General features: G+C 46.5%; 57 protein-coding genes, 1 tRNA gene and 1 riboswitch (1 of these 59 only partly in view). Of the genes, 23 read left to right on the plus strand and 35 right to left on the minus strand.

Annotation, left to right across the window (positions count from 1 at the left end; translation table 11 throughout):
* Positions 1-346 precede the first annotated feature (346 nt).
* The gene (locus B0187_RS08210) at positions 347-1,144 is read right to left on the minus strand and encodes a tetratricopeptide repeat protein (RefSeq protein WP_078237385.1); all 798 of its coding nucleotides are present in this window, start codon (positions 1,142-1,144) and stop codon (positions 347-349) included.
* 3 nt (positions 1,145-1,147) lie between these two features.
* On the minus strand, positions 1,148-1,513 hold the full coding sequence (locus tag B0187_RS08215) for a hypothetical protein (protein WP_078237386.1): 366 nt from the start codon (positions 1,511-1,513) through the stop codon (positions 1,148-1,150).
* A 201-nt stretch (positions 1,514-1,714) separates the two neighbouring features.
* A riboswitch (PreQ1 riboswitch) is annotated at positions 1,715-1,759 on the plus strand.
* Positions 1,760-1,762: 3 nt separating this feature from the next.
* On the opposite strand from B0187_RS08215, the gene queC reads away from it, so the two are divergent.
* The 3 genes from queC (at position 1,763) to B0187_RS08230 (ending at position 3,724) form a co-directional block, all read left to right on the plus strand.
* Positions 1,763-2,428, plus strand: a complete 666-nt coding sequence (gene queC / locus B0187_RS08220; RefSeq protein ID WP_078237387.1) for a 7-cyano-7-deazaguanine synthase QueC — start codon at positions 1,763-1,765, stop codon at positions 2,426-2,428.
* The gene (queD, locus tag B0187_RS08225; protein ID WP_078237388.1) at positions 2,421-2,843 is read left to right on the plus strand and encodes a 6-carboxytetrahydropterin synthase QueD; all 423 of its coding nucleotides are present in this window, start codon (positions 2,421-2,423) and stop codon (positions 2,841-2,843) included. Before queC ends, queD begins: the two co-directional genes overlap by 8 nt.
* A 251-nt stretch (positions 2,844-3,094) precedes the next feature.
* Positions 3,095-3,724: a 7-carboxy-7-deazaguanine synthase QueE gene (locus tag B0187_RS08230; protein WP_078237440.1), complete on the plus strand. Its 630-nt coding sequence runs from the start codon at positions 3,095-3,097 to the stop codon at positions 3,722-3,724.
* Between the two features lie 53 nt (positions 3,725-3,777).
* On the opposite strand, the gene pgtP is transcribed toward B0187_RS08230, so the two are convergent.
* From pgtP to ruvA, 7 genes are all read right to left on the minus strand, one after another.
* Complete coding sequence (pgtP, locus tag B0187_RS08235) at positions 3,778-5,103, minus strand: phosphoglycerate transporter protein PgtP (protein WP_078237389.1); 1,326 nt, start codon at positions 5,101-5,103, stop codon at positions 3,778-3,780.
* Positions 5,104-5,207: 104 nt separating this feature from the next.
* Positions 5,208-6,251: a YcjF family protein gene (locus B0187_RS08240; RefSeq protein WP_078237390.1), complete on the minus strand. Its 1,044-nt coding sequence runs from the start codon at positions 6,249-6,251 to the stop codon at positions 5,208-5,210.
* Positions 6,252-6,275: 24 nt separating this feature from the next.
* Positions 6,276-7,262 (minus strand): tRNA dihydrouridine(16) synthase DusC, encoded by a 987-nt coding sequence (dusC, locus tag B0187_RS08245; RefSeq protein ID WP_078237391.1) that lies wholly within the window; start codon positions 7,260-7,262, stop codon positions 6,276-6,278.
* A 63-nt stretch (positions 7,263-7,325) separates the two neighbouring features.
* Entirely contained in the window at positions 7,326-8,189 is an 864-nt protein-coding gene (gene djlA, locus B0187_RS08250) for a co-chaperone DjlA (RefSeq protein WP_078237392.1), read from the minus strand.
* Between the two features lie 62 nt (positions 8,190-8,251).
* On the minus strand, positions 8,252-9,571 hold the full coding sequence (gene rlmD / locus B0187_RS08255) for a 23S rRNA (uracil(1939)-C(5))-methyltransferase RlmD (protein WP_078237393.1): 1,320 nt from the start codon (positions 9,569-9,571) through the stop codon (positions 8,252-8,254).
* A gap of 5 nt (positions 9,572-9,576) precedes the next feature.
* Positions 9,577-10,578 carry a Holliday junction branch migration DNA helicase RuvB gene (gene ruvB, locus B0187_RS08260; RefSeq protein ID WP_078237394.1) on the minus strand — a complete coding sequence of 334 codons (1,002 nt, stop codon included), beginning with the start codon at positions 10,576-10,578 and terminating at the stop codon, positions 9,577-9,579.
* A gap of 3 nt (positions 10,579-10,581) precedes the next feature.
* Complete coding sequence (gene ruvA / locus B0187_RS08265) at positions 10,582-11,190, minus strand: Holliday junction branch migration protein RuvA (RefSeq protein WP_078237395.1); 609 nt, start codon at positions 11,188-11,190, stop codon at positions 10,582-10,584.
* Positions 11,191-11,810: 620 nt separating this feature from the next.
* On the opposite strand from ruvA, the gene tyrS reads away from it, so the two are divergent.
* Positions 11,811-13,001: a tyrosine--tRNA ligase gene (gene tyrS, locus B0187_RS08270; protein WP_078237396.1), complete on the plus strand. Its 1,191-nt coding sequence runs from the start codon at positions 11,811-11,813 to the stop codon at positions 12,999-13,001.
* Between the two features lie 34 nt (positions 13,002-13,035).
* Here tyrS and mazF read toward each other — a convergent pair whose 3' ends face one another.
* Positions 13,036-13,377 carry an endoribonuclease MazF gene (mazF, locus tag B0187_RS08275; RefSeq protein ID WP_078237397.1) on the minus strand — a complete coding sequence of 114 codons (342 nt, stop codon included), beginning with the start codon at positions 13,375-13,377 and terminating at the stop codon, positions 13,036-13,038.
* Positions 13,374-13,616: an AbrB/MazE/SpoVT family DNA-binding domain-containing protein gene (locus B0187_RS08280; RefSeq protein WP_078237398.1), complete on the minus strand. Its 243-nt coding sequence runs from the start codon at positions 13,614-13,616 to the stop codon at positions 13,374-13,376. Before B0187_RS08280 ends, mazF begins: the two co-directional genes overlap by 4 nt.
* Positions 13,617-13,784: 168 nt before the next feature.
* Here B0187_RS08280 and ribF point away from each other — a divergent pair, with 168 nt between their 5' ends.
* The 5 genes from ribF (at position 13,785) to pssA (ending at position 20,137) form a co-directional block, all read left to right on the plus strand.
* Positions 13,785-14,756 (plus strand): bifunctional riboflavin kinase/FAD synthetase, encoded by a 972-nt coding sequence (ribF, locus tag B0187_RS08285; RefSeq protein ID WP_078237399.1) that lies wholly within the window; start codon positions 13,785-13,787, stop codon positions 14,754-14,756.
* On the plus strand, positions 14,743-15,024 hold the full coding sequence (locus B0187_RS08290) for a hypothetical protein (RefSeq protein WP_078237400.1): 282 nt from the start codon (positions 14,743-14,745) through the stop codon (positions 15,022-15,024). Before ribF ends, B0187_RS08290 begins: the two co-directional genes overlap by 14 nt.
* A gap of 4 nt (positions 15,025-15,028) precedes the next feature.
* The gene (locus B0187_RS08295) at positions 15,029-15,685 is read left to right on the plus strand and encodes a zeta toxin family protein (protein WP_078237401.1); all 657 of its coding nucleotides are present in this window, start codon (positions 15,029-15,031) and stop codon (positions 15,683-15,685) included.
* Between the two features lie 13 nt (positions 15,686-15,698).
* Entirely contained in the window at positions 15,699-18,512 is a 2,814-nt protein-coding gene (gene ileS / locus B0187_RS08300) for an isoleucine--tRNA ligase (protein ID WP_078237402.1), read from the plus strand.
* A gap of 263 nt (positions 18,513-18,775) precedes the next feature.
* Positions 18,776-20,137, plus strand: coding sequence for a CDP-diacylglycerol--serine O-phosphatidyltransferase (pssA, locus tag B0187_RS08305; protein ID WP_078237403.1), 1,362 nt, complete (start codon positions 18,776-18,778; stop codon positions 20,135-20,137).
* 86 nt (positions 20,138-20,223) lie between these two features.
* Here pssA and lpxC read toward each other — a convergent pair whose 3' ends face one another.
* The 18 genes from lpxC to B0187_RS08395 form a co-directional block, all read right to left on the minus strand.
* Complete coding sequence (gene lpxC, locus B0187_RS08310; protein WP_078237404.1) at positions 20,224-21,144, minus strand: UDP-3-O-acyl-N-acetylglucosamine deacetylase; 921 nt, start codon at positions 21,142-21,144, stop codon at positions 20,224-20,226.
* 24 nt (positions 21,145-21,168) lie between these two features.
* Positions 21,169-22,437, minus strand: a complete 1,269-nt coding sequence (gene ftsZ, locus B0187_RS08315; RefSeq protein WP_078237405.1) for a cell division protein FtsZ — start codon at positions 22,435-22,437, stop codon at positions 21,169-21,171.
* 65 nt (positions 22,438-22,502) lie between these two features.
* Positions 22,503-23,777, minus strand: coding sequence for a cell division protein FtsA (ftsA, locus tag B0187_RS08320; protein ID WP_078237406.1), 1,275 nt, complete (start codon positions 23,775-23,777; stop codon positions 22,503-22,505).
* A 14-nt stretch (positions 23,778-23,791) separates the two neighbouring features.
* Positions 23,792-24,598, minus strand: coding sequence for a cell division protein FtsQ/DivIB (locus B0187_RS08325; protein ID WP_078237407.1), 807 nt, complete (start codon positions 24,596-24,598; stop codon positions 23,792-23,794).
* Positions 24,598-25,509, minus strand: coding sequence for a D-alanine--D-alanine ligase (locus B0187_RS08330; RefSeq protein WP_078237408.1), 912 nt, complete (start codon positions 25,507-25,509; stop codon positions 24,598-24,600). The genes B0187_RS08325 and B0187_RS08330 overlap by 1 nt, the downstream gene beginning before the upstream one ends.
* 244 nt (positions 25,510-25,753) lie before the next feature.
* Positions 25,754-27,181, minus strand: a complete 1,428-nt coding sequence (murC, locus tag B0187_RS08335) for a UDP-N-acetylmuramate--L-alanine ligase (RefSeq protein WP_078237409.1) — start codon at positions 27,179-27,181, stop codon at positions 25,754-25,756.
* A gap of 334 nt (positions 27,182-27,515) precedes the next feature.
* Entirely contained in the window at positions 27,516-28,571 is a 1,056-nt protein-coding gene (murG, locus tag B0187_RS08340) for an undecaprenyldiphospho-muramoylpentapeptide beta-N-acetylglucosaminyltransferase (RefSeq protein WP_078237410.1), read from the minus strand.
* Positions 28,572-28,722: 151 nt separating this feature from the next.
* On the minus strand, positions 28,723-29,895 hold the full coding sequence (locus tag B0187_RS08345) for an FtsW/RodA/SpoVE family cell cycle protein (RefSeq protein ID WP_078237411.1): 1,173 nt from the start codon (positions 29,893-29,895) through the stop codon (positions 28,723-28,725).
* Positions 29,895-31,211: a UDP-N-acetylmuramoyl-L-alanine--D-glutamate ligase gene (gene murD / locus B0187_RS08350; protein WP_078237412.1), complete on the minus strand. Its 1,317-nt coding sequence runs from the start codon at positions 31,209-31,211 to the stop codon at positions 29,895-29,897. The genes B0187_RS08345 and murD overlap by 1 nt, the downstream gene beginning before the upstream one ends.
* 213 nt (positions 31,212-31,424) lie before the next feature.
* Entirely contained in the window at positions 31,425-32,507 is a 1,083-nt protein-coding gene (mraY, locus tag B0187_RS08355) for a phospho-N-acetylmuramoyl-pentapeptide-transferase (protein WP_078237413.1), read from the minus strand.
* A gap of 16 nt (positions 32,508-32,523) precedes the next feature.
* A complete protein-coding gene (murF, locus tag B0187_RS08360; RefSeq protein WP_078237414.1) occupies positions 32,524-33,903 on the minus strand; it encodes a UDP-N-acetylmuramoyl-tripeptide--D-alanyl-D-alanine ligase in 1,380 nt (459 codons plus the stop codon).
* 18 nt (positions 33,904-33,921) lie between these two features.
* Positions 33,922-34,428: an opioid growth factor receptor-related protein gene (locus B0187_RS10265; RefSeq protein WP_158078232.1), complete on the minus strand. Its 507-nt coding sequence runs from the start codon at positions 34,426-34,428 to the stop codon at positions 33,922-33,924.
* The gene (gene murE, locus B0187_RS08370) at positions 34,428-35,897 is read right to left on the minus strand and encodes a UDP-N-acetylmuramoyl-L-alanyl-D-glutamate--2,6-diaminopimelate ligase (protein ID WP_078237415.1); all 1,470 of its coding nucleotides are present in this window, start codon (positions 35,895-35,897) and stop codon (positions 34,428-34,430) included. Before murE ends, B0187_RS10265 begins: the two co-directional genes overlap by 1 nt.
* 9 nt (positions 35,898-35,906) lie before the next feature.
* Positions 35,907-37,922, minus strand: coding sequence for a penicillin-binding transpeptidase domain-containing protein (locus B0187_RS08375; RefSeq protein ID WP_211272720.1), 2,016 nt, complete (start codon positions 37,920-37,922; stop codon positions 35,907-35,909).
* Between the two features lie 23 nt (positions 37,923-37,945).
* Positions 37,946-38,275: a cell division protein FtsL gene (gene ftsL, locus B0187_RS08380; protein ID WP_078237417.1), complete on the minus strand. Its 330-nt coding sequence runs from the start codon at positions 38,273-38,275 to the stop codon at positions 37,946-37,948.
* Complete coding sequence (rsmH, locus tag B0187_RS08385) at positions 38,272-39,213, minus strand: 16S rRNA (cytosine(1402)-N(4))-methyltransferase RsmH (protein ID WP_078237418.1); 942 nt, start codon at positions 39,211-39,213, stop codon at positions 38,272-38,274. Before rsmH ends, ftsL begins: the two co-directional genes overlap by 4 nt.
* Positions 39,214-39,350: 137 nt before the next feature.
* Positions 39,351-39,674, minus strand: coding sequence for a zinc ribbon domain-containing protein YjdM (locus B0187_RS08390; RefSeq protein ID WP_078237419.1), 324 nt, complete (start codon positions 39,672-39,674; stop codon positions 39,351-39,353).
* Positions 39,675-39,725: 51 nt separating this feature from the next.
* Complete coding sequence (locus B0187_RS08395; RefSeq protein WP_078237420.1) at positions 39,726-40,589, minus strand: YicC/YloC family endoribonuclease; 864 nt, start codon at positions 40,587-40,589, stop codon at positions 39,726-39,728.
* Positions 40,590-40,678: 89 nt separating this feature from the next.
* On the opposite strand from B0187_RS08395, the gene rph reads away from it, so the two are divergent.
* Entirely contained in the window at positions 40,679-41,395 is a 717-nt protein-coding gene (rph, locus tag B0187_RS08400) for a ribonuclease PH (RefSeq protein WP_078237421.1), read from the plus strand.
* A gap of 86 nt (positions 41,396-41,481) precedes the next feature.
* Here rph and B0187_RS08405 read toward each other — a convergent pair.
* The 4 genes from B0187_RS08405 to B0187_RS08420 all read right to left on the minus strand — a co-directional run bounded on the left by B0187_RS08405 (position 41,482) and on the right by B0187_RS08420 (position 44,786).
* Positions 41,482-41,557: transfer RNA gene (locus B0187_RS08405), tRNA-Ala, on the minus strand.
* Positions 41,558-41,656: 99 nt separating this feature from the next.
* Positions 41,657-42,523 carry an EamA family transporter RarD gene (gene rarD, locus B0187_RS08410; protein WP_078237422.1) on the minus strand — a complete coding sequence of 289 codons (867 nt, stop codon included), beginning with the start codon at positions 42,521-42,523 and terminating at the stop codon, positions 41,657-41,659.
* On the minus strand, positions 42,516-43,409 hold the full coding sequence (rarD, locus tag B0187_RS08415) for an EamA family transporter RarD (RefSeq protein WP_078237423.1): 894 nt from the start codon (positions 43,407-43,409) through the stop codon (positions 42,516-42,518). The genes rarD (B0187_RS08410) and rarD (B0187_RS08415) overlap by 8 nt, the downstream gene beginning before the upstream one ends.
* Positions 43,410-43,568: 159 nt before the next feature.
* Positions 43,569-44,786 (minus strand): pyridoxal phosphate-dependent aminotransferase, encoded by a 1,218-nt coding sequence (locus tag B0187_RS08420; protein ID WP_078237424.1) that lies wholly within the window; start codon positions 44,784-44,786, stop codon positions 43,569-43,571.
* 139 nt (positions 44,787-44,925) lie between these two features.
* Here B0187_RS08420 and B0187_RS08425 point away from each other — a divergent pair, with 139 nt between their 5' ends.
* The 9 genes from B0187_RS08425 (at position 44,926) to folK (ending at position 53,226) form a co-directional block, all read left to right on the plus strand.
* Positions 44,926-46,212: an isochorismate synthase gene (locus B0187_RS08425; RefSeq protein ID WP_078237425.1), complete on the plus strand. Its 1,287-nt coding sequence runs from the start codon at positions 44,926-44,928 to the stop codon at positions 46,210-46,212.
* Positions 46,205-46,585, plus strand: coding sequence for a hypothetical protein (locus B0187_RS08430; protein WP_078237426.1), 381 nt, complete (start codon positions 46,205-46,207; stop codon positions 46,583-46,585). Before B0187_RS08425 ends, B0187_RS08430 begins: the two co-directional genes overlap by 8 nt.
* Before the next feature lie 98 nt (positions 46,586-46,683).
* On the plus strand, positions 46,684-48,717 hold the full coding sequence (gene prlC, locus B0187_RS08435) for an oligopeptidase A (RefSeq protein WP_078237427.1): 2,034 nt from the start codon (positions 46,684-46,686) through the stop codon (positions 48,715-48,717).
* 228 nt (positions 48,718-48,945) lie between these two features.
* Positions 48,946-49,317, plus strand: coding sequence for a YgiW/YdeI family stress tolerance OB fold protein (locus B0187_RS08440; RefSeq protein WP_078237428.1), 372 nt, complete (start codon positions 48,946-48,948; stop codon positions 49,315-49,317).
* Positions 49,318-49,400: 83 nt separating this feature from the next.
* The gene (locus B0187_RS08445) at positions 49,401-50,066 is read left to right on the plus strand and encodes a response regulator (RefSeq protein ID WP_078237429.1); all 666 of its coding nucleotides are present in this window, start codon (positions 49,401-49,403) and stop codon (positions 50,064-50,066) included.
* Positions 50,059-51,420 carry an ATP-binding protein gene (locus B0187_RS08450; RefSeq protein ID WP_078237430.1) on the plus strand — a complete coding sequence of 454 codons (1,362 nt, stop codon included), beginning with the start codon at positions 50,059-50,061 and terminating at the stop codon, positions 51,418-51,420. The genes B0187_RS08445 and B0187_RS08450 overlap by 8 nt, the downstream gene beginning before the upstream one ends.
* Positions 51,421-51,539: 119 nt before the next feature.
* Positions 51,540-52,148, plus strand: a complete 609-nt coding sequence (gene grpE / locus B0187_RS08455) for a nucleotide exchange factor GrpE (protein ID WP_078237431.1) — start codon at positions 51,540-51,542, stop codon at positions 52,146-52,148.
* 110 nt (positions 52,149-52,258) lie between these two features.
* On the plus strand, positions 52,259-52,753 hold the full coding sequence (locus B0187_RS08460; RefSeq protein WP_078237432.1) for a CvpA family protein: 495 nt from the start codon (positions 52,259-52,261) through the stop codon (positions 52,751-52,753).
* Positions 52,753-53,226 (plus strand): 2-amino-4-hydroxy-6-hydroxymethyldihydropteridine diphosphokinase, encoded by a 474-nt coding sequence (folK, locus tag B0187_RS08465; protein ID WP_078237433.1) that lies wholly within the window; start codon positions 52,753-52,755, stop codon positions 53,224-53,226. The genes B0187_RS08460 and folK overlap by 1 nt, the downstream gene beginning before the upstream one ends.
* Positions 53,227-53,258: 32 nt before the next feature.
* On the opposite strand, the gene B0187_RS08470 is transcribed toward folK, so the two are convergent.
* Complete coding sequence (locus B0187_RS08470; protein ID WP_078237434.1) at positions 53,259-54,143, minus strand: TIGR01777 family oxidoreductase; 885 nt, start codon at positions 54,141-54,143, stop codon at positions 53,259-53,261.
* Complete coding sequence (gene argR, locus B0187_RS08475) at positions 54,143-54,613, minus strand: transcriptional regulator ArgR (protein ID WP_078237435.1); 471 nt, start codon at positions 54,611-54,613, stop codon at positions 54,143-54,145. The genes B0187_RS08470 and argR overlap by 1 nt, the downstream gene beginning before the upstream one ends.
* 164 nt (positions 54,614-54,777) lie before the next feature.
* Between argR and mdh the strand changes: the two genes are divergently transcribed.
* The 4 genes from mdh to trxB form a co-directional block, all read left to right on the plus strand.
* Positions 54,778-55,734 carry a malate dehydrogenase gene (gene mdh, locus B0187_RS08480; protein ID WP_078237436.1) on the plus strand — a complete coding sequence of 319 codons (957 nt, stop codon included), beginning with the start codon at positions 54,778-54,780 and terminating at the stop codon, positions 55,732-55,734.
* Positions 55,735-55,792: 58 nt separating this feature from the next.
* Positions 55,793-56,083: a hypothetical protein gene (locus tag B0187_RS08485; RefSeq protein ID WP_143413772.1), complete on the plus strand. Its 291-nt coding sequence runs from the start codon at positions 55,793-55,795 to the stop codon at positions 56,081-56,083.
* 65 nt (positions 56,084-56,148) lie between these two features.
* The gene (locus B0187_RS08490; protein WP_078237438.1) at positions 56,149-56,994 is read left to right on the plus strand and encodes a co-chaperone YbbN; all 846 of its coding nucleotides are present in this window, start codon (positions 56,149-56,151) and stop codon (positions 56,992-56,994) included.
* A gap of 9 nt (positions 56,995-57,003) precedes the next feature.
* A protein-coding gene (gene trxB, locus B0187_RS08495) for a thioredoxin-disulfide reductase (protein WP_078237439.1) crosses the window boundary here: on the plus strand, positions 57,004-57,342 show its 5' portion. The gene runs 612 nt beyond the window's last position; only the first 339 of its 951 coding nucleotides appear in the window; its start codon is at positions 57,004-57,006; the stop codon falls past the right edge of the window.

Consider the following 57,342-nt stretch of genomic DNA (forward strand, 5'->3'; position numbering starts at 1 on the left):
AAAGTTTAATCGCTCAATATGCTGACACAAAAATCACTTAATAATGAATTTCTAGTTTAAGCACCTATCGAGACTTCAAAATCAAAAATATGTTTTCAAAATCAATCATCAACAAGTGCCCACACAGATTGTCTGATTCGTTGTTAAAGAACAAAAAACAACGACGCACTGTAATCAATCAAACTTCTTCACAACAGTGCATCGTTGTGTGCGGTGCATTATAGGCAAAAACAAAACCAACGCAAGCACTTTTTGCAAAAATTTTAAAAAATCGAACCGCTTGCATAAAATTAAAGCAAAACGAACAACAAGCGGGCAGTTTCTGCCAAATTTTTAGCACATCGGTTTATAAATTCCCTGCTCGCAATGGGCGGTTAGCTTTCATATCTTGATACCAATCACAGGCTTGCTGGCTAACGCCCATATCACACACTCTGCCCATTAGCTCCATTCCTTGTTGCTTATTGCCCCTTTGGCTATAATCCAAATGAGCTTGAATCATTGCTCCCCGATAATTGAGATCTTGCCTTGCTTTATTTGCCCATTGATAGGCTTGTTCATAATCTTGACGTGTAAAATCCCCAAAATAATACATTTGAGCCAATCGATAACGAGCATTGCCTCGGGTTTCTTTAATAACAGAATCTCCTTTCTTATCTTTTTCCGCTTTAATCAACTTATCAGGCAAATTGGCAAGTTCAGTAAAGCCTGCTTTGGCTTGCATTCCATCTTGTTGAATGCCGTTTTTCCCCCAATAGTACATATCCGCAATCCAAAATTTCGCATTATAAAATTCGTATGTATCTTTGGCTTTGGGATTATAAATTATCCGTTGATACCATTCTAAGGCTTTTGGATAATCGGGTGGAAACTGATTACTTCGTTTCAGTGAACAACTCCCATTTCGATAAGCATCTGCAAGACGATCTTGCCCCTGCACATTATTTTGCTTTGCTGCTTCTTCCCACCAATATAAGCCTTCCAAATATTGCCCTTCATCACAAAACTGATCAGCGACAACAGTCTGTGCCTTTGCATTACCTTGTTTGGCTAATTCTAAGGCTTTTGGATTAACTTCGGCAACACTAGTTTGGGCCAAAAGCAGTGCGGTTAAAGTAGCAAGTAGTTGTTTTTTCATTTTCATTGGTTATTCCTCGTCATATGGATTATTGATATAGGCAGTGATAAGCTTTGGTGTGGAATAATGTGTCATTCCTGCTGGGACGCTAAATGGCTGTCTTTCTACAATTTGTACATCACCTACTTTTACTTTCAAACTATGTTTCCAAAACAAAGCGTTCAAGAACCTTTCTTCCTTACCCAAAAAGAATTCATTGTCATACAGAGTATGTTGAGTGGGGAAAACAATTTGGCGAGAAAGGCAAAATTGTAATGGATTGCTAAGCGGTGAAATCGTGTATTGCCATCTCGCACAGACTTCAACTAATTCTGCATAGCAATGTTGGGTTTCAATAATGCTATTTACCCGAATAACAGTGTATTTGGCTGTCATTTTTGCTCCTTAAATGAAAAATTAAATTGAACATTTTTTAATTATATATTGTTTTTTTTTTTGCACAACTTGCTACGATAATTTGGCTTGCTAACCGTAGGAAAAATCGCCGATAGGCATTCGTTGAAAAAACGGCTATAATGCTCCCTCGCAAGCGGTAGGATTTCGCGAAATTTTGGCAAATCCTACCGCTTTTATGTTCAACCTGTGGTTCGCAATCCTCCCACATAAAAAAACTAAGGAACTTCAATGTCTTATTCAAAAAAAGCCGTCGTGATTTTTTCTGGCGGTCAAGATTCGACCACTTGCCTTTTCCTCGCCATTCAAGAATTTGGGCGTGAGAATGTGGAAGTGGTTACTTTTCAATACGGGCAACGCCACCATATCGAACTCGATAAGGCGAAGTGGATCGCCCAAGATCTCGGGGTGAAGCAGACGGTGATCGACACCTCTGTGATCAAAGCTATCACCACCAATGCGTTAATGGACGACAACGCTCAAATCGAGCAACAGGGCGACAAGCCCAACACTTTCGTGGACGGTCGCAATGCGTTATTTTTGCTCTACACCGCCATTTATGCTAAATCGCAAGGGATTCAAACTATTTTCACGGGCGTGTGCGAAACCGATTTCAGCGGCTATCCCGACTGCCGTGATGTGTTCATCAAATCAATGAACGTGACCCTCAACTTGGCGATGGATTACAACTTCAACATTCGCACGCCGTTGATGTATCTCACCAAAAAAGAGACGTGGGCGTTAGCCGATCAACTCGGGGCGTTTGACTATGTTCGCACCCACACCCACACTTGCTATTTGGGGGTAGAAGGCGGTTGCCACACCTGCCCGAGCTGCGTGCTGCGTGAAAAGGGGCTGAATGAATATCTCGCTGAAAAAGGGGAAAGCAATGTTTAAAATCGCCAAAGAATTTAGCTTTGATATGGCTCATATGCTGGACGGACACGATGGCAAATGCCAAAACCTGCACGGACACACCTATAAACTGCAAGTGGAAGTGGCAGGCGAGCTGTTTGCGGACGGGGCAAAGCGTGGAATGGTGATGGATTACAGCGATCTGAAAGCGGTGGTCAAAACCCATATTTTGGATCAAATGGATCACGCCTTTATCTACGACTTACATAGTGAAAAAGAGTGCAAAGTTGCCCAGTTGCTGATCGATTTGGATTCCAAAGTGTACGGCATTCCCACCCGCACCACCGCCGAAGAAATGGCGAAATATATGTTTGAAAAACTCGAAAAAGTCGGCTTGCCGGTGAGTTTAATTCGATTGTGGGAAACCCCGACTTCTTACTGCGAATACACAAAATAGTTGTTACTTTCTTTGCTTGTGCAAAGAAAGTAACCAAAGAAACACACCCCGAACATTTTGCTTTGTTTCGCTTGTTGCTAATTTCTACGGTCGATTTGTAAACTCGCTTGCTTCGCAAGCTCAAACAGTACAAATCGCCCTTGAAATTTGACGCAACCGCTCAACGCAAAATGACGGGGAAAATATTCTTCACAAGCGGTAAGTTTATGCAAAATTTTAGAAAATCTGACCGCTTGCAACACCTTTATCAAATGCAAAATATCATAAATCCTAATCCTGAATATCGTATCGTGGAAATTTTTGAGACCCTGCAAGGCGAGGGTTATAACACGGGTATGCCGAGCATTTTTATTCGCTTTGGCAAGTGCAACCTTGCTTGTCCGTGGTGCGATACCAATTACAACCAATTTGAAACCAAAACCCTCAACGAGATTATGGCGGTGGTGCGTGGCTTTTCTGCTCGCAATATCATCATCACGGGCGGCGAGCCGACCATTCAGCCGAACATTGAGATTTTGCTCGATGTGCTGAAAAGTGAGGGCTATTTTATTGCGGTGGAAACCAACGGTTTGAAGCCTGTGCCGAAGCAGATCGACTATATCGCCACCAGCCCGAAACGGCTCTATCAGAAAAATTATCTGAAACACCATTTGGATTTCGCCCACGAGGTGCGGATCGTGGTGGACGGCGATGTGCTGGATTTCTGCGAACAGATTGAAAACACGATCAAAGCCGACCGCTACTACCTTTCCCCCTGCGAGCAAGACGGCGTGATGAATATGCTCGACACCATCACTCAACTCGGCAAACTCAACCAACGCTCGAACAAACCGCACTGGCAGTTGAGTATCCAAACCCACAAAATTGCGGGGATTGAATAAAACTAAGGGGGTAGATTTTTAGGAAAATCTACCCCCTTGCATTTTATTTGAAACTACACTTTTTTGCGGTTAAACAAGGTTAAAGCAATGAAGCCAAAGGCGAGGAAGCACGAGATGATGAGGGCGTAGAAACCGCCGTCCCAGCCGAACACATCGACCAATTTACCCATCACATAACCCGCACTGGCTGAACCGAGCAAGTAGCCGAATAAGCCGGTCAAACCTGTTGCCGTGCCTGTCGCGACACGCGGAACGAGATCCGCCGCTTGTAAGCCGATCATCATTACAGGTCCGTAAATCAAGAAGCCAATCGCCACTAAGCAGATGTTATCAATTAACGGGTTGCCTGCTGGGTTTTTCCAGTAAACGATAATCGCAATTAGCACGCCCACGAGGAAGAGCAACATCGGTGGTGCGCGGTGTCCTTTGAACACTTTGTCGCTCAAATAACCGCTTGCAAGCATTCCAAAGATCCCTGCATATTCATAGAGGAAATACGCCCAGCTTTGTTTGTCCACGCTGAATTGTTTCACTTCTTTGAGGTAGGTCGGTGCCCAGTCGATAATGCCGTAGCGAATGAAATAAACGAACACGTTAGCAATCGCAATCGCCCACAGGAATTTGTTGTTGATGATATATTTGAAGAAAATATCACGGGACGAAAGGGTGTGAGCGGATTCGACTTTTTCCACCACTTTTTCGCCTTTCCATTCATCAACAGGCGGTAAACCTTGGGATTCTGGGGTATCACGCATCAGCCAGAACATCACGAAGGCTAACACAATCGCAATCAAGGCTGGCAAATAAAAGAGGGATTGCCACACACCGAATAGGGATAAACCGAGGATTGCAAGCGGTCCGATCAAGCCACCGCCGAGGTTGTGCGACACGTTCCACCAGCTCCACCAGACACCACGTTCTGACACCGAGAACCAGTTAGTCATCGTTTTCGCCCCAGGTGGGTAGCCCATTCCTTGGAACCAGCCGTTGAGGGCGGCAAGCACGATCATAATTGGAATCGAAGCCAACACCCCTGGCACCAGCCCGAAAATCAAGCTCACAATCGCCGAACCGACCAAACCAATGGTAATGAAGTATTTCGGATTACTGCGATCCGACACGTTACCCATTACAAATTTACTGATCCCGTAAGCGAGGGAAAGTGCCACGCCCACCGTACCGAGATCGGCTTTGGTGAAACCGTATTCATCAATCAAATAAGGGATCGCAAGGGAAAAGTTTTTGCGGATTAAATAATACGCCGCATAACCAATAAACACGCCAGCAAACACTTGCCAACGTAGCCGTTTATACTCTGCATCGACCCGAGCATCTTCAATGCGAGGGGCAGGGGCTGAGGCTTTGAGGAAAGAAAACATAACCACATCTCCAATAATAAAAAGATGTGGCTATTCTAATGTAAGATTTGTAAGTTTTGTCAAAATTTACAAAGGGAAACGGTTGCTAAAATTTAATTGTTTAATTAACGAGCAACTGTCTCTTTTTCAGGGGTTTTGGTGAAGAAAATATCCTTCACTGCCCCGAGTAATTCTTGGCGAACCACCGAGAGTTTCGGGCGTTCGTGGGCTTGGAAAGCCAGAGGGCGGCAAAATTCCATTGCTTTGATCCCCAAGCGGGCGGTCAAAAGCCCCACGCCGATGCCCTGCCCTGCTCGCATTGAAAGTCTAGCGGTGAGATTTTGCGAAAAAAAGTCCATTCCCACATCGCTGGCAATTTCGGTCGCCCCCGCAAACACCATATTAGTTAGCACCATTTTGAACAGTTTCAAACGGCTGACATAGCCCAGTTCCATTCCATAGGCTCGGCTGATTTTGTTGATCAGCGAGAAATTTCGCCACGCCACCATTAGCACATCAACAATCGCCAACGGGCTGACCGCCACGATAATCGCATTTTCGGTGGCACTTTTGGTAATCAATTTTTTCACTTGACGATCAATCGGGTTCAACACCGTTTCGCCAAACAAATAAAGCACCTCTTTGGCGTTGTAGCCCTCGTCCAGTTGCTTTTTCCAACGTTCCGCCGATTGAGCCACCTGCGGATGATGTTCCAACTCTTTCAGCACTTCGTGGCAGAATTTGGTCGCCATTTCGCCACTTTCGCTCGGCAATTCTTCCAATAAAAGCTGTTGGCTAACTTGTTGATTTTGTTGATGTTTACGCAAATAAACCAATCTTCGCCACTCACGCACCAACACGCCCACGCCCGTAAAGCTGATTAAAGCGAACACGATTGAGAACGCAAAATAGATCCATTGGCGATTTTGGAACGTATCAATCAGCCATTGTACACTTTGAGCCAACACCGCCACGCCAAACAACGCCAACGCCGCCAGTAGCACTCGCACCCAAAAACGTGAGGGTTTGAGGCTTTCCTCAATCACCAATTCCGCTTCAACTTCACGGCGTTCTTCCTCAATTTTGACGCTTTGTTCGTCAAATTCTTGCTTGGGTTGGAAAGTTTGGGTTGAGGAAATTTCTTCCTCGCTAAACACTTGCTTATTCATTTGATTTCCTTGCTAAATTTTGGATTATCCCACCGCTTGCATAATGTGCTTTTTCAAGCCCTCGTAGCCGTGTTCGGTTTTGAGAATGTCGAACAACGCCACCGCTTCGGGATATTCTTTATCGAGGTAACGCAGCCACTGCTTGATTCGAGCCACGTGGTAAAAACCGCTGTCGTGTTCGTTTTCCATTTGCACATATTGAGCCAGCAGTTGTAGCACTTCCGCCCACGCCATTTTAGGGGCGTTGAATTTCACCACACGGCTCAAATTCGGCACATTTAACGCCCCTCGCCCGATCATCAGGCTATCGCAAGCGGTGATTTCGCAGCATTTTTTTGCCGAGTCAAAATCCCAAATCTCGCCGTTGGCGATCACGGGAATGTTGAGTTTTTGGCGAATTTCGCCAATCGCTTGCCAGTTGATCCGCTCGGCTCGGTAGCCGTCCACTTTGGTGCGACCGTGAATGGTAATTTCGTCCGCCCCCCCCTGTTGCACCGCATCGGCGATCTCAAAGCATTGCGAACTGCTGTCCCAGCCCAGCCGCACCTTGACCGACACAATCTGATCCTTCGGCACAGCTTGTCGCATTGCGAGGGTGGCTCGGTAGATCAAATCGGGATCTTTCAATAACGAAGCCCCGCCATTACTGCCATTAACGGTTTTTGAGGGGCAACCGCAATTCAAATCAACCCCGTGCGACCCCAATTCCACCGCCAAGTGAGCATTTTCCGCCAACCACTCGGGGTGTTGCCCCAAAATCTGCACCCGCACGGGCGTGCCAGAGGGGGTAAATCCACCGTTGTGCAGCTCGGGGCAAAGCCGATAAAACGCCTTTTTCGGCAGTTTTTGATCGACCACCCGCACAAATTCCGAAATGCAGAGATCGTAATCATTCACTGCGGTTAAAAGCTGCCGCACAAAAGGATCAAGCACCCCTTGCATTGGGGCGAGGATGACGCGTTTTACAAAATGTTCCACAATTTTTTCGCTGCTATTTTGGGACGCGAACATCGCGTCCCTACGTAGGGACGCCACGCTGGCGTCCCGTAAAATTAGAAAAAATCCAACCGCTTGCTACTTCCACCCCTTCGCCTTGCAAATCAGGTCGTAGGCGGCTTGGATTTGTTGGGCTTTTTCTTTTGCGACTTCCATCATTTCAGGCGGTAAGCCTTTGGCGACCAATTTGTCGGGGTGGTGTTCGTTCATTAGCTTGCGATAAGCCCGTTTGACGGTGTTTTGCTCGTCCGAAGCCGTTACGCCTAAGACGCTGTATGCGTCATCAAGGCTTGGGCGACTTGGCTGGCGATAACCGCCGCCGCTGTATCCGCCCTGCGATTGTTGCTGATAGGCTTGTTCAAATTCTTGCTGATAGTAGCCCGAGCGGAAACGTTGTGCCGCCATTACCATTGCGATCATCTGCTCAAATTGAGGGCGTGAAATGCCTAGGGTTTCGGCGATAGTGAATAAAATCCGTTGTTCCGATTGGTCGAGCTGTCCGTCCTGTAACGCCACCTGCATTTGCACTTCCACGAAGAAACGCAGTAGGTCTTGGCGTTGTCCGCACGCCTCACGAAATTCGCTGATCACTTGGCGAATCGGGAAATCTGCCTCTTTACCGAGGGTGAACGCCTGTTGTGCCTGTTGTTGGGCTTGGCTATCCAACTGCAAACGGCTCATCAACTGGCGAGCGAGCTGAATATCCTGCTCGGTTACCCGTCCTTTGGCTTTGGCGAGATGCCCCATTACCGCAAAAGTGGTTTGGGTAAAGAGGGATTGACGGGTCAATTTCTTGCCGAAAAAGCTGGATTTGACCGAACCCAGTTCATAGAGCTTTTTATCCGCCCAATGCCCTGCGATCACGCCCAAAATCCCCCCGAAAAAACCGCCGAGCAGTTTGTAACCTAAGAAAAAACCAATCAGTTTACCGACAAATTGCATATTTCTTCCTTTTTAAATCAAGATTAAACGCTGAATAGACCTTGCCTATTCTCGAAAATTCCCTACCCCTTGCAAAACAGCAAAATCGATTCCAAATGCCCCGTGTGGGGGAACATATCGATCATCGCCACTTTGTTGAGAAAGTAGCCTTTTTCCACCAATTTTTGTGCATCTCGCACCAAAGTGGCAGGGTTGCAAGAGACATAAACGATCCGCTCGGGATTGAGTTCGCAAAGGTGATCCAAGGCAAAATAAGCCCCATTGCGAGCAGGATCGAGCAAAATTTTATTGAACGACTCTGCCGCCCATTCCTTATCCACAAAGGATTCATCAAGGTTGGTCTGATAAAAATTTACATTTTTCAGACCGCTTGTAACGGCATTTTGGTGAGCCTGTGCCACCATTTCCGCCACGCCCTCAACCCCGACCACATAGCCCGCTCGTTGGGCGATTGGCAGGGTGAAATTGCCCATTCCACAAAAGAGATCTAACACTCGATCCTGCGGTTGCAGATCAAGCCATTGCAAGGCGTGATCGACCATTTTGTGATTGAGTTCGCCGTTGATCTGAATAAAATCCCGCACTGAAAACGCCAATTTCAAGCCGTGAATGTGGTAATAGGGCAATTCCCCCGACCAATGTTCGATCCGATCTTCCTCACACATCACAAACAAGCTCAAATGGTAGTGGCGAGCGAATGTCAATAATCGTTCCTGATCCGCTTCATTAACCGCCCCCAAATGGCGTAACAGCAGGACGATGGTGTTATCCGCTTGCACCAATTCGATATGCCCCAGCCGTTTTTTCTGTTGCCATTCTGAAAGCAAATTTTGCAGAGCAGGCAACAAAGCGGAAAGGGGGTCGGCAAGCACTTCGCATTGTGCAAGGGGGATGATTTGCTGCGAATTTTGCTGACGAAAACCAAGGCTAACCTGTTGATTTTGCACGGAAATGCTCAATCTCGCACGGCGGCGATAGCCCTTGTCTCGCCCGACAATCATCGGCTCAAATTGGATCGGCTTGCTTTGAAATTTTTGTAGCCGTTGGAAAAGTGCCTGCTGTTTCGTTTCCCGTTGCAAATCAAGGGGAATATGCTGCATTTGGCAACCGCCACATTTGCCGTAAAGTTCACAGCTCGGCGTTTGGCGAAGGGGGGATTTTTTCAAAAACCGTACCGCTTGCCCTCGCCCATATTGGCGTTTTTCGTCCAAAATGCGGATTTCCACTTCCTCACTCGGCAGGGCATTTTCAATAAACCACGTTTTACCCTGATGTTTTGCCACGCCTAGCCCTTGATAGTCCAGCCCCTCAATCAAAAATGGCTGACAAGCGGTCGGTTTCGCCGTTTTTTTCGCTTTTTTCTCAGAATAAAAAATCGCCATTTTGCCTAGCCTTGCGAAAAACCGAAATGGGCGTAAGTGCGAGCGGTTGCCACTCGCCCCCTTGGGGTGCGTTGCAAAAAGCCCTGCTGGATCAAAAACGGCTCTAACACATCTTCAATGGTTTCCCGCTCTTCGCCAATGGCGGCGGCGAGGTTGTCCAGCCCCACGGGCCCGCCGTCAAAGCGTTCGATAATCGCCAACAGCAATTTGACATCCATAAAATCAAAGCCTTCTGCATCGACATCGAGCATTGTGAGGGCTTGTTTGGCGATCTCGGACGAAATCACACCGCCATTTTTAACATCGGCATAATCTCGCACTCGGCGAAGCAGGCGGTTGGCGATCCGTGGCGTGCCACGGGAACGACGGGCGATTTCAAACGCCCCGTCCGCCGATAAATTCAGATTCAAACAACTGGCACTACGGCTGACAATCGAGGTTAAATCTTCCACCGTGTAAAATTCGAGGCGTTGCACAATCCCAAACCGATCTCGCAACGGCGATGTGAGCGATCCCGCTCGGGTGGTCGCCCCCACTAACGTGAACGGCGGCAGATCGAGCTTGATCGAGCGTGCCGCTGGACCTTCGCCGATCATAATGTCGAGCTGATAATCTTCCATTGCAGGATACAGCACTTCCTCAATCGCGGGCGACAAGCGGTGAATTTCGTCAATAAATAGCACATCGTAGGGTTCAAGGTTGGTCAGCATTGCGGCGAGATCGCCCGCTTTTTCTAGCACAGGCCCAGAGGTGGTGCGAATGTTTACCCCCATTTCATTCGCCACAATGTTGGCGAGGGTGGTTTTACCCAGCCCTGGGGGGCCGAAAATCAACAGGTGATCGAGGGCTTCTTGGCGTAATTTCGCCGCCTTGATAAAAATTTCCATTTGCTCTCGCACCGAGGCTTGCCCCACATAATCGCTCAATAATTTGGGGCGAATGGCACGGTCGATCACTTCCTCGTCCCGCTTCGGGCTGGCACTGATTATTCTGTCTGCTTCAATCATTGTTTATAACGAATTTTTTAAGGCTTCGCGGATCAGCTGCTCGCTGGTTAAATCCGCTTTGTTCACTTTCTTGATCATTTTTTCCGCATCGCTTGGCTTGTAGCCGAGGGCGATTAGGGCTTCAACGGCTTCATCGCTCGGATCTGGCGTATTGCTCGCCACAATCCGACCGCTATTTGGCGTGTCATCAAACAGATCCGACTGTTCCAGCCCTTTGAATTTCCCTTTCAATTCCACCAACAAACGCTCGGCGGTTTTGCGACCGATCCCCGGGATTTTGGTTAATTTAGCAAGTTCTTCCTGCTCAACCGCGGTGGCAAATTGCGACACCGACATCGCCGACAAAATCGCCAAGGCTAATTTGGGTCCGACACCGTTGGTTTTAATCAACTCTCGGAACAGGGTGCGATCCTGCTTTTGAGCAAAGCCAAATAAAAGGTGAGCGTCTTCTCGCACGACAAGGTGGGTAAATAAGGTGGTTGACTCGCCGACTTGGGGCAAACTGTAAAAACTGGTCATCGGCAAAAGTAATTCATATCCCACCCCTTGCACATCAAGCACCATTTCGGGCGGGGATTTTTCTAAAATAATTCCGTGTAAACGTCCGATCATTGTCTTTTCTCAATCATAAAAAATTAGCAAAGAATAACAGAAAACTGGATAAAATAACAGATTTATTCTATACTTCGCCCCGTTCGTTATTGAGAATTATTCTTATTTGTAAGTTTTTGTAAAGATAGTTGCACAAGTTTTTGCGAATTATTATCATTTAGCCACTTCAAAAATAATAGGTAATCACTCCAACTCTTTACGCTTCATTCCCCCACAAGATGAAGCGTTTTTTTTTGCTTAAATTTTCTTGCACCAAAATCGAAGAAAGATAAATCCCCGTCATTTTGCGTTGAGCGGTTTCGATGATTTCCTACTTTCTTTGCTTCGCCAAAGAAAGTAGGCAAAGAAAGGCGACCCCAGACATTTTGCTTTGTTTCGCTTGTTTCTAATTTCTACGGGCGATTTGTAAACTCGCCAGCAAGCTGGCTCAAACAGTACAAATCACCCTTGAAATTAACGAAACCGCTCAACGCAAAATGATGGGAGAAACCATCCGAGCAATGATTTACGATAATGGGGAAATCCGACAAAATTTTTCAAAATCCCACCCCTTGCAGCCCTAAACGCAAAAATTGTGGCATAATACCGCCATTTTTTCAGAAATAAGAAAAGGAAACGCAATGACACAATCTGTTGAGGCGATCGTAGCAGAACTCAAACGTGGGGTTGAGGATATCTACTCGGAAGCCGATTTAATCGAAAAATTGAAAGAAAACCGTCCGCTTCGCATTAAATTGGGGGCTGACCCAACCGCCCCTGATATTCACTTGGGGCATACGGTGGTGTTGAATAAACTTCGCCAATTCCAACAACTCGGACACGAAGTGATCTTCTTGATCGGTGATTTTACGGGAATGGTGGGCGATCCATCGGGCAAAAATACCACCCGTCCGCCGCTCACCCGTGAAGATGTGTTGCGTAACGCCGAAACTTACAAAACCCAAATTTTCAAAATTCTTGATCCGCAAAAAACCCGCGTGGTGTTTAACTCGGAATGGCTCGGACAGCTTGGCACAGAAGGAATGATTCGCCTTGCATCAAACTACACCGTGGCGCGTATGCTGGAACGTGATGACTTCAAAAAACGTTTCGGCAACAATCAGCCGATTGCGATCCACGAATTTATCTACCCGCTTCTGCAAGGACACGACTCGGTCGCCCTGCAAGCGGACGTAGAATTAGGCGGTACTGACCAAACGTTCAACCTGTTAATCGGGCGTGAATTGCAAAAATCCGCAGGGCAAAAACCGCAAGTGGCGATCACGCTACCATTACTCGAAGGCTTAGACGGCGAGAAAAAAATGTCGAAATCCCTCGGCAACTATATCGGAGTGTCGGAAGCCCCGAGCGAGATATTTGGTAAAGTGATGTCGATTTCAGACGAATTGATGTGGCGTTGGTATGATTTGCTTTCGTTCCGTTCGTTGGAAGAAATCGCTCAACTGAAAACCGATGTGGCGAACGGCAAAAATCCGCGTGATGTGAAAATTCTGTTGGCGAAAGAGATCATCGCCCGTTTCCACAGCGAAGCCGACGCCGATGCCGCCGAGCAAGAGTTTATCAACCGCTTCCAAAAAGGGGCGATGCCAGACGAAATGCCTGAATTTACCTTTGAGGGCGAGATTGGCATTGCGACCTTACTCAAAGAAGCAGGCTTAGTGCCAACCACTTCGGAATCGATCCGCTCGGCACAGCAAGGTGGCGTGCGAATTGACGGCGAGAAGATCGAAGATGTCCGCCAAAATGCTCAAAAAGGGACTTTTGTTTATCAAGTGGGTAAACGCAAGTTTGCGAGGATTACAGTTAAATAAGTAAAAATTGGCGGAAATCCGACCGCTTGTTTGATTATTTAATCCCTAACAACGCCCCAATCTTCGCTTTCATTTCAGCGAGGGCTTGGGGTGAAATTTTACCTTTCCATTCCGCCTTTCTCACACGCCAATCCAAACTTTTCACTTGATCGGACAGTGCAACATTACGCGGCTTTCCCTCAATTTCCACCTCAAAAGGATAGCCTTTGATTTTGGTGGTAAGCGGGCAGCAAATCAACAAACTGGTCGCATCATTGTAAATCGCAGGCGTAAGCACCACCGCAGGACGATGCCCTGCCTGTTCGTGTCCTGCTTGCGGGTCGAAATTCAACCAAATAATATCGCCGACATCGGGAATGTAGTTTTGATCCTTCATACTTCATTCCCCACCACTTGCCCTGTTGAAACTTCGGAATGCAGATTATCAGGCGTAATTTGGGCCACTAAATCTTGTAATTGGTAGCTATTTGCTGGGCGAATCGGCTCAATCACAATTTTGCCATTTTCCGCTCGAATATCGACCAAATGTTCCGCTTGAATCGCCAGCGTATCCAAAATCATTGACGGAATCCGCACGCCAACGCTATTCCCCCATTTTTTTACGGTTACTTGCATCTTTGGTTTTCCTCTCGTGAATTTACTAAAAATTATACAATGTATAACTATTATTGCCAAAATTTTTCATAATCCCACCCCTTGCAGGATATTTCCCCCTCGTTTTCTTTCCATTTCTCGTCAATAAACGTATAATCGGCACAATTTTTTTCAAATTTTTAAAACGCAATGCAACTGATCCGTGGCTTTCACAATTTGGCTCGTCATCACGCCCTCAAAAACGGGTGCGTGCTGAGCATTGGTAATTTTGACGGGGTGCATTGCGGACATCAAAACATTCTGAGCCGTTTGTGCGACAAGGCGTTGGAACTGAATTTGCCTTCGGTCGTGATGTTATTTGAACCGCAACCTCGCGAATTTTTTGCTAAAATTTGCGAAAATCCTACCCCTTGCAAAGTGCCAGCTCGCCTAATGCGGCTGCGTGATAAGCTGGCGGCGTTGGCGAATGAGGGGGTGGATTATGTGTTGTGCGTCCGTTTTAATCAGGCGTTTGCCTCGCTCTCGCCCGATGCCTTTATTGAGGATTTGTTGGTAAAACAACTTAATGTGCGATATTTGAGCGTGGGCGATGATTTTCATTTTGGGGCGAACCGTGCGGGTAATTTCGAGACCTTACGCAATGCGGGGCTGAAATATCGTTTTGCGGTGGAAGATAGCCATACGCTGAGTTTTGCAGCTCAACGGGTCAGCAGTTCGCTGATTCGTGAGGCGTTGCAGCGAGATGATCTCGCCCTCGCTGAACAGCTTCTCGGTAGACCTTATTCGATCCGTGGGCGAGTGGCTCACGGCAATAAATTGGGGCGAACCATTGGCTTCCCCACGGCGAACATTATGCTCAACCGCCTTGTTACCCCGATTCAAGGGGTGTATGCGGTGCAAATCCGCACAGCAAGCGGTCTGTTTAACGGCATTGCTAATGTCGGCAACCGCCCGACCATCAACGGCACAAAGCCCTTGTTAGAAGTGCATATTTTCGACTTCAACCAAACGATTTATGGCGAAGCAATTGAAGTGATTTTTCGGCATAAAATTCGCAATGAGGTGAAATTCCCGAATTTTGAGGCGTTGAAGCAGCAAATTGAACAAGATTACCAACAAGCGGTGAGATTTTTTGAGGAATTGGCAAATGAGATTAAGTGAAGAAAGAAAACAGCAAATTTTAAAAAGTTTAAAAGAAGATTACGTCCCTTTTAGTGATGTTTTTCACGAGATTTGTGCGGATACAGTCGCAGATATGATGATGACAGGGGCTTTATCCACAGAAGAAGGGCGAAATGATAAAAATAAATTAAATCATTTAAAACATCGTTATTTTAATCTTGTACCAGAAAATTACACAAAAGCGATCCCTGTTATTGAAGATGTATTAACCTTGCAGGAAAAATATCAAACATTGCGTTTTGGGTAATAAAATGGCAAAAGATATAAAACCAACTGATGAGCAAGTTGCGATTATTTTTAATGAAATCGTAAGGCAATATCATCTTTACCCTAATAACAAACCAAAAGTTTTAATTGTTTCAGGGGTAAGTGGCAGTGGTAAATCAACCTTTATTACAGCATTATTAGAAAGAAATAGTTTAAATTTCTTCCCTATTCAAGCTGATGACTATCGTAAGTTACACCCTAAAATTCGAGAATTTAAAGAAAAATATGGCTTTGATGAGGCTCATAAAAAAACAGGCAATTTCGCTCATCGATTTGCGACTGAACTATTAAATGAAACAGTGAAGAAAGGATTGAATATTTTATATGAAACAACTTTTGGAAATATAGAGACAGCAAATAATCTTATTCATTTTTTCAAAGAGAAAAAATATGAAATAAATATTATTGCCTTGCCTTCAAACGTTGAATTAAGTATCGAACGAAACAAAATTCGTTACCAAGAAAAAATTCTCGCACAAAGTTCATTACCAAGAATTGTTGAAAGAGAAGTGATTGAACGAATGGCTGTAAATTATTCACAGTGTATTGCTCAATTAAAAGCAGATAAGCAGATTAACTTGTTTGAAATGCAAAATATTTCAAATACCCAAGCAATCTTAGAAAAGATTTTAGATATCTAAATGGAAGCAAAAAATGACTGATTACAAAAACACTTTAAACCTGCCTGAAACAGGCTTTCCGATGCGTGGCGATTTGGCGAAACGTGAGCCAGATATGCTGAAAAATTGGTATGAGAAAAATCTCTATCAGAAAATCCGTCAAGCCTCGAAAGGGAAGAAAACTTTTATTTTGCACGATGGCCCGCCGTATGCGAACGGGAATATTCACTTAGGGCACGCCGTCAATAAAATCTTGAAAGATATTATTATGAAATCGAAAACCGCCCTCGGTTTCGATACCCCTTATGTGCCAGGTTGGGACTGCCACGGTTTGCCGATTGAGCTGAAAGTGGAAAGTTTGGTGGGTAAGCCGAATGAAAAAGTGTCGGCGGCGGAATTCCGTCAAGCCTGCCGTGAGTATGCCAAAGAGCAGGTGGAAGGGCAAAAAGCGGACTTTATCCGTATGGGGATTTTGGGTGATTGGGAAAATCCTTACCTCACGATGAATTTTGACACGGAAGCGAACATTATCCGCACCCTCGGCAAAGTGATCGCCAACGGGCACCTTTACAAAGGCTCAAAACCGGTGCATTGGTGTTTGGATTGCGGCTCTTCCCTCGCCGAAGCGGAAGTGGAATATGAAGACAAAGTGTCGCCGTCCATTTATGTGCGTTTCCCAGCGGTGGCAAGCGGTGAGATTGAGGCGAAATTTAACGCCGTGGGCAAAGGCTCGGGCAATCTTTCTGCGGTAATTTGGACGACTACCCCGTGGACCTTGCCGTCAAACAAAGCGATCTCAATCAACCCTGAATTAGATTATCAATTAGTTCAATTCGGCGATGAGCGTGTGATTTTAGCCGCCGCCTTGGTGGAAAGCGTACAAAAAGCCGCTGGCGTGGAAACGGTGGAAGTATTGGGCGAAACCAAAGGCGAAAATTTAGCGTTATTGCAATTCGCTCACCCATTCTATGATTACAACGTGCCGTTGATCTTAGGCAATCACGTTACCACCGACGGCGGTACGGGCTTGGTACACACCGCCCCAGACCACGGTCAAGACGACTTTATCGTCTCGAAAAAATACAACATTGAAATGGCTGGTTTGGTCGGCAATGACGGCAAATTTAAATCCGATGTGCCGTTCTTTGCCGGCAAAGGCGTGTTTGAGAGCAACGATTTAGTCCTCGAAAAATTAAAAGAAACGGGTACATTGCTCAAATTAGAACGCATCAAACATAGCTACCCACACTGCTGGCGACACAAAACCCCGATTATTTTCCGTGCTACCCCACAGTGGTTTATTGGAATGGAAACGCAGGGTTTACGCCGTCAAGCCTTGGGCGAAATCAAAGCGGTGCGTTGGATTCCAAGCTGGGGCGAGGCGCGTATTGACACAATGGTAGCGAACCGCCCAGATTGGTGTATCTCACGCCAACGCACTTGGGGCGTGCCGATGACAATGTTCGTGCATAACGAAACGGAAGAATTGCACCCTCGCACCCTTGAAATCCTTGAACAAGTGGCACAACGTGTCGAAAAAGAGGGGATTCAAGCGTGGTGGGATCTCGATCCTGCCAAATTACTCGGCGAAGACGCGAAAAATTACCGCAAAGTGCCTGATACCCTTGATGTGTGGTTCGATTCGGGATCGACTTACGCCTCAGTGGTGGAAGCTCGCCCAGAATTTAACGGCAATTCAGCGGATATGTACCTCGAAGGCTCGGATCAACACCGTGGCTGGTTTATGTCCTCGTTAATGCTTTCCACCGCAACCAACGGCAAAGCCCCGTACAAACAGGTGCTAACCCACGGTTTTACGGTGGACGAAAAAGGTCGCAAAATGTCAAAATCCCTTGGCAATGTGATTGTGCCAAGCGAAGTGTGGAACAAAAATGGGGCGGATATTTTACGTTTATGGGTGGCTTCGACCGACTACACAGGCGAAATTGCGGTTTCCCATAACATTTTGAACAGTGCGGGCGACACCTACCGCCGTATCCGCAACACTGCACGTTTCCTGTTGGCGAACTTGAACGGCTTCGATCCAGAGCGTGATTTGGTGAAACCAGAGGAAATGATCAGCCTTGACCGCTGGGCGGTAAGCTGTGCGTTGGAAGCCCAAAACGAAATCAAAGAGGCATACGATAACTACCAATTCCACGCGGTGGTGCAACGCTTAATGCGTTTCTGCTCAATCGAAATGGGGTCGTTCTACCTCGACATCATCAAAGATCGCCAATACACCACCAAAGCGGACAGCCTCGCTCGCCGCAGCTGTCAAACGGCGTTATGGCATATTTCCGAAGCCCTCGTGCGTTGGATCGCCCCGATCCTTTCCTTTACTGCCGATGAAATTTGGGGCTACTTGCCGAAAGTGGCGAACCGTGCTGAATTTGTGTTCACCGAAGAGTTCTACAACGGCTTATTTGCCCTTGATGCCAGCGACAAATTAGACGACAACTACTGGCAACAACTGCTCAAAGTGCGTGCCGAAGTGAACCGCGTTCTCGAACAAGCTCGTAACGAAAAAATCATCGGGGCAGGCTTAGAGGCGAAAGTTACCGTTTACGCGAACGACCAAATCCGCCCACTTCTCGAACAGCTCAGCAACGAGTTGCGTTTCGTCCTCATCACGTCCCAAGCGATTATCAAACCGCTTGCCGAAGCCGATGTTGCCGAGGGCGAATTAAGCGGACTTGCAGTGAAAGTGGAACGTGCCGACGGCGAAAAATGCCCTCGCTGCTGGCACTTCGCCACTGATATCGGGGCGAACGCCGAACACAGCACCGTTTGCGGACGTTGTGTCGAAAATGTCGCAGGCAACGGCGAATTGCGTCAATTTGCTTAATAAAAACAAGCGGTAAGATTTCGAGAAATTTTGCCCCCTACCCCGCCTTTGGCGGTACTTCCCCCGTAAACGGGGGAAGATCTTAGTATTTCGTAGAATAAGATTTGCCCCTACTTGTGGGAAAATTCTTAGAATTATCGTAAAATAAGATCTGCCCCCGCTTGCGGGGGAAGTGGTTGAGCGAAGCGAAACCGTAGGGGGCAAACAAGCGATAGCATTTCGCAAAATTTCTGCTCATCTTACCGCTATTAAGAGGCAACTTTATGCTGATTTTAAATAAAGCCAACCGAGCCAAACGTTACTTAGAAAATCTACGTTATCAGCCGTTATCTGCGGAAAACGTAGATTTTTTAACCGATAGCCAAGCGTTCAAACAGCGTATTTTGACGTTGATTCACAATGCAAAAAATCGGATTTATCTGACCGCTTTATATTTTGAAAAAGATGAAGCGGGGCAGGAAATTTTGCACGCCCTCTATCAAGCCAAACAAGTCAACCCAAGCCTTGATGTGAAAGTGTTTGTCGATTGGCATCGGGCTCAACGGGGACGGATTGGCGAGGCGAACGCTCTTTCCAATGCAGATTGGTACGCCCAAATGCGTGAGCAATATGGCTTGCCAAGCGATAACGACATCGCCTTTTACGGCGTGCCGATTAACGGGCGAGAAGTGTTCGGCGTGCTGCACCTCAAAGGTTTTGTGTTTGACGACACCCTACTTTATAGTGGTGCGAGCATTAACAACGTCTATCTGCAACAATTTGAACGCTACCGCTACGACCGCTATCATCAAATTACCCATTCGGCGTTGTCGAATGCGTGGGTGCAATTTGCCGATGAGCAGTTGATCTCACACCCTGCGGTCTATCGTTTGGATCAACCTCGCCCGAAAACGGCGGAAATCCGACCGCTTGTTAAGTCGTTCCGCAAATTCCTCACCCAACAAAGCTATGAATTTGATGGACAAAAACGCCCACAAGGGTTGAGCGTTACCCCTATTATCGGCTTAGGGCGGAAAAATCCGCTCAACAAAGCGATTGAAGCCTTGTTCTATCAGGTTGAGCAAAAGCTCACAATCTGCACCCCTTACTTCAATTTTCCCCGTTCCCTGACTAACCGCATTCGTTGGTTGCTCGAAAACGGCAAACGGGTGGAAATTATTGTCGGCGACAAAACCGCCAACGACTTCTACACCCCACCCGAAGAAAAATTCTCAATGGTGTCGGCGTTGCCTTACTTGTATGAGAAGAATTTGCGTGCGTTTAGCAAGCGGTTTGATTACTACATTCAAAACGGGCAACTGGCGATCCGCCTCTGGAAAGACGGCAACAACAGCTACCACCTCAAAGGCGTTTGGGTCGATCAGCGTTACCTACTTTTAACGGGCAACAACCTCAACCCCCGTGCGTGGAAATTGGATGCGGAAAATGCGGTGCTAATCCACGATCCGAACGCAGAATTAGCCGAAAAAGCCACCGCTGAACTGGATCAAATCCGCACCCACACCACTCTTTTGACCCATTACAGCGATTTGGAAATGCAAAAAGATTATCCGACCAAAGTCCAAAATTTATTAAAAAAATTAGGGCGAGTGAAGTTGGATAAAATTGTGAAAATGTTACTCTAAGCTCTACTAAACAAAATAGGCACGAGTTTTCGTGCCTATTTTTGCAAAATTACTTTTAATTTATTAGATAAAATTTTCTTCTTAGTTTAGATGAGCACTTCCTGTTCGATACTGTAGCCTTGTGGGACTTCAGCTTTATCCTCGAAAGTAACAAATTCCCACGCATTTTCATTGGCTAAAATTGCACGCAGAAGTTTGTTGTTTAAGCCGTGGCCTGATTTGTAGGCTTTGAAATCGCCGAGGATGTTGTAGCCGCACATAAAGAGGTCGCCGATGGCATCGAGCATTTTGTGGCGGACTAATTCATCTTTAAAGCGTAAGCCCTCTTCATTCAAAATGCGGTATTCGTCTAATACGATTGCATTATCCAAACTACCACCCAAAGCTAAGCCGATGGATTGCAAGTATTCTACATCTTTCATAAAGGTAAAAGTTCTTGCACGGCTGAGCTGATGAATGAAGTTTTCTGCCGAAAGTTCCATTTTGTAGTTACGCACATTTTTGCTGATCATCGGGTGCGTAAAATCAATGGTAAAATCAAGGTTTAATCCATTTTGATATGGCTTGATTTCCGCCCATTTATCGCCCTCTTCCACTCGCACGGTTTCTTTGATGCGAATGAATTTTTTGGCGGCATTTTGTTCTTCAATGCCTGCGTCAAGCAATAAATAGATGAATGGGCTGGCACTGCCGTCCATAATTGGGATTTCAGGTGCATCAACTTCAACAATTAAATTATCTAAACCTAATGCTGACATTGCCGCATTTAGGTGTTCTACCGTTGAAATGCGAACACCGTCATCGTTGATCATACAAGTACACAAAGTGGTGTCGCGGATCGATTCCGCACTCGCAGGGAAATAAACCGCGGGGTTTAAATCTGTGCGAGCGTAGATAATCCCTGTGTTCGCAGGGGCAGGGCGTAAGGTTAGGGTAACTTTCTTACCGCTATGTAGCCCAATCCCTGTTACTTTGGTGGCTTGTTTTAAGGTTCGTTGTTTAATCATTGTGGTATCCTCACATTGATCCTACTATTTATTCATAAATGGTGGCGGTGTCCAAATGTTGCTTCCCCCCACATTAACCGTTTGCGGGCTAGTAGATTGCTGTACTTGTTCGCCATAGCCACCGTTATTAAACTGACCGCCACCGAACTGACCTCCACCATATACATTAGACGACGCTTGCTGTGTATTTCCAGTAGATTGTTGTTGGAATGTAGTATTTGGATTTCCAAAACCTGTTTGTGTTGGTTGATTAAAGGTCGGCACTTGCTGTGGTTGAGCCTTTGGTTGTTGTTGCATTAAGTTTTGATCGCCAATACCTGTTGCCACAAGGGTTACACTTACTCTACCATCCATTTCTGGGTAGTAGTTACAGCCGTAAACGATCGTTGCATCTTCTTCGGCAAAGCCGTAAACAAGATCCATCATTTCATAAACTTCACCGATAGAGAAATCAGTACCCGCGTTAATGTTGATTAACATACCTTTCGCACCAGAAATATCCACGTTTTCAAGTAATGGGCTTGAAATCGCATCATTCATTGCTTTCTGAGCACGGTCGCTACCTGCATCGCCCTCTGCGAAACCTGTACCGATCATTGCGTGTCCTTTGTCTGACATTACGGTTTTCACGTCCGCAAAGTCCACGTTAATATCGAAACCTGTTGAACCACCAGAACTGGTAATCATATTGGTAATGCCAAGTACGCAGTTACGCAATACATCGTTTGCGGCATTAAAGGCTTCGATCATTGTAATATTTTTACCAAGGCTTTGTAATTTGTCGTTTGGAATGATGATCAAAGAATCCACATATTGTGATAACTCACGAATCCCTTGTTCCGCAAGGCGCATACGGCGAGGACCTTCAAAACGGAATGGTTTTGTAACAACCGCAACAGTTAAAGCCCCTTTCTCTTTGGCGATTGATGCGATTACGGGTGCCGCACCTGTACCTGTACCACCGCCCATACCAACAGCGATGAACACCATATTTGCACCGTCTAGCATACGGGCAATCGCTTCACGGTCTTCTTCGGCAGATTGACGACCCACTTCTGGGTTTGCCCCTGCACCTAAACCGCCTGTGGTTTGAGCACCAATTTGTACGGTAACTCGGGTGGTACGTTTTCTTAATACTTGGGCATCGGTATTCACATCATAAAATTCAACACCTCGAATTGAGTCTGCTGATTTACTCATATGATCAACGGCATTACCGCCGCCGCCGCCCACGCCAACAACTTTAATCACCGCATCAGAAGTCGATTCCATCGCTGCTGGTGCAAATGTCATACTAGATTCTTCTAGGGGTACGTTAAACATTACTCATTTCTCCATTCCGTTCGCCTTCGCGAGATTTAAACACCTTTTATAAAGCCCTTAATCCCATTTTTCACTGTTTCAAAAAGTTTTTGAAGTGTAGGATTTTCAATAACAGGCTTATCTTCAAAAAATTTATTGTGGAAACCAAACTGTTGTAAACCAAGCACAGTGGCATATTGCGGTTTATTCACATAATCGGTTAATCCTGTGATATTTTGTGGATAACCCACTCTCACCTGTGGACCAAAGACAGATTTTGCACATTCTACAATATCTTCTATTTGTGAGCTACCACCCGTAAGCACAATTCCTGAAATTAATTCAGAATTTATGTTTCGCATTTTTAAATCATTGCGAACTTGTTCTAAACGTTGATGCACAAAATGAAAGAAGTGATTGTAACAAACCGAAGTTAATTCCGATAACTGACCCCTTGTAATCACACGAGGGATATGGCTTCCCAAGCCCGCCACTTCAATTTTCTTATCTGCATTAAATAAGGGTGGACTGACCGCACTACCATATTTCACTTTAATATTTTCCGCTTCGCTAAATGTCGTATTAAATCTTTCCGAAATATGATTGGTAATTTGCGTACCTGCGTAAGGGTAAGAATAACTATCACGCAAGAAACCGCCTGTGTAAACTAATACGTCCATTGTGCCGCCACCAAAATCAATGAGGCACACACCACGCTCTTTTTCTTCCTCGGTTAGCACCGAATATTCAGAGGCAAGCCCACTAAATACAGGGCGTTTTACCACGTTGCGTTTACAAGCACTCACCACGTTACTGAGGTTTTTCTTCCAAGTTGAGTTACAAACGATAATATGCACATTGGAATATAACCGCATTCCGACCTGTCCAAGCGGTGTCTTTGTCGGTAATAAATTATCGACCCAATATTCCTGCGGAAGAATATGCAAAATTTCTTCGTTCTCTTCCAGTGGGATATTTCTCGCTTTTTCCACGATCCGCTGCATCGAATCTTCCGATACCTCGCCCGTGATCAAATCATCCACCATTACCCGCGAAAACGAACGAACGTGCCTGCCCGAAATAGACAGCACCATATTATAAATATCGTGGTTGGAAGACATTTCCGCCTGCTCAATAGCACGTTGAACACTTTTAACCACAGCTTCAAAATCGGTAATCCCCCCTTGCTCTACGCCCTTGGCAGGACTCATTCCTACCCCCAGCACATTGACTACCCCGTCTGGCAAAACCTCAGAGACAACCACCACAATTTTGGACGTACCAATTTCCAAACTACATATTAATTCTGATTTTGCAACTTCTTCTGACATATTCTCTACAAATGTTACTCTGACCGAAAACCTACCGCTACACCGTGCTTATAACGTAAATCGACATAATCTAACCGCTGTCCTTGCGGAATCTCTATTGCGGGATAAACGAGCATAAAGCGATCTATTTTATCCACCCAATTTCCCTTGCCTAATCGTAATTTAATATCATTCGCCAAGGTAATTTGCCAAGAATCTCGTTCATCAATAGTTAAAGCCACGAGTTCTAGACCGCGATTTTTTAATTCAGTTCCAATTTTTTCCCAAGCAGCAAGGGCATCTTTACTTTTTTCATCAGGACCAAACATAATCGGCAATTTGAAAGCGTTAAATCGCCCCGCTGGCAAACTAAACACATCACCCTGAGCCGATAAAAACTTATCTTTATTCCAAATCGCCACGGGATAATGTTCCGATAACGAAATGCTCAACCGATCAGGCCAGATCTTCCGCACCACCACATTTTTCACCCACGGCATTGCCAATAATTTATCCTCAATCTCTTTGATATTTTGAGAAAAATAACCTTTCAATGCTGGTTCGGCGGAAAGTGCCTCACGCAAATCCGCATTGGTGGTAAAGCGAGGTTTATTGGTTAAAGCGTAAGAGCGAATCGCACCGCTATCCAACTTTTCCGCAATCGTTTGCCAATTATAATAAAGCCCCGACAGCAACAACCCACTGATCACAATCGCCAAAAATTTGACGACCGTTTTACGAGAGGGGCTGATGAAGTTTGTGATCGCTTCATAAGCTTCATCTCGCACCCCTTTTGGCTTTTTGACTTTGGCAGAAACCTTTGGACGTAAAAATCCAAACATTACGCACTCAACTCCAACACTTTTTCCACTAATTGTGGGAAGCTAATACCTTTGGTTGCCGCCGATTTTGGGAAAATGCTGTGGCTAGTCATTCCAGGGCAGGTGTTCACTTCCACCAAGTTAAATTCGCCTTTGGCATTTTCCATTACATCAATACGGCTCCAACCACGGCAACCGACCACATCGTACGCCTGTTTCACCAGTTTCGCCACTTCCGCTTGACGCTCATCGTTCAAGGCAGGGCAAACGTATTGGGTGTTATCCGACACATATTTGGCGTGATAATCGTAAAATTCGCCGTCTGGAATCACTTGCACCGCTGGCAACACTTCGCCGTCTAACACAGGCACAGAATATTCCGCCCCTGCCAAAAACTCTTCCACCAACACAATGCTATCAAACTTCAAGGCTTCTTCAATCGCCGGCAAAAGTTGCTCTTCGCTTTTCACTTTGGTTACGCCCACGCTTGACCCCTCACTAGACGGTTTCACAAACACGGGCAAGCCTAATTTGGCAATAATTTGGGCGGAATCGACCGCTTGTCCACGCTGAACCACCACCATTTCCGCGGTTGGCAAGCCCACCGCTTTCCAGAGTAATTTGGTGCGGAATTTATCGAGCGTAATCGCCGAAGCCATTACCCCACAACCCGTGTAAGGAATCCCCATTTGTTCCAACGCCCCTTGCAGCACGCCGTTCTCGCCGATGCCACCGTGCAAGATATTGAACACACGCTGAATGCCTTTCTCTTTCAATTTTTCAATCGGGAAAGTTTTGGTATCAATACCCTCTACGTTATAGCCCAAACTCTGCAACGCTTCCGTTACCGCCGCCCCAGAATTTAACGACACCTCACGCTCCGCCGACACGCCACCAAATAGCACCGCGATTTTTTCATTTTTTAAGCTCATTTTTATTCCTTACTTTTGAATATTTAACATCTGCCCTCTCCCTCCGAAAATCCTATGGATTTTCTCCCCCCTCTCCCACCAGTGGGAGAGGGTTTTCACTCTCGCCCGTTTACGGGAGAGAGACAGCCACAAATTGCGTTCAGCAAATTGTGGCAGAGAGAGGGTTTACAAGCGGTAAGATTGAGTGAAAATTTTGCGAAATCCTACACCTTGCAGGACGCCAGCTTGGCGTCCCTACGATTATTTATTGAGACCAACTTTCCGCTAATCCACGCGAAAGTCGGCTCACGCTACCCGCCCCTTGGGCTAAAATCAGATCACCGTCTTGGATAATTTGATCCAACACTTCTCCGAGCTGGTTGGTGTCGGACACCAAAATCGGATCGACTTTGCCGAGATTGCGGATCGAGCGGCAGAGGGATTTGCTGTCTGCCCCCACGATTGGGGCTTCGCCTGCGGCATAGACATCAAGCATAATCAAGGCATCAACCTGCGACAGCACCTGCACGAAATCATCAAACAGATCACGGGTGCGAGAATAGCGGTGCGGTTGGAAAATCATCACGATCCGCTTATCTTCCCAGCCTTGGCGAGCCGCTTTAATGGTTACATCGACTTCCGTTGGGTGATGTCCGTAGTCGTCCACCAACAACACTTTTCCATTCGGGCGGATAAATGAACCAAGCTGGTCGAAACGGCGACCAGCCCCTTGGAAATCGGCGAGGGCGGCTAAAATCGCTTCATTGCCGATCCCTTCTTCTTTCGCCACCGCAAGGGCTGCCGTGGCGTTGAGGGCGTTATGTTTCCCAGGTACGTTGAGCAATACCTCAATTCGCTCGCCATTCGGACAAATCACGGTGTAATGCCCTTGGAAACCCGTTTGCTGATAATCTTCAATGCGATAATCCGCCGTTTCGCTGAAACCATAAGTAATCACTTGGCGCCCCACTTTCGGGGCAATTTCCATTACGGTCGCATCATCGGCACACATCACCGCCAAACCGTAGAACGGCAAGTTACGCAAGAAATTGACGTAGGTCTCTTTCATTTTCTCGAAATCGCCGCCGTAGGTGTCCATATGGTCAGGCTCGATATTGGTTACCACTGATACCATTGGCTGCAAATGCAGGAACGAAGCATCGCTCTCGTCCGCCTCGGCGATCAAATAACGGCTCGCCCCTAAGTGGGCGTTTTTGCCCGCCGATTTCACCAAACCGCCGTTCACAAAGGTCGGATCGAGTTTGGCTTCGGTATAAATCATTGAAATCATTGCGGTGGTGGTCGTTTTGCCGTGCGTGCCTGCAATCGCAATGCCGTGGCGGAATCGCATAATTTCCGCCAACATTTCGGCACGTTGAATCACGGGGATACGGTTCTCTTTCGCCGCTGCCACCTCGGGGTTTTGCTCATCAATCGCACTGGACGCAACCACTACACTCGCCCCTTCAATATTTTCCGCTTGATGCCCGAAGAAAATTTTCGCCCCAGCCTTAGCAAGGCGTTGGGTTACCGCACTCTCGGCGATGTCCGATCCCGAAATTTGGTAGCCCTCATTCAGCAACACCTCGGCGATCCCACTCATTCCAGCCCCGCCGATCCCAATAAAATGGATCTGGCTCACACGACGCATTTCAGGAATGATTTTCTTCACTTTATCTTGGAAATTTTTCATTTTTTGTCCTTGTGATGATATTTTTTGATTTGGAAGCGGTGGGATTTTTGGAAAAATCCGCAAAACTTTTTATTGTTACTTTCTTTGCTTGTGCAAAGAAAGTAACCAAAGAAAGCACACCCAAACATTTTGCTTTATTTCGCTTGTTTCTAATTTCTACGAACGATTTGTAAACTCGCCTACTTCGTAGGCTCAAACAGTACAAATCGTTCTTGAAATTGACGAAACCGCTCAACGCAAAATGATGGGAAAATGTCCGAACAAATAATCGTTCGTAGGGGCGGATTTTATATCCGCCCTTATTATGAAATTTTTAAAAATCCCACCGCTTGTATTAGTTCGCCTCAGCCACAATCACTTCCGCGACACGTTGGGCGGCGGTTGGGGTGGCTTTGGCACGGGCTTTGATTGCCATTTCCGTTAATTTTTGGCGATCCGCAATCAACGACTCAATCGCTTTGAATAAATTCTCAGGGGTAAAATCGCTCTGTTCGATAATGATCGCCGCCCCCTCTTGGGCTAGATAATTAGCATTCAAAAATTGTTGGCGATCCTTGTGTTGATATGGCACGAAAATCGCTGGCAAACCTGCGGCGGCGATTTCGCACACGGTCAAAGCCCCCGAACGGCAAATCACTAAATCCGCCCATTCGTAGGCGGCTCGCATATCGTCAATAAATTCCGAAGCCACACCGTTTTGGGTGCTTTGGTAAATTTCTTCCACCCCAGCCAAATTACCTTTGCCGACTTGGTGGCTGATAAAGACTTGATTACCCAGCATTTTCGCCAGTTGCGGCACGGTGTCGTTAATCACTTTCGCCCCTTGGCTACCGCCCATTACCAAAATGTTGATCGGGTAGCCACGCTCGGCAAAACGCTGTTGTGGTTCAGGCAAATTGGCAAGATCTTCACGCACAGGGTTGCCGACCACTTCCGCATTCGGAAACGCCGTTGGAAAGGCTTGCAACACACGGCGAGCGATTTTGGCAAGCCAAACGTTGGTCATTCCTGCCACCGCATTTTGCTCGTGCAAAATCACGGGTACGCCACACAGTTTCGCCGCAATGCCGCCCGGCCCAGACACATAACCGCCCATTCCCAACACAGCATCAGGCTGATAATTTTTGATGATTTTACGAGCTTGCATTACCGCACGCAGGATCGCAAAAGGGGCTTTGAGCAACGCCCCGATCCCTTTGCCTTTTAAACCTGAAATTTGAATGAAATCAATCGCAATGCCGTGTTTCGGCACAAGGGTGGCTTCCATTCGATCTTGCGTCCCCAGCCAGCGAATTTCCCAGCCTTGTTTTTGCAATTCTCTCGCCACAGCGATGGCAGGGAAAACGTGTCCGCCCGTGCCACCTGCCATTACTAATAATTTTTTTGCCATTTTTTACTCTTTATTTGAATGTAATTTATGCAATTAACGGAAATTATTAAAATTCGGCTATTCTACAATATTTCTCAATCAATTGCGGAATTTATTTCAAAATAAAAGCGGTAGGATTTTGTGAAATTTAACAAAATCCTACCGCTTGTTATTAGGCTTTACGTTTGGCTGAACCAATTCTGGCGAGCCGATTTTCGTAATCGATCCGCAATACGAAGCCAAGGGCGATTGAGATCGCAATCAGGCTCGATCCACCATAACTGACGAAAGGGAAGGTCAAACCTTTGGCGGGCAAGGCAGAAGACACCACCCCTAAATTCCCGAAAGATTGCCCGAAGAACCATAAGCCAATCCCCACCGCCAAATAGCCTTTGTAACGTTCCGTCAGTTGGAATGATTCATAGGCAATTTTAAAAATGCGGAATGAAATCAATAACACAAGGAAAACGATCACGAGCAAGCCGAGAAAACCAAATTCCTCGCCGATAATTGCCATAATGAAATCCGTGTGCTGTTCGGGTAAATTGCCTAATTTACCAATCGAATTCCCCAATCCCACACCGTTAATGCCACCAGAAGAAAGGGCAAACAGGGATTCCGATTGCTGTAAGCCTTGTTGCTCATAAGTGCCAAAGGGATCTAAAAAGCCAACCAAACGCCCAAGACGATAATCCGCCCCACTGAGGTAAGCTATTCCCCCAATAATGGCAACAGGTGAAAGTGCGACAAATTGTATTTTTCTCATTCCTGCTAACAGAAACATTGCCATCGTTAAGGCACAGGAAATCACAATACTGCCCGTATCAGACTGGAAATTGAATGCAACAAGAAAAGCAACAATAACCACGGTTGGCACTAATGCACTAATCGGGCTGAGATGAATCCGCTCATATTGGCGAGAGCAATAACTCGCTAAATAGCTAATAATCGCTAATTTGGCAAATTCTGAGGCTTGGAAATTGATCGGCCCGAGCTGAATCCAACGTATTGCCCCATTCACTTTTTTACCGATCATCACCGTGAGAAAAAGCAAAATTAACGTGCCAAATAACACCAAAAAGACCGTTTTTTTATTTTCCATAATCCAGATCGGAATTTGGCTAGATAACATCACCACCGAAATGGAAATAAATGCAAAAATTGCTTGTTTGCTGATCAAACCTAATTCACTGGCTTTGGTGATGTCCACCGAAGCAGAGGTTACGGCGATGATCCCCACCGTCAATAGCAGAAAATAGCCCCAAAGTAAGGTGCGATCATAAAGGGCATTTGGGGGCGTGATTTCCGTCCAAACCGCCCATTTTTGCTTAATATTTTCCCACATTACGCCGCATTCCCCTGCGTTAATTTCCCTTGGGCTAACTCGGCGAACTGTTTACCTCGCACCTCAAAATTTGGGAATTGGTCGAGGCTGGCACAGGCTGGCGAGAGCAACACCATATCGCCCTGTTTGAGTTGAGGGCGGATTTGTGCTACCGCTTCCGCCATTGTTTCGACTAGAACGCTTTGGCTGGTTAATTCCGCCAATTTTGCCCCGTCTTGTCCGAAGCAATAGCAGATGATATGGGGTTGACTAACAAGCGGTTTTAATTCGGAAAAATCTGCCTCTTTGCCGTCGCCACCGAGTAGCAAATAGAGCTTGCCAGCCACTTGTAAGCCGTTTAACGCCGCCACCGTGCTACCCACGTTGGTCGCTTTGGAATCATTGATCCAACGCACGCCGTCCGTGGTTGGCACAAGTTGGAAACGGTGATCTAAGCCACCATAACTCTGCAAGGCTTTCACAATCCCCTCACGCGGTACGCCCGCTGCTTCCGCCAACGCCATTGAGGCAAGGGCGTTCATTTCGTTATGGCGACCGCTAATTTTCATCTGTTTGGTGCTGATAATCGCCGTATCCCCTGCGTAAAGCTGACCATTTTTCAAGCTATATTCCGCATTTTGCTCAGCGAAACGAATTAAGGATCGACCCGCTTGTTCAGGGTAAGTTTGTGGATCTTCGCCATTGACGATGATATGTTCCGCATTATCGTAGATCTTCAATTTTGCCAAACGATAATCGGCAATCGACTCGTAGCGATCCATATGATCTTCACTGATATTCAACACCGTTGCCGATTTTGCTTTGAGGGAATAGGTGGTTTCAAGCTGGAAACTCGATAATTCCAGTACATACAATTCATAATCTTCATTGAGCAAACTCAACGCAGGCACGCCGATATTGCCGCCCATTCCCACTTTGATCCCTGCCTGTTTCGCCATTTCGGTGGTTAGGGTGGTTACGGTGCTTTTTCCGTTTGAGCCTGTAATCGCAATGATCGGGGCTTTTGCCTCACGGCAAAATAGTTCAATATCGCCCACCACTTCCACGCCAGCTTGGATCGCTTTCTGAATTTCAGGAGTTGCCAACGCCAGCCCAGGGCTAATCACGATCAAATCCGAACCAAGCAACCAATCAAGGTTCAAACCGCCCGTATGCAACGGCACATCACTCGGCAACTGATCCGCCCCCGCAGGTTTCTCACGGGTATCAATCACCTGAATTTTCGCCCCTTTATCGGCAAAAAATTCGACACAAGATAAGCCTGTTTTACCCAAGCCGATAATGGTTACTGTTTTTCCTTGATATGGATTTTGCATAATTGATTCTCTTTGATAGGTAAATTTTTGGGAAATCTGACCGCTTGTATTCCCTCTCTCTGCTTGAAATAGCCTTACTCTATTTCAAGCTGTCTCTCTCCCATAAATGGGAGAGAGTTTTTATTCTTATGTAAATTCAACCCTCTCCCACTAGTGGGAGAGGGAAAGAAATTGACTTCGTTCAGAAGTCAATTTCAGGGAGAGGGAAATGAATTAGCGAAGTTTCAAGGTTACCAACCCAACTAACACAAGGATTAGGGTAATAATCCAGAAGCGGACGATAACACGAGGTTCTGGCCAGCCGAGGAGTTCAAAGTGGTGGTGGATCGGTGCCATTCGGAAGATGCGTTTTTTGCGAAGTTTGTATGAACCCACTTGCAAAATCACCGAAAGAGCTTCCACCACAAACACGCCGCCCATAATCACGAGTAAGAACTCTTGGCGAACCAATACGGCGATCACGCCTAACGCACCGCCCAATGAGAGTGAGCCGACATCGCCCATAAACACTTGGGCTGGGTAGGTGTTATACCATAGGAAACCTAAACCTGCCCCGACAATAGCGGTACAGACAATCACTAATTCGCCGGCGTATTTCACATAAGGAATGTTGAGGTATTCGGCAAAATTCACGTTACCTGTCGCCCACGCGATTAAGGCGAATGCCGAAGCCACCATAATGATTGGCACGATTGCCAAGCCGTCTAAGCCGTCCGTGAGGTTTACTGCGTTACTCGTTCCCACAATCACAAAATAGCTCAACACAATGTAGAACAAACCAAGTTGGGGCATTATGTCTTTAAAGAATGGCACAACCAACTGAGTGGCGGAAGTGTCTTTGCCGATGCTATACATAATAAACGCCGCCACTAAGGCAACCACCGAAAGCCAAAAATACTTCCAACGGGCGATTAAGCCGTCCGTGTTTTTGCGAGCGATTTTCCAATAATCATCGACAAAACCGATCACGCCGTAGCCGAACAGAATAAACAAGGTGATCCAAACATAAGGGTTGCCGAGATTTGCCCAAAGTAGCGTACTCACCCCGATCCCAAACAGGATCATTACACCGCCCATTGTTGGCGTGCCACGTTTTTTGAAGTGGCTTTCAGGGCCGTCATTTCGCACTTCTTGCCCAAATTTGAGAATTTGCAAACGGCGAATTACCGTTGGCCCAATCCAAAGCCCAATCGCCATTGCGGTCAACAACGCCATAATGGAACGGAAAGTAATATAAGATACCACGTTAAACACGGTGTGATATTGAACAAGATATTCAGCAAGCCACACTAACATTTGATCTTCCTTAAAATTAAAATGAAAGGTTAAAAGATGTACATAAATCGGAAATCAGCGTTTCCATTTTTTGGCTACGCGAGCCTTTGGCAAGCAACACAAGCGGTTGTTTTTGCTCGATTTTTTGCGAAATAATCGGTAATAAGAAATCGTGCATTGCCTGTTTATCGTCAAAATGATGAGCCGCATTTTGGCTAATCACTGCACTCTCTTTACCGAAACTGACGATTAAATCCAACTGGGCTTGTTGAGCGAAATCCGCCACTTCTTGGTGGCAACTCGCACTTTCCGCCCCCAATTCTGCCATATCGCCCACCGCAAAAATACGGAACGCAGGGTAATTTTGTAGCACGGAAATCGCCGATTTCATTGAATCCACATTGGCGTTATAGGTGTCGTCAATCAGTAAACAATGCTCGTTAATCTCAACGGGATAGAGCCGACCTTTCACCGCCGAACGCTGTTCCAACCCTGCTTTTACGGCATTTAAATCCGCCCCGACCGACATCGCCAACGCCGTTGCCGCTAACGCGTTACTCACGTTATGTTGCCCCAAATAGGGCAAATTGATCTCAATGTTGCCCTGCGGCGAATGTAGCATAAAACGCGAACCCGTTAAGGTTAAGACGACATTTTCCGCCCAATAATCCGCCTGCGGATTTTCCACCGCAAAGGTGTGCATTGTACGCTTTCCTATCGCACTCTGCCACTCTGGATAGTAATGATCCAAATTGACAATCGCCACGCCGTCCGCTTTCAAGCCTTGATAAATCTCGCCTTTCGCCTGTGCCACACCCGCCAACGAGCCAAAGCCCTCTAAGTGAGCGGCGGCGACATTGTTCACTAAACAAGCATCAGGTTGAGCCATTGCCGTGGTGTAAGCGATTTCGCCAATATGGTTCGCCCCCAATTCCACCACTGCAAATTTGTGCTGTTCCGTGAGGCGAAGTAGGGTCATCGGCACGCCAAAATCGTTGTTCAAATTGCCGAAGGTATATAAAACCTCGTCCACACAAGCGGTCAGATTCTGCAAAATTTTGGCGGTCATCTCTTTCACAGTGGTTTTACCCGATGAGCCCGTCATCGCCACCGTTTTCGGGTTGAGTTTGGCTTTTAACCATTTCGCCAACTGCCCCAACGCAAGGCGAGTGTCCGCCACCACAATTTGAGGCACGCTGACTGCCATTTCACGCTCAACCACCACCGCGACACAACCCTGTTGCACCGCGTTTTCCAAATAATCGTGCGCGTCAAACTTCTCGCCTTTCAACGCAAAAAATAGCCCCGAACGCACCGCTTGTCGGGTGTCGGTACTCACATTTTCGACACTCACGTCCCCGCCAATCAATTTCCCATTTAAAATTTCAGCGAGTTGAGTTGTTGTTAATTTAATCATTTCAGTCCTTTTTTATTTTTATTTAATCGCTTGTTGCCAATCAATAAATCTTTTTTCTTCAATTTTGCCTTTTTCTCTGCCGATTGAAATCACCGCTTGTTGAAATAATTTCGCCAGATCTTTTTGACCCAATAAGGATAAACATTTAATCACTCTGGTGATTCTTAATTGATTATGATTATAAGATCTTAACCAAAAATGAGTTCGACTATTCAAATCCTCTTTTGGAAAGATTTGCCCATTTTCAAATGTTAATCCCCAAAAATTCAACATCATTTCAAAAGAGCGTAATAAATTCTGCTGGGCTAATTCACTTTGCTGAATTTTTTCACAATCTTGCTCAGTTAAAATAGGCTGTTTTATAAAAGGCTCGTTAGACGGTTCATTTAAAGGGAAAATCCATTGAATATAATTATGAGCAAGCTCTAAATTACGCCAATTTGATTCAAGTTGCCAAATATCCGTAAGATAACGCCCATAAGCATCCTTGGCTTTTCCCTCTAAAAATTCAACAATGCTCTGCACTATAAATATCTCTTCGCCGTTTCCTGATCGGAAAAATGGAATTTTTCCTTGCCGATGATTTGGTAATCTTCGTGACCTTTGCCAGCGATCAACACCACATCTTTGGCGGTGGCGGTTTGGATCGCAGTTTGGATCGCTTGTTCGCGGTTGTGGATCACTTGCACTGCTTGCGGATCGGCGAAACCTGCCAAAATATCCGCCATAATTTTTTGGTTGTCTTCGGTGCGAGGGTTGTCGTCCGTGGCGATCACTTTGTCGGCGAATTGTTCCGCCACTTTCGCCATTAACGGGCGTTTGCCCGAATCGCGGTCGCCACCACAGCCGAAAATGCACCATAATTCGCCCTCACAATGTAGGCGAGCGGCGGCGAGGGCTTTTTCGAGGGCGTCTGGGGTGTGGGCATAATCCACGATCACCATTGGTTTGTTGTCGCCCGTTAAACATTCCATTCGTCCGCAAACGCCGTTGAGAAGCGGCGCGGTTTCGACTAATTTTTGCAGGTCAAAACCGAGGGCGAGCAAGCCTGCAAAGGCAGTCAATAAATTGCTGACGTTAAACGCCCCGATCAATTTGCTGTTCAATTCGCCCTTGCCCCAACTGCTTTCAAACGCAATGCTCGCCCCTTGTAGGGTAAATTTGACCGAAGTCGCTTTGACGAATTGATGCGAAGTGGCAAAATTTGGGTCGCAACTGACCGCTATCGCCTCGGGCAGTTTCGCCAGCCATTCACGCCCGATTTCATCATCGGCGTTGATCACTTTCGCTTTGGTGTTTAATTCGCTGAATAGGCGGAATTTGGCGGCAGCGTATTCTGCCATTGTGTTGTGATAATCGAGGTGATCACGGCTGAGATTGCTGAACATCGCTAAATCAAAGGCGAGGGCTTCGGCACGAAATTGAGCCAAACCGTGCGAGGAGACTTCCATCGCACAAAAATCCGCCCCTTGTGCCACAAAGCTGGCGAGGTTGCGTTGAATTTCAATCGCCGATCCCGTGGTGTTTACCGCCTCTTGCACCTGCCCATAAAGCCCGTTGCCAATCGTTCCCATTACCGCTGATTTTCCGCCCAGCAGATTTCGCCATTGTGCCAAGAGTTGGGCGGTGGTGGTTTTGCCGTTCGTGCCTGTAATGCCTGCGAGGACTAATTTTTCGCTCGGTTTGTCGTAAAACGCCCCTGCAATTTCCGACAAAATTTTCGGCAAATTCGGCACAGAAAGCACAGTGCAAGCGGTAGGATTTGGCGAAATTTCGAGGAAACTGACCGCTTGTTGCCCTTCATCCGCCTCGGCTAAAATCAGGCTCGCCCCTTGCTCAATCGCTTTTGAAATAAAAGTACGACCGTCCACTTGATGCCCTTTCAAGGCGACAAACAGATCCCCCGACTGCACTTGACGGCTGTCGAGGGTCATTTGATTGAGGGAACGATTATCCGCCACTAATTGCGGAAAAAAAGCGTGCAAGCGTTTCATTTGGTTTCCTTATAGATTATCTGGTTTGATATTTTTAATGCGTAAGGTTTCGCCCATTATGCTCGAAAAGAGCGGGGCGGAAACCGCACCACCGTAGTAAGCCCCTGCTTTCGGTTCGTCAATCAGCACCACCAACGCAAAGCGAGGATCGCTCGCTGGGGCAATGCCTGCGGTGTAGGCGAGGTATTTATCCACATATTTTCCCCCCTCAATTTTACGAGCTGTACCCGTTTTGATTGCCACACGGTAGCCGTCCACCGCCGCTCGCTGACCGCCCTCGCCTTTTGCAGCTACCGCTTCCATCATTTTTACCACCTCACGGGTAATTTTTTCAGGAAGTACCCGCTTGCTATCGACTGGCGGGGAAACTTTGATAATCGAAAGAGGTTTTGCCAAGCCAAAACTGCCCAAGGTGGCGTAGGCTTTGGCGAGTTGTACGGGGGTAACAGTTAAGCCGTAGCCGTAAGCGTAGGTGGCTCGTTCAACATCCGCCCAACGTTTGCGGTCGCCCAATACGCCTTTTTGTTCGCCTAAACCTAGGTTGGTATCTTGTCCGAAACCGACCGCTTTGTAAGTATCCACCAATGCATTGGGTGGCATTCGCAACGCCAAACGACTCACCCCACGGTTACTTGATTTCTGCAAAATGCCCGTTAAGGAAAGGCTAGATTGAGGCGAAACGTCTCTAACGGCAAAATCATTCAAAATCAATGGACCTGTATTGATGATTTCATCAAGGTAAGTTGCCTTTTTCTCTAAGGCGGTTAGCACCACCAAAGGTTTGACCGTTGAACCTGGTTCGAAAGTGTCGGTGATCGCACGGTTTCGAGCTAGTTCGTTTTTATAGGTTTCACGGTTATTTGGATTGTAAGAGGGCGCACTCGCCATTGCTAAAATTTCGCCCGTGTTAATATCCACTAACACCGCCGTACCAAAAATAGCTTTATGCTCGGCAACCGCTTTTTTGACATAGTGGTAAGCAATGGCTTGCAAATCTTCATCAATGCTCAATACCACATCCATTGGATTGTACGGGGCTTGATAATCAAAGGATTCCGTAATGCGATTTTTGCGGTTAGCAAGTAGGCTTTCTTGCCCGTTTCTGCCGATCAGCAAGGAATTGAAACTCAATTCTAACCCCTCGCTGCCCTGTAAGGTTCGATGCGTTCCTCGAATACCTTTCACTTCTTTTTCTTGGGTTAAGCCCAATAAAGGGGCAATTGCTTCACCCAGAGGGTAATAGCGTTTTGGCTCTTTAACGGAAGACATTGTGGCAATATCAAGCCCATCGGCTAGGTAATTGGCATCACTTTCTTGCACCTGACGCACTACATACTGATAGCGGCTTTGATAGTTTTGGTAAATTTTCGCCATTAGATCCGAATAGGAAACATTCGCCACGTTGGCGACTTCTTTCCACTTCTCTTTTTCGGCTTCCAAATCTTTTTTCTCTTGCTCTAAAAAGAGGGAATTAGGATTATTCCGCACTTTTTTGATTAACACATCGTAATCAATTTGGGTTGCCTGTGCTAAGGTTAGCCAGAAATCGTTGGCGTTAATGTTCATCAAGGCTCGAGGATCAATTTTCGTATAATTCTCTTTCAAAAAGGCACGAATATTGTTTTGGATCGTTTTCGTTTTGCCCTCAACATCTTTGGCGAGGTTGGTAAGCTGTTTTTCGCTACGCAAAAGGCGTGATTCAAAATAATCACGGGGGGAAAAAACTAACGAATAAAGAGGAACACTGGTTGCCAAAATACGCCCGTTGCGATCCACAATTTGAGCCCGTGAATAGGGTAAATCGTTCTGTTTGAGATGACGTTTTTTCATCTCTTTTTGGTTGGTGTTGGCACTGATCGTCTGTTCATAAAAGATTTTACCCACGACCGCTGCCACCGAAAGCAGCATCAACAAGCCAATCACAATCGCAAAACCTTTGGAAAAAATCGGTAACGTAGGCAAATCCTCTTTTATCTTGGTTTGGATTTTATTTTCTCGCTCAGTGAGGCTTTTCCAAATGAGCATCCAAATTTCTTTCAACAACTTCATTATTTCTTCTCTAAAATTAGCTCTTGTTCTTTACGGATTGGCTGCAAGCCTAATTTAGTCGCAATGCCGTCCACACGGGTGCGTTGGCTTTGGGTGTTTTCTTCCATTAACAAATTAAGATGTTCATTCTCTAATTTCACTCGTTGCTTGGTTTCCACCCGATATTGCACAATTTGCGAACGATATTCCGCCGTTACCCAAATGGTAAAAAACGAAACACCGATAATCGCCGCAATCAAAAAAATCGCCAGCAAATTGCTTTTTTTGCCGAAGAGATCGTCCGAGATAATTTGTAGTAACGAGCTACGCTCTTGCTTTGGTTCTATCATCTTTTTTCCGCCAATCTTAACACCGCACTACGGGAACGAGGGTTCGCTTCAATTTCTTGCTCGCTCGGCATAATCGCCTTGCCTATCGCTTTGAGGGGGATATTTTTGTTCAATTCACTTTCCAAAATCGGCAAGCCTTTCGGCACACTTTCGCCCTTACTGTGCTTTTTAATGAACTGTTTGACCATTCGATCTTCAAGGGAATGGAAGCTGATGATCGACAACCGCCCTGTTGGGGCAAGCACGCTTAACGCCGAATTGAGGGCTTTTTCTAATTCGTCTAATTCGCTGTTGATAAAAATGCGGATCGCTTGAAACGAGCGAGTGGCAGGGTGTTTGTGCTTATCTTTAAACGGCACGGCGTTGGCGATAATCTCTGCCAACTGCAAGGTGCGAGAGATTTTTTCGCTTGCCGATTTATTGTAGGAAACCACCGCTTGTGCGATGCGTTTAGCAAAACGTTCCTCACCAAAGGTTTTCAGCACCCACGCCAAATCGTCCACGCTCACTTGGGCGAGCCATTCCATTGCGGACAACCCTTTGGTGGTGTCCATTCGCATATCGAGCGGTCCATCACGCATAAAGCTAAACCCGCGTTCCGCTTCGTCAAGTTGCGGCGAGGATACGCCAAGATCGAGCAAAATGCCGTCAATTTTGCCGATTAAGCCGAGATCTTGACAAATTTCAGGGATCGCCGAAAAGGCACTATGCACGATTTGAAAACGAGGATCATCAATGGTTTCGGCTTCCGCAATCGCACGGGGATCACGATCGGTGGCGATCAATCGCCCCTGTTCTCCGAGTTGGGAAAGGATTAAACGAGAATGTCCGCCACGCCCGAAAGTGCCGTCAATATAGATGCCATTGGGCTTGATCGCCAATCCATCAACGGCTTCGTGCAAAAGCACCGTAATGTGTTTGTGGCTTGATTCATTCATTGCTGTCCGCACCTATCCGAAAAATTTAGTGAAAAATAACCTGCGGATTTTAGCGGTTAAAACCTTATGCGACAAGCAACTTTAATGTGATTTACGAAAAAAATCCCCGCTTGCAAGCGGGGACTTTCTTGAAAATTTTAGGCTTTCTTCAAAAATTCTGATTTTAGTAATAATTTACCGCAATCCACATTGTGATCGCCGTTCACAAGGCGAATCCCTTTGAATTTTGTGCCTTTTTTCAACACTTCTGACGAGCCTTTTAATTTCAAATCTTTGATTAGCAACACATCATCGCCGTCTGCCAATAAATTGCCGTTGCTATCTTTGACGATAAGCTGATCTTCATCGGCTTCCGCCACTTCTTCGCCGTTCCATTCGTAGGCACAATCAGGGCAAACGAACTGAATCGAATCGTGGTAAGTGTTTTCGCTTTGGCATTTAGGGCAATTTGGGTAACTCATATTATTCCTTAATGTAATGAAAAGTTGAGGGATTATAATCAATATGAATGATTATTCAAGATTTTGGATTTGCTCACGCATCTGTTCGATCAGCACTTTTAATTCCACCGCCGAGTTGGTAACGTCCGCATTGATCGATTTTGAAGCGAGGGTGTTTGCCTCACGGTTTAGCTCTTGCATCATAAAATCGAGCTTACGCCCCACCGCCCCGCCTTTGTTGAGGATCGACGTGGTTTCCTTGACGTGCAGTTGCAAGCGATCTAGCTCTTCCGCCACATCGACCCGTTGAGCGAGCAACACCATTTCTTGTTCAAGGCGTTGCGGATCGAGCTGTAAATTGAGTTCATCAAAACGCTGCTGCAAGCGGTCTTTTTGCCATTGCAAAATACTTGGCATCTGGGCTTGCACCTTGCTTGCTTCGCTGGCAATTGCGTCTAAACGTTGCTGAATCAACGCCTGTAAATTTGCCCCCTCACGCCCACGCATTGCAATAAAATCAGCGAGAATTTGCTCAAACCCTGCTAGCAGATCTTGGCTGATTTGGTCGAGATCTTGATTTTGGCTATCCACCACCCCAGGGAAACGCAAAATATCCACAAGGTTAATTTCTCCCTCGTTGGCGGTCTCTTTCAGCCATTTGAGCGAGCTGATCACCTGTTTAGCATACTCTTGATTAAGGGAAAGTTCGCCATTTTGTTGCTGATTCAACTCAATTCGCAAGCTACATTCCACCTTGCCACGGGTCAGCGAGCTACGCAAACGCTCACGCAGGGTCATTTCAAGGTTGCGAAACGCCTCTGGCAAGCGGAAATAAGTTTCTAAAAAACGTTGATTGACCGAGCGGATTTCCCACACGGCGTTGCCCCACGGTTGCTTGATTTCGTGGTGGGCAAAAGCGGTCATACTGTAAATCATTGTTCTTCCTGTTAAGCCGTTAAAAATCCGCACATTGTAATCGCTTATTTGCTAAAATGGGCAAAATTTTTAATGAAATAAGGAAAAATATGCGTCCAAATAACCGCTTGGCGAACCAAATTCGCCCGATCAAAATTACTCGTAACTACACCAAATACGCCGAAGGCTCGGTGTTAATCGAATTTGGCGACACCAAAGTGCTTTGCAACGCCACCGTGGAAGAGAGCGTACCACGCTTTTTGAAAGGGCAAAATCAAGGCTGGATCACCGCCGAATATGGAATGTTGCCGCGTGCCACCCACACCCGCACCCAACGTGAAGCGGCGAAAGGCAAACAGGGCGGACGCACAATGGAAATCCAGCGTTTAATCGCCCGCTCATTGCGTGCGGTGGTCGATTTAAACGCCCTCGGCGAACGCACCATTACCCTTGATTGCGATGTGATCCAAGCAGACGGTGGCACTCGCACCGCGGCGATCACAGGCTCTTGCGTTGCCCTGCACGATGCCCTCGCTAAATTAGTCGAAAACGGCACGCTCAAACAAAACCCGATGAAAGGCTTGGTGGCAGCGGTTTCCGTCGGAATCGTGGACGGCGAAGCGGTGTGCGATTTGGAATATGTGGAAGATTCCAACGCCGAAACGGATATGAACGTGGTAATGGTGGAAGACGGGCGTTTAGTCGAAGTGCAAGGCACCGCCGAGGGCGAACCTTTCTCGCACAATGAACTATTAACCCTACTCGACCTTGCAAAACAGGGCGTAGAGCAGTTGGTGCAGGCACAAAAACAAGCATTAGTAATTTAATACTCATCTAATAAGCGGGTGGCTTTTGAAAAAACTCACCCGCAAATAAAAAAGCCCTGAAAGAAAACTTTCAAGGCTTATGAATTTGGTGGAGATAATCGGGATCGAACCGACGACCTCTTGAATGCCATTCAAGCGCTCTCCCAACTGAGCTATATCCCCAAATGCGAGGCAAATAATAATCTTTTGTTACCCTTACTGTCAAGAGAAAATGTGTTAAGTGTTGCTATTCTAACCAAATCAGCAAAATTTCAAAAAATCTTACCGCTTGTTGGGGCGGAAATTGTCGAGGGTGAGCAGGCTAATTGAGATCAGCAAGCAGCCTAATAGCAAATAGGATTTGGTGTCTAACTGCTCGCCGATAAATAGGGAAATCAATAACATTACAAGCGGTTCGATATAGCCTAATAGACCGAGAATGTTCATTGGTAATAAATTATTGGCACTGATAAATAAAATAAAGGCAGAGCCGCTGACTAAGCCGAGTAAGCAGAGATAAATATAGAGATTATTATTTTCAGCAAGCACGGCATTAAAATCAATTTGGGTTAAATAATATAAGGCAAAAGGTAGCACTAAAATAAGTTCTACCACAAAGGTAGGTAAATGGTTAATTTTAAAATAGCGTCTGGCGGTAAAATAAGCGGGGTAGCCGATTCCTGCCACAAAAGTTACCCACGAAATTGATCCGCCTGCGAAAATATTATAAAAAACACCGATTACCGCAAAAAAGAGGGCAAGCCATTTTAAACGGCTGAAATGTTCTTTAAAAACCACTTTGCCAAAAAATACCGCCATTAAGGGTAATAATAAATATCCCACCGAAAGGGGAATACCTTGCCCGTGATTGGCTGCCCATAAAAATAACCAAAGTTGAATCCCCGTATTTAAGGCGAGTAATAATAAAACAAAAATTAAAAAAGGCTGTTGAGCGAGTTTTTGAAATAAGGCTTTAAATTGGGTTTGTTGTTTAAATAGAAAAACGGCAAAGAAGATAACGGGGATTAACACGATAATGCGTAGGGCAAACATACTTTCCCCCGATAACGGGCGAAGTAAAATCGAAAAATAATAGGTTACGCCAAATAAAAGATTTGCCAATAACGCATAAATCATTCCTCTAACCATTTTTCTTCCTCAATCTTTGTTGTTTGATTAACACTAAAATGCCGTCAAAAATCAGTAAAGCAACCGCAATAGATAAACAGCCCATTAAAATATAGGATTCCGTTTTTAAGGTTTCGCCGATTAAAAAGGAAATCAGTAACATAAAACTCGGTTCAACATAGCCTAATAAACCAAGTAAATTAAAGGGAACAAGGCTACTAGCAAGGGTGTAAGAAATTAACGCAATGCCACTCATTAAGCCTAATAACGCAATAAAATAATAGATGTTTGGATTTTCATTTGCGACAAAATTCATATCCGTTTGGCTAATAAAATAGAGCGAGATAGGAATCAGTAATAAAATTTCAAATAAAAAGCTATGAATATGGCTAATTTGATATTTTCGGCGTAGGTGGAAATAAATCGGATAACCTGAAAAAACAAACACACTTTCCCACGAGAGTTTGCCAAGTAAAATAATGTTACTCAACACCCCAATGCCCGCAAAAATAATTGCTAGCCATTTATTGATCGACAAATGTTCTTTATAAATAAATTTACCAAAAGCGACCATCGCAATCGGCATTAACAAATAACCGATAGACACTTCCATTGCCCGTCCGCTGTTGGGGGCGTATAAAAATAGCCACATTTGCGAGCCGACAATCATTGAGGTAACACATAGCACGAGAATCAAAAAAGGCTCTCGTTTCAGCCGCTGCACAAATTGCCAAAATTGGGCTTGTTGTTTGAGTAATAAAATGGCGAGGGCTAAAAAAGGCAGGGTAACCACCATTCTGATCCCGAACAAACTTTCGCCAGAAAGAGGGCGTAATAAGGTGGCGAGGTAATATAAACCGCCGAAAAAGAGAGAGGCTAACAGGGAGCAGAATATACCTTTGAGCATTTGGATTTTAGGAAAATGAAAATTAAGAAATTTGCGGAAAGGACGCCAGCGTGGCGTCCCTACCGTAGGGTCGCAATGCTTGCGACCCAAACAGATCGTAGAATTTAGCAACAAGCGGTAAGATTTTGAAATTTTTCTTTATCCCACCGCTGTAAAATCCTATTCTTGACGATAATTCTTCAAAAACCTCGCCAAACGCCCGATCGCTTCTTCGATTTGGTGAACGTGCGGTAGCGTTACAACACGGAAGTGGTCGGATTTATGCCAGTTAAAGCCCGAGCCTTGCACCAGTAACACTTTTTCTTGTTGTAGCAGGTCGTAGATGAATTTCTGATCGTCCTTAATGCCGTACATTTCGGTGTCGATTTTCGGGAACATATATAACGCCCCTTTCGCTTTTACGCAGCTAATTCCAGGGATTTGCACTAGCAATTCGTGCATTTTGTTGCGTTGTTCGAGTAAACGTCCGCCTGGTAGGATAAATTCGTTAATGCTTTGGTAGCCACCGAGGGCGGTTTGAATCGCGTGCTGCATTGGGGTAACTGCACACAAACGCATTGACGAGAGCATATCTAGCCCCTCAATAAAGCCTTTGGCGTGATTTTTCGGGCCGCTCAACACCATCCAGCCTTGACGGAATCCCGCCACACGGTAGGCTTTCGACAAGCCGTTCATCGTTACGGTCAGCACATCAGGGGCGAGGGCGGCGATGTGATGATGTACCGCCCCATCGTAGATAATTTTTTCGTAAATTTCGTCCGCAAAAATAATCAAATTATGCTGGCGAGCGAGGTCTGCAATTTCCTGCAAGATCGCACGACTATACACCGCCCCCGTTGGGTTATTTGGGTTGATCACGAGGATCGCTTTGGTTCTCGGGCTGATTTTCGCCTTAATATCTTCAATGCTCGGAAACCACTCATTTTCCTCATCGCACAAATAATGCACCGCTTTACCACCTGCGAGGGTCGCCGCCGCCGTCCAAAGTGGGTAATCAGGCATTGGGATCAAAATCTCATCACCATCGTTCAGCAACGCCTGCATTGACATCGTAATCAGCTCAGACACGCCGTTGCCGATGTAAACATCGTTCACGTCCACGCCCATAATCCCTTTTGATTGGTAGTATTGCACCACCGCCTTGCGAGCCGAATAAAGCCCTTTGGAATCGCAGTAGCCTTGGGCGGTCGGCAGGTTGCGGATCACGTCCACCAAAATTTCATCAGGGGCTTCAAAGCCGAACGGGGCAGGGTTGCCGATGTTTAGTTTGAGGATTTTATGCCCCTCTTCTTCAAGGCGTAACGCCTCTTTGTGGATCGGGCCACGGATGTCGTAGCGAACGTGGGATAATTTATCGGATTTTGGAAAACGTTCCATTGTAAATTCCTGTATTTGAAAAGATGAAAATGAAAATTCCCGCACTTTACTCTGATTTGTAAGGAAAAAAAAGAGGAAATACGCTAAAATGCCCCCTCTTTTTTTGTTCAAGCGGTCAGATTTTTAAAAATTTTTGCCAATGTCGATTTTTCATCAATTAAAACAACAACTTAGCCACCAGATTGCGAACCACCGCCCTTGCTCGGGCGTGGTGCGGTATCAGGCGAGTGTACCCTTTTCGGCGGAAAATTTGACCCTACTTCGCTACCTCAAAGCCCAATCTCATTATCCCCAAGCCTTTTGGCAGAGCCGTGATCAACAGCGTTCAATCGTTGCCGTTGGGGCGGTGCGAACCTTTGACAGCCTTGAACAAGCCCAACAATTTGTTGATGAAACGGGGTTTACCCTCGTGGGTGGGGTGCAGTTTGAGGGGCAGAGCCGTTTTATTTTGCCTTGTTTACTGCTCGAAAAAACTTCGCAAAATCTCACCGCTTGTTTCCATTTTGACGGGCAACAAGCGGTCAGTTGCGAGCCATTTTTCGCCGAATGGCAGGCGGAATTTGAGCCGTTGCAAAATCAACTGATTCAACGCCAAACCGCCCTTGATTTTTCCCAATGGACACACAATATCCAGCAAGCGATTGCGGAAATTAACCAGCAAAATTTAAATAAAGTGGTGCTGGCGAATGCCACCAAATTGACCTTTGCCAAGGCAATTAACGGCTACGATTTATTGGCGGAAAGCGTTCGGGCGAATCAAGGTTGTTACCATTTTTTATGGGCGGAAAACGAGCAGGAAATGTTTATCGGGTCAAGCCCCGAACGGCTCTACGCCCGTGATCAGCAAACCTTGCAAACGGAAGCCCTCGCTGGCACGGTGGCGGTGGTTGATGATCTCGCCACCACCGAACGCAACGGCTTGTGGTTGTTGAGTGATCCGAAAAATAGCCACGAAAATCAACTGGTGGTGGACGATATTTGCCAGCACTTCGCCGATTGCGTGAACGAAATTCAGATCGCCGATGTCGAAATCAAGCGTTTGCACAATGTTCAACATTTACGCCGTCCGATTGCAGCCAAGCTCAATCAAGGCGTGAATGATCGAGATTGTTTACGGCGAATCCACCCCACCGCCGCCATTGCAGGTTTGCCCCGTGCTGCGGCGAAACAGTTTATCGCCGAACACGAGCCGTTTAAACGGCAATGGTATGCAGGGGCGTTGGGCTTTTTCAATCCAACCCAAGCGGAATTTTGCGTAACCCTGCGTTCGGGGCGAATTTGTCAAAATCAGATTACCCTTTATGCAGGGGCGGGGATTGTGGCAGGTTCAGAGCCGTTATCGGAATGGCAGGAAATTGAACGCAAAGCCCAAGGATTAAGCCGATTTTTATTTTCACAACCAACTAACGAGGTAAAAAATGAGTGATTTCAATCCAAATAATCCACAAGGATTATCAAATGACGAACAACAAGCCAAACGTACCCTCAAAATCGTTTATGGCTTGATTATTGCAGGGATTATTTTCCCGATTTTTGCCGTGATTGGCGGGATTTACGGCTACATTAAACGCAAAGACACCCCCGTATTACTGGAAATTTCCCACCTTGATTATCAAATCCGCTCGGTGTGGGTGAGCGTGGCGGCATCGTTGGTCGGCTCAATATTGATCGGCTTAATGTCGGGCGTGGGCTTGCTCTTGTTGGCGGTGCAGATTTGGTATCTGGTGCGTGTGATCAACGGGGCGATCAAATACTTCAAAAAGCAAGAAGTCCTCAATCCAGAAAGCTGGTGGCTCTAATCCCACCCTCAAAATTTTTAAAATCAGACCGCTTGCACGCTCAAAATGGGGTGTGCAAGCCTTATTTTTAGCCCCTCTTAGCTTAAAAAGGATATCGAATGTCAAACCCTTTACTCACTTTTACTGGCTTACCGCCGTTTTCTCAAATCAAAGCTGAACATATCCAACCTGCGATTGAACAGTTAATCCAACAATGCCGTGAAACCATTGAAACGGTAGCGAAAATTGAAAATCCAACCTGGGAAAATTTCTATCTGCCACAAGCGATGGCGAGCAACCAATTTTCCCGTGCGTGGTCGCCGATCAGCCACCTCAACGGCGTGAAAAATAGCCCTGAACTGCGTGAAGCCTACCAAGCCTGCTTGCCTTTGTTATCGGAATATAGCACTTGGGCGGGGCAACATCAGGGGCTTTATCAGGGCTACCTCAAATTAAAAAACAGTGCCGAATTTGCCACCCTTTCCCTCGCTCAACAAAAAGCGATTGAAAACAGCCTGCGTGATTTTGAATTGTCGGGCATTTCGTTGCCTGCCGATAAGCAAAAACGCTACGGCGAGGTGTCGGCTCGTTTGTCGGAACTTAGCTCACAATTCAGCAACAATGTGCTAGATGCCACAATGGGCTGGGATATTGTGATCACAGACGAAGCCCAACTGCAAGGCTTGCCAGAATCGGCGTTAGAAGCGGCGAAATTATCGGCAGAAAGCAAAGGCAAAAAAGGCTACCGCTTCACCCTTGAATTTCCAAGCTATTTCCCTGTTTTAACTTACTGCGACAACCGCGAACTGCGTGCGGCTCTCTACAAAGAGTATGCCACCCGAGCGTCCGATCAAGGGGCGAACGCAGGCAAATGGGACAACACCGCCAACATTGACGAAAAATTAGCGTTACGCTTAGAAATGGCGAACTTACTCGGTTTTGCCACTTATGCGGATTTATCCCTCGCCACCAAAATGGCGGAAAGCCCGAAACAAGTGATTGATTTCCTTGAAGATTTGGCAAAACGTTCCAAAGCCCAAGGCGAAAAAGAGCTGGCGGAATTAAAGGCGTTTGTTGAGCAAGAATATGGCGTAACCGAGCTTGAACCTTGGGACATCGCCTATTACAGCGAAAAACAGAAACAAGCCCTTTATGCGATCAACGATGAAGAATTACGCCCTTATTTCCCCGAAGATCGCGTCCTTTCAGGCTTATTTGAATTGATGAAACGCATTTTTGGCTTACGCATCGAAGAAAAATTTGGGGTCGATGTGTGGCACGAAAACGTGCGATTCTTCGATATTTTTGACGAAACCGACCGCTTGCGTGGCTCGTTCTACCTTGATTTATACGCCCGTGAAAACAAACGCGGCGGGGCGTGGATGGACGACTGCATTTCGCAAATGCGATTGGCGGACGGCACGCTACAAAAGCCCGTTGCCTACCTCACTTGCAACTTCAACAAACCGATTGGCGACAAACCCGCCCTGTTTACCCACGATGAAGTTACCACCCTATTCCACGAATTTGGGCACGGCATTCACCATATGCTGACCGAAATTGAGGTGAGCGATGTGTCGGGCATCAGTGGCGTGGCGTGGGATGCCGTGGAATTGCCGAGCCAATTCCTCGAAAATTGGTGCTGGGAAGAAGAAGCCTTGCAATTTATTTCGGGGCATTACCAAACAGGCGAACCGCTACCAAAAGAGAAATTAACCCAACTGCTCAAAGCGAAAAACTTCCAAGCGGCAATGTTTGTGCTACGCCAACTCGAATTTGGCTTGTTTGATTTCCGCCTGCACCTTGCAGAGCCGAAAGCGAACATCGTGCTAGACACCCTCAAAGCGGTGAAAGCAGAAATCGCCGTGGTTAAAACCCCAGAATGGGTACGCACCCCGCACAGTTTCAGCCACATCTTCGCAGGGGGCTACGCCGCAGGCTATTACAGCTACCTTTGGGCGGAAGTGCTTTCGGCAGACGCCTACTCACGCTTCGAGCAAGAGGGCATTTTCAACCGCCAAGTGGGGCAAGATTTCCTCGACAACATCCTAACCCGCGGCGGTTCAGAAGAACCAATGGTCCTTTTTGAACGCTTCCGCGGCAGAAAACCAACCCTCGATGCGTTATTACGCCACAAAGGCATCGCCAACTAACTTCCCCCAAACTTCACAAAACAAAAATGGACGCCAAGCGTCCATTTTTTTATGCAAGAGAGAATTTATCCCCCTCTTTCAGATTTTGCTTACCGTTTGAAATAATTATTTAAAAAATTTTTATTCCTTAAGATATTTTTAAGATCTTTTTGGTTTAATGGCTTTCGTAGCAACGAGGTGGCGGATGCGGCTTCGGTTTTATTTACTCAACCCAAAAGGAAAATTTCAATGAAAAAATTATTACTCACTTCTGTTCTTGCTTTGGCTCTTTCAGCACCAGCAATGGCGGGGTTTCAAAATGGTAATGCGAGCAATGGTAAGAGTGTGGCGAGCCAATCAGCCACTATTTCAAAGGTGGCTCAGGCGAAAAAAGCCCGTGATAATGCTCGTTTTGTGATTAGCGGTAACATCATCAATCAGCTCGGCGATGATGAATTTACCTTTAAAGATGAAACTGGCACGATCCGTATTGATGTGGACGACCGTGCGTGGCGTGGTTTGAATGTGTCGCCGAAAGATCGTATTCGTATCAGCGGTAAAGTGGACGTGGATAGCGACACGGGCGAGCGTACCCTTGAAGTGAACAAAATCACCCGTTAATTTCGCCTTTGTATGGCAAAACAATCATTTATAATAGCGAGGACGCTTTGGGCGTCCTTTGTTACATTACAAGCGGGGGGATTATGCGAATTTTATTGATTGAAGATGATAAGTTAATCGGCGAGGGCTTGAAAATTGGGCTGAGTAAGCAGAATTTTGTGGTGGATTGGTTCAACGATGGCAAGCTCGGTTTTGAGGCGTTGGCTTCCGCTGAATATGATGCGGTGGTGCTGGATTTAACCCTGCCGAAAATGGACGGGCTGGATATTCTCAAACAGTGGCGAAAAGCGAATCAAGATGTGCCTGTACTGATTTTAACCGCCCGTGATACCCTTGATGAACGCTTGCTCGGCTTTAATGCGGGGGCGGACGATTATCTCTGCAAGCCCTTTGCGTTGGCGGAAGTGGTGGTGCGGTTGCAAGCCCTGATTCGCCGCCGTTATCAGCAAAGTTCGAGTGAAATTGAGATCGGCGAGTTGAAAATCGATCTGAATAGCCGCAATGTTTCCCTTGCCGATCAGCCGATCACCCTCACCGCCAAAGAGTTTCAACTGTTGCAACTCTTTGTGCAGAACCGTGAGCGAGTGCTTTCTCGCACCTTTATCGAAGAAAAATTGTACAGTTGGGATAACGATGTGAGTAGCAATGCGTTGGAAGTGTATATTCACCATTTACGCAAAAAACTCGGTAGCCATTGGATCAAAACCGTGCACGGGGTCGGCTATAAATTAGGGAATAATAATGCTTAAATTCGGCAAAAATCGCAGTTTACGCTACCGCTTGATCGTCAGTTTGTCATCCATTACCCTGCTGATCGGGCTGATTTCTAGCCTCACGGGCTGGCTGATGTTACGCAAAGAGATCAATGATCTGTTTGATGCACAACAGATCTATTTTGCCGAACGGCTCGCCTCGTCAAACATTACCGAAGGCTTTCAAACCCTCAAAACATCAAGCAACGCCCCAACGCAAAATGTGGAAGATGACGCCATCGCCTTTGCGATTTTCGACCAAAACGGCACGCAGATTTTCCACGATGGGCGAGACGGGCGTTTTATTCCGTTCGCCCCGAAAAATGGCGGATTTAACCAACAAATTGTGCAAGAGGAAGATGATCGGGACGAATACCGCATTTATTGGTTGCAAGACGGCGATCTTTACATTGCGGTGGGGCAAGAGATTGAATATCGGCAGGAAGTGATCGGTAAGGCGGTGGTGTCGCAACTCGGCAGTTGGGCGGTGGGCTTTCCCCTCGTAATTTTGGCGATTTTGTGGTTTATTTACCGTGAATTTGCCCCGCTCAAACAGCTTGCTCGTCAGGTGAGTGAACGCAAACCCGATGAAACCACCCCGATTGTGAATCCTCGTTTGCCGAGCGAAATCCAACCCCTTGTAACCAGCCTTAACCACTATTTTGAGCGAACCCAAACGATGTTCAATCGGGAACGGCGGTTTACTTCCGATGCCGCCCACGAACTGCGTAGCCCGTTGGCTGGCTTGCGGGTGCAGGCGGAAATCGCTCAAATGGCCCAAGACGATCCCGAAACGCATCAGCGTGCCTTGAAAAACATTGAGGGCAGTATCGACCGCATTTCGCAACTGATTGAGCAACTGCTTACGCTTTCTCGTTTGGAAAACATCACCCAGCTCGATGAGCTGGAAAGCGTGAATTGGCAAAGCATTGCGGAATCCAACGTCAGCCAACTTTACGCCCTCGCCGAGCAGAAACAGAGCGATCTTTATCTCGACATCGAGAGCGAACCGCCACCGCAACAGGGCAAACCGCTGCTATTGAGTTTGGTGCTACGCAACTTGATCGAAAATGCGATTCACTACACCCCAAGCGGTAGCTTAATCAAAATTTTGCTGAAATCCGACCGCTTGATCGTGGAAGATAACGGCAACGGCGTGAGCGACAGCGACCTCGCCAAACTCGGGCAACCTTTTTACCGCCCTGTTGATCGCCCCACTGACAATGGGCAAGACGAAAAAGGCAGCGGTTTAGGCTTGTCGATTGTCAAACGGATTTTAGCGTTGCACCATTTCCAACTCAAACTCAGCCGCAGCGAATTGGGCGGTTTGAAAGCGGAAATTTTGTTCTAATCCTAAGCCTGCCTTTACTTTGTGCAGAATGGCAGGCTTTGCTATAATGCGAGCCTTGAAATTCACTCAAATAGCCTTATATTGTTGTCAATTTTTACCCTAGCCAAAAGGAACATTCAATGACAAACCAAACCGAACAAGAACAACTCAATCAAGAAATCGAACAGCCTACCGAACAAACCACCGCAACCGAAACCACTAGCGAAAATGTTGAGCCAACGGCAGAAGCTCAACCGCAAGAATCTGAACAAATCGACCCGCTTGTCGCGGCTCAAAATCGCATCGCCGAATTAGAAACTTACATCGCCGAAGCGGATAAACGTGAGCAAGATATTACCCTGCGAGCCAGAGCGGAAGTGGAAAACATCCGCCGCCGTGCTGAGCAGGATGTGGAAAAAGCCCACAAATTCGCCCTCGAAAAATTCGCCAAAGAGTTGCTCAATGTGGTGGATAATTTAGAACGTGGCTTAGAAGCCCTTGCCAATGCCGATGAAGCCCTTGTGAAAGGGGTGGAAATGACCCACAAAGAGCTTGTTTCCACCCTTGCCCGCTTTGGCGTGGAAGCCGTGGGCGTGGTGGGTGAAGCCTTTAACCCAGAACTGCATCAAGCGATTTCAATGCAACCGGCAGAGGGCGTTGAGCCAAACCACCTCTGCCAAGTGTTACAAAAAGGCTACACCTTGCAAGGTCGTGTAATTCGTCCTGCGATGGTAATGGTGGCGGCATAATCCGACCCCTTGCAAGCGGATAGTTCCCAGAAAATCCCCCCGTTGGGGGATTTTTATTTGCCCGTGATTTTCGGTACAATACCGCCCAACTTTTTTCACAAGGAAATTTTATGGTCGATTTAATTATTGTCGGGCTTATCGCCTTTTCAATTCTCGTCAGCCTTTGGCGGGGTTTTATCAGCGAAGTGTTGTCGTTCGGCGGTTGGGTGATCGCCTTTATCGTGGCGAGCCAATTCTATTCTTACCTCGCAGGCTATTTTGCCGTAATGGATAACCCTTACCTCAAATCGGAATTTGTCCGCAACGGCATTGCGGCAGCGATTTTATTCATCATCACTTTGATTGTGTGCAGCGTGATTACTGCCTTGCTGAACAAAATCCTCGACACCACAGGGCTTTCCACCACCGACCGTATTCTCGGCGGGGCGTTCGGGGCGTTGCGTGGTATTTTAATTGTGGCGGCGATTTTATTTTTCTTCGACACCTTTACCCAAGCCAGCCAGAGTGAACTTTGGAAACAGTCGCAACTGATTCCACATTTTGACTTTATCGTGAAATGGTTCTTCGAGCAGTTGCAAGCCAATTCGAGCTTTTTGAATAAATGATGAAAATCGTTTATATCGCCTTGGGTTCAAATTTAGCCAACCCTGTTGAACAGCTTAAACAAGCGGTCAGTTCCCTGCAAAAATTGGATGCGGGATTGCGGGTTAGTCCGTTTTACGGCAGTAAACCGCTCGGGCCGCAGGATCAGCCCGATTATGTGAATGCCGTAGTGGAAATTCGCACGGATCTACCCGCTTGCACCCTGTTAGATGAATTGCAACGGATCGAAAACGAGCAGGGGCGAGTGCGGTTACGCCGTTGGGGGGAACGCACCCTTGATTTGGATATTTTGCTTTACGGCGATGAACAAATTGAGACGGAACGGCTGACCGTTCCCCATTACGATATGCACAATCGGGAATTTGTGATTGTGCCTTTGTATGATCTCAACCCCGATCTGATTTTGCCAAACGGCACATCGCTGGCGACACTTTATCGGCAGTTTCAAGATCATCAAATGGTAACATTCTACTAAAAATTAAAATTCTTTAATCAGTAAAAGAACACTTAATTAAGAATGTCGAACGTAGGCAGTTGCGGATATTGAAAAATAAACCCCTGTTCCAACAACCGCTGTGGCACAAGCGATTGGTTATTCAGTAATAATTGCGAGCGTTCGCCGAGAAGTAATTTGAGGGCGAAAGCGGGGGCGTGGCAGAAGGCAGGGCGGTTGAGTTGGTGGGCGAGCAAGCGGTTAAATTCAGCGTTGGTAGCAGGGTGTGGGGCGGCAAGGTTGAAAGCCCCTTCGCATTGTGCGTTTTCAAGCAAAAATTCGACCGCTTGCAAGTAGTCGGCAAGAGCAATCCACGCCCAATGTTGTTCGCCTGAGCCTAATTTTCCGCCTAAGCCCCAGCGGTAAAGTGGCAACATTGCTTTTAATGCCCCGCCCGATTTGTCCATTACCAAGCCTGTTCGCAACAAGCAGACTCGGGTTTCGCTTGCCACTCGCAGGGCGGTTTGTTCCCATTCGTGGCAGAGTGAGGCGGCGAAGCCCGTACCACAAGCGGTTTGTTCATCGAAAAATTTTGCGGATTGGGGTAAATCGCCATAAAAGCCTGTGGCTGATCCTGAAAGGAAGACTTTCGGCGGATTATCACTTTTCTCAATCAGATCAGCGAGTTGTGCCGTGAGATCGATACGACTGGATCGCAAAATCGCTTTCTGTTTTGCCGTCCAACGTTTGGCAAAAATCGGTTCGCCCGCAAGGTTAATTACCGCGTCAAATTCATTTAAATTTTTGAATTGATTGAGATTTTGAATATAACGCACTTGATCACTGACGAGATTTTGGCGAGAGAGAATGGTGATTTGATCGCCTTTCGCTAACAATTTTTCGACCAAGGCTTTACCGATAAAACCCGTGCCGCCCGTGATTAAAATGCGTTTTGCCATTAGAGTGAAGTCTCAAAAAGTTCGTTGATGTTGAGGATCAGTTGATCCACGCTGGTTTGGCGAGTGGGGGTAATGAAAATGGTGTCGTCCCCTGCTATCGTACCTAAAATGCCTTCGCCTTTGCCCATTGAATCGAGCAGGCGGGCGATTAACTGTGCCGCCCCTGGGCTAGTGCGAATCACGATTAGGGCATCATTCGCATCAATGTCGATCACGAGGTTTTTCAAGGGGCTGGACGTGGTTGGCACGCTTAATTCCGCTGGCAGCTGATAAACCATTTCCATTTTGGTGTTGCGGGTGCGAACCGCCCCGAATTTGGACAACATTCTCGACACTTTCGATTGGTTGATATGCTCAAACCCCATTTCTTGCAGGGCGGAAACAATCTCACTTTGCGAGCTGAATTTTTCTTCTTTTAATAGAGATTTAAAGGCTTCCGTTAAAGTGTGTTCGTTTTTTAAATCGCTCATTGTTTTTCTATTCATTTTTCGTCAAAAATATGCAGGATTTTTGCTTTTTTATGCAGAAAAATCAATAAAAATCAAACTTTTGTTGAAAAAAGCAAAGAACCGCTAAAACAAGCGGTAAGATTTGCTATAATTTCGCCAGTTTTAATCTTATAAAGGAGCTAAATATGAAAGTTACTGTTCTTGGTGCGGCAGGTGGAATCGGTCAATCTCTCGCCTTATTGTTAAAAGTAGAATTGCCTGCTTTTACGGATCTTGCCCTCTATGATATTGCCCCAGTAACGCCAGGGGTGGCGGTGGATATTAGCCACATTCCAACCAGCGTGAAAGTGAAAGGTTATTGTGGCGAAGATCCGAGCGAAGCCTTAGCGGGTGCGGATCTTGTGATGATCTCGGCGGGTATCGCTCGCAAACCTGGAATGACCCGTGCGGATCTGTTCAACATCAATGCAGGTATCGTGCGTGATTTGGTGGCGAAAGCGGCGAAATATGCCCCGAATGCCTGTATCGGCATTATCACTAACCCTGTGAACACCCTTGTGGCGGTGGCAGCGGAAGAGTTGAAAAAAGCGGGCGTTTACGACAAACGCAAATTATTCGGCGTAACTACCCTTGATGTTATTCGTGCCAAAACCTTTGTGGCAGAATTGAAAGGCTTAGATGTATCAAAAGTGAAAGTGCCAGTGATCGGCGGACACTCAGGTCCGACAATCCTACCGTTACTCTCACAAGCCTACTTTGAAAATAAGAAAATTGAATTTAGCCAAGCGGAAATTGACTCTCTTACCCACCGCATCAAAAATGCTGGCACGGAAGTGGTGGAAGCCAAAGCTGGGGCAGGTTCGGCAACAATGTCAATGGCGGAATCTGGGGCGAGATTTGCCACCGCCGTGATTAAAGCCCTTGCAGGGGAAGACATCGTGCGTTACGCCTATGTTGAGGGCGATGAAAATGATGGCTACCCACGTTTTTTCGCACGCCCTGTGCGTTTCGGGCGTAACGGCATCGAGGCATTTTTACCTGTCGGCACATTGAGCGATTACGAACAAAAATTACTCGATGAAAGTTTGCCGATTTTGCACGAAGATATTGCCCTCGGTGAACAGTTTGTGCGTGAGGGTTGATTTTTCGCCCAATAAATCGCAAAATCCCCTCGTCTATTTTTGATGATAATAGGAGTTTATGATGAAAAAAGGTGCGTTATCAATGGTCGCGGTTGCGGTGGTTGCGTTATCGGGCTGTGTGAGACAAGGCGTTGCGGTGGCGGAAATGCCAGCCCAGCAAGCGGTCAAAAGCCCAGACACCTCGCTGGCGAGTTTGCAAGCGAATTTGCCGAAAGCCAATTCACAAACCTTGCCAAAAGAGGCTCGCATCGTTTGCCGTGATGGAAGTTATTCCACCCAAAACGATCCGAATGTCTGCTTAGGACGAGGCGGGGTCGCCTTTGAAAACAAATACTATTTTTCTGAATAGTTGATAGCAAGCGGTGGGAACGGTAAAATAATTTGCAATCCCACCGCTTGTTTTTTAAGGATTTTATGAACCAAATTATCAACGTTACTGAACAAAATTTCAGCGAAATTTGGAACGCCACGGCGGAAATGCCCGTGGTGTTTCATTTTATGTCGCCAACCGAAATGGCAAGCCTCGAAATGGACGCTTTGCTTCGCCGAATTTGGGACGAAACCCCAAATCAATTTTTACTTGCCACGGTGAATTGCCAAGAGCAACCGATGCTTGCCAGCCAATTCCGTATTCAAACGATTCCGACCCTCTATTTTTTCAAGGACGGACACCCAATCGATATGGTGCAAGGGGCGATCAGCGAGCCAGAAATGCGAGTTCGTCTCGCCAACATTTTGCCGAAAGAAGAAGAGCTGAAATTTAATCAAGCCCTCGAACATCTGCAAGATCAACGTTACGATCAAGCCCTGCCGTTGCTGAAATCGGCGTGGGAAATGAGCGACAAGAAAAACAGCGATTTCGCCTTGCTCTATGCGGAAACTTACATTGTGATGAAACAGGTTGAACCTGCCAAAGAGATTTTGAAACAGATTCCGATCCAAGATCGGGATAGTCGTTGGCACGGTTTGCAAGCCCAAATTGAATTGCTGGAACAGGCAAGCGAATCCCCTGAATTGCAACAGTTGCAAGCGGATTACGCCCAAAATCCAACCGCGGAAATTGCGATCCGCCTTGCCAACCAACTGCACCAAGCCCACAAAAATCAAGAGGCGTTGGATCTGCTGTTCGGCTGGCTACAAAAGGATCTCAATGTGGCAAATGGCGAACTCAAAACCCAATTTTTAGCCATTCTCTCGGCACTCGGCACCGATCCCCTCGTGCCAACTTTCAGACGCAAACTCTACTCACTTTTATATTAGGAACAAAAAATGACCACAAAACACGCAAAATTATTGATCTTAGGCTCAGGGCCAGCAGGCTACACCGCCGCCGTTTATGCTGCTCGTGCCAACCTCAACCCTGTGTTGGTTACGGGAATGCAGCAGGGCGGACAGCTTACCACCACCACCGAAATTGAAAACTGGCCAGGGGAATTTGGCGATATCACTGGTACGGAATTGATGAACAAAATGCAAAAGCACGCCGAAAAATTTAACACGGAAATCATCTTCGACCACATCAGCCAAGTCGATCTTTCCAAACGCCCATTCACCCTCAAAGGCGATATCAACACCTTTACCTGCGATGCGTTAATCATTGCGACAGGG

Source organism: Haemophilus paracuniculus (assembly GCF_002015115.1).
Lineage (GTDB): Bacteria > Pseudomonadota > Gammaproteobacteria > Enterobacterales > Pasteurellaceae > Haemophilus_E > Haemophilus_E paracuniculus.

What these genes read in the sequence shown, in the direction of transcription:
- argR (WP_078237435.1), bottom strand. Translation starts at nt 54,613, where the DNA reads ATGAGCGATTTAAAAAACGAACACACTTTAACGGAAGCCTTTAAATCT.
- mraY (WP_078237413.1), bottom strand. Translation starts at nt 32,507, where the DNA reads ATGTTAGTGTGGCTTGCTGAATATCTTGTTCAATATCACACCGTGTTT.
- mazF (WP_078237397.1), bottom strand. Translation starts at nt 13,377, where the DNA reads ATGAAGGATCAAAACTACATTCCCGATGTCGGCGATATTATTTGGTTG.
- dusC (WP_078237391.1), bottom strand. Translation starts at nt 7,262, where the DNA reads ATGTTCGCGTCCCAAAATAGCAGCGAAAAAATTGTGGAACATTTTGTA.
- prlC (WP_078237427.1), top strand. Translation starts at nt 46,684, where the DNA reads ATGTCAAACCCTTTACTCACTTTTACTGGCTTACCGCCGTTTTCTCAA.
- B0187_RS08290 (WP_078237400.1), top strand. Translation starts at nt 14,743, where the DNA reads ATGAGATTAAGTGAAGAAAGAAAACAGCAAATTTTAAAAAGTTTAAAA.
- rlmD (WP_078237393.1), bottom strand. Translation starts at nt 9,571, where the DNA reads ATGGCGATTTTTTATTCTGAGAAAAAAGCGAAAAAAACGGCGAAACCG.
- folK (WP_078237433.1), top strand. Translation starts at nt 52,753, where the DNA reads ATGAAAATCGTTTATATCGCCTTGGGTTCAAATTTAGCCAACCCTGTT.
- murG (WP_078237410.1), bottom strand. Translation starts at nt 28,571, where the DNA reads ATGGCAAAAAAATTATTAGTAATGGCAGGTGGCACGGGCGGACACGTT.
- B0187_RS08325 (WP_078237407.1), bottom strand. Translation starts at nt 24,598, where the DNA reads ATGTTTGGATTTTTACGTCCAAAGGTTTCTGCCAAAGTCAAAAAGCCA.
- ftsA (WP_078237406.1), bottom strand. Translation starts at nt 23,777, where the DNA reads ATGTCAGAAGAAGTTGCAAAATCAGAATTAATATGTAGTTTGGAAATT.
- lpxC (WP_078237404.1), bottom strand. Translation starts at nt 21,144, where the DNA reads ATGATTAAACAACGAACCTTAAAACAAGCCACCAAAGTAACAGGGATT.
- B0187_RS08345 (WP_078237411.1), bottom strand. Translation starts at nt 29,895, where the DNA reads ATGTGGGAAAATATTAAGCAAAAATGGGCGGTTTGGACGGAAATCACG.
- queD (WP_078237388.1), top strand. Translation starts at nt 2,421, where the DNA reads ATGTTTAAAATCGCCAAAGAATTTAGCTTTGATATGGCTCATATGCTG.
- B0187_RS08330 (WP_078237408.1), bottom strand. Translation starts at nt 25,509, where the DNA reads ATGAGCTTAAAAAATGAAAAAATCGCGGTGCTATTTGGTGGCGTGTCG.
- B0187_RS08395 (WP_078237420.1), bottom strand. Translation starts at nt 40,589, where the DNA reads ATGATTTACAGTATGACCGCTTTTGCCCACCACGAAATCAAGCAACCG.
- B0187_RS08230 (WP_078237440.1), top strand. Translation starts at nt 3,095, where the DNA reads ATGCAAAATATCATAAATCCTAATCCTGAATATCGTATCGTGGAAATT.
- B0187_RS08490 (WP_078237438.1), top strand. Translation starts at nt 56,149, where the DNA reads ATGAACCAAATTATCAACGTTACTGAACAAAATTTCAGCGAAATTTGG.
- B0187_RS08450 (WP_078237430.1), top strand. Translation starts at nt 50,059, where the DNA reads ATGCTTAAATTCGGCAAAAATCGCAGTTTACGCTACCGCTTGATCGTC.
- ftsL (WP_078237417.1), bottom strand. Translation starts at nt 38,275, where the DNA reads ATGATAGAACCAAAGCAAGAGCGTAGCTCGTTACTACAAATTATCTCG.
- B0187_RS08295 (WP_078237401.1), top strand. Translation starts at nt 15,029, where the DNA reads ATGGCAAAAGATATAAAACCAACTGATGAGCAAGTTGCGATTATTTTT.
- rarD (WP_078237422.1), bottom strand. Translation starts at nt 42,523, where the DNA reads ATGGTTAGAGGAATGATTTATGCGTTATTGGCAAATCTTTTATTTGGC.
- B0187_RS08485 (WP_143413772.1), top strand. Translation starts at nt 55,793, where the DNA reads ATGATGAAAAAAGGTGCGTTATCAATGGTCGCGGTTGCGGTGGTTGCG.
- grpE (WP_078237431.1), top strand. Translation starts at nt 51,540, where the DNA reads ATGACAAACCAAACCGAACAAGAACAACTCAATCAAGAAATCGAACAG.
- pssA (WP_078237403.1), top strand. Translation starts at nt 18,776, where the DNA reads ATGCTGATTTTAAATAAAGCCAACCGAGCCAAACGTTACTTAGAAAAT.
- B0187_RS08445 (WP_078237429.1), top strand. Translation starts at nt 49,401, where the DNA reads ATGCGAATTTTATTGATTGAAGATGATAAGTTAATCGGCGAGGGCTTG.
- queC (WP_078237387.1), top strand. Translation starts at nt 1,763, where the DNA reads ATGTCTTATTCAAAAAAAGCCGTCGTGATTTTTTCTGGCGGTCAAGAT.
- tyrS (WP_078237396.1), top strand. Translation starts at nt 11,811, where the DNA reads ATGACACAATCTGTTGAGGCGATCGTAGCAGAACTCAAACGTGGGGTT.
- ruvB (WP_078237394.1), bottom strand. Translation starts at nt 10,578, where the DNA reads ATGATTGAAGCAGACAGAATAATCAGTGCCAGCCCGAAGCGGGACGAG.
- murF (WP_078237414.1), bottom strand. Translation starts at nt 33,903, where the DNA reads ATGATTAAATTAACAACAACTCAACTCGCTGAAATTTTAAATGGGAAA.
- murC (WP_078237409.1), bottom strand. Translation starts at nt 27,181, where the DNA reads ATGAAAAATTTCCAAGATAAAGTGAAGAAAATCATTCCTGAAATGCGT.
- ribF (WP_078237399.1), top strand. Translation starts at nt 13,785, where the DNA reads ATGCAACTGATCCGTGGCTTTCACAATTTGGCTCGTCATCACGCCCTC.
- B0187_RS08210 (WP_078237385.1), bottom strand. Translation starts at nt 1,144, where the DNA reads ATGAAAATGAAAAAACAACTACTTGCTACTTTAACCGCACTGCTTTTG.
- rsmH (WP_078237418.1), bottom strand. Translation starts at nt 39,213, where the DNA reads ATGAATGAATCAAGCCACAAACACATTACGGTGCTTTTGCACGAAGCC.
- djlA (WP_078237392.1), bottom strand. Translation starts at nt 8,189, where the DNA reads ATGCAATTTGTCGGTAAACTGATTGGTTTTTTCTTAGGTTACAAACTG.
- B0187_RS08390 (WP_078237419.1), bottom strand. Translation starts at nt 39,674, where the DNA reads ATGAGTTACCCAAATTGCCCTAAATGCCAAAGCGAAAACACTTACCAC.
- murE (WP_078237415.1), bottom strand. Translation starts at nt 35,897, where the DNA reads ATGAAACGCTTGCACGCTTTTTTTCCGCAATTAGTGGCGGATAATCGT.
- ileS (WP_078237402.1), top strand. Translation starts at nt 15,699, where the DNA reads ATGACTGATTACAAAAACACTTTAAACCTGCCTGAAACAGGCTTTCCG.
- B0187_RS08440 (WP_078237428.1), top strand. Translation starts at nt 48,946, where the DNA reads ATGAAAAAATTATTACTCACTTCTGTTCTTGCTTTGGCTCTTTCAGCA.
- ftsZ (WP_078237405.1), bottom strand. Translation starts at nt 22,437, where the DNA reads ATGACATTTGCACCAGCAGCGATGGAATCGACTTCTGATGCGGTGATT.
- B0187_RS08460 (WP_078237432.1), top strand. Translation starts at nt 52,259, where the DNA reads ATGGTCGATTTAATTATTGTCGGGCTTATCGCCTTTTCAATTCTCGTC.
- rph (WP_078237421.1), top strand. Translation starts at nt 40,679, where the DNA reads ATGCGTCCAAATAACCGCTTGGCGAACCAAATTCGCCCGATCAAAATT.
- ruvA (WP_078237395.1), bottom strand. Translation starts at nt 11,190, where the DNA reads ATGATCGGACGTTTACACGGAATTATTTTAGAAAAATCCCCGCCCGAA.
- B0187_RS08375 (WP_211272720.1), bottom strand. Translation starts at nt 37,922, where the DNA reads ATGCTCATTTGGAAAAGCCTCACTGAGCGAGAAAATAAAATCCAAACC.
- B0187_RS08215 (WP_078237386.1), bottom strand. Translation starts at nt 1,513, where the DNA reads ATGACAGCCAAATACACTGTTATTCGGGTAAATAGCATTATTGAAACC.
- B0187_RS08430 (WP_078237426.1), top strand. Translation starts at nt 46,205, where the DNA reads ATGAGTGATTTCAATCCAAATAATCCACAAGGATTATCAAATGACGAA.
- mdh (WP_078237436.1), top strand. Translation starts at nt 54,778, where the DNA reads ATGAAAGTTACTGTTCTTGGTGCGGCAGGTGGAATCGGTCAATCTCTC.
- B0187_RS08280 (WP_078237398.1), bottom strand. Translation starts at nt 13,616, where the DNA reads ATGCAAGTAACCGTAAAAAAATGGGGGAATAGCGTTGGCGTGCGGATT.
- B0187_RS08425 (WP_078237425.1), top strand. Translation starts at nt 44,926, where the DNA reads ATGTCGATTTTTCATCAATTAAAACAACAACTTAGCCACCAGATTGCG.
- B0187_RS08240 (WP_078237390.1), bottom strand. Translation starts at nt 6,251, where the DNA reads ATGAATAAGCAAGTGTTTAGCGAGGAAGAAATTTCCTCAACCCAAACT.
- rarD (WP_078237423.1), bottom strand. Translation starts at nt 43,409, where the DNA reads ATGCTCAAAGGTATATTCTGCTCCCTGTTAGCCTCTCTCTTTTTCGGC.
- murD (WP_078237412.1), bottom strand. Translation starts at nt 31,211, where the DNA reads ATGCAAAATCCATATCAAGGAAAAACAGTAACCATTATCGGCTTGGGT.
- pgtP (WP_078237389.1), bottom strand. Translation starts at nt 5,103, where the DNA reads ATGTTTTCTTTCCTCAAAGCCTCAGCCCCTGCCCCTCGCATTGAAGAT.
- B0187_RS08470 (WP_078237434.1), bottom strand. Translation starts at nt 54,143, where the DNA reads ATGGCAAAACGCATTTTAATCACGGGCGGCACGGGTTTTATCGGTAAA.
- B0187_RS08420 (WP_078237424.1), bottom strand. Translation starts at nt 44,786, where the DNA reads ATGGAACGTTTTCCAAAATCCGATAAATTATCCCACGTTCGCTACGAC.